General features: G+C 62.6%; 46 protein-coding genes and 2 tRNA genes (1 of these 48 running past the window's edge). 29 read left to right on the plus strand and 19 right to left on the minus strand.

Annotated features, from left to right (window positions below; genetic code table 11):
* Positions 1–689: 689 nt before the first annotated feature.
* Positions 690–1,940: an MFS transporter gene (locus G3O01_RS17645; protein ID WP_205806438.1), complete on the minus strand. Its 1,251-nt coding sequence runs from the start codon at positions 1,938–1,940 to the stop codon at positions 690–692.
* A gap of 458 nt (positions 1,941–2,398) precedes the next feature.
* Here G3O01_RS17645 and G3O01_RS17650 point away from each other — a divergent pair, with 458 nt between their 5' ends.
* On the plus strand, positions 2,399–4,060 hold the full coding sequence (locus G3O01_RS17650) for a methyl-accepting chemotaxis protein (protein ID WP_205806439.1): 1,662 nt from the start codon (positions 2,399–2,401) through the stop codon (positions 4,058–4,060).
* A gap of 765 nt (positions 4,061–4,825) precedes the next feature.
* Here the strand turns inward: G3O01_RS17650 and G3O01_RS17655 are convergent.
* From G3O01_RS17655 to G3O01_RS17670, 4 genes are read right to left on the minus strand one after another with little or no spacing between them, the layout of a single operon-like run.
* A complete protein-coding gene (locus tag G3O01_RS17655) occupies positions 4,826–5,689 on the minus strand; it encodes an HlyD family secretion protein (RefSeq protein WP_205806440.1) in 864 nt (287 codons plus the stop codon).
* Between the two features lie 13 nt (positions 5,690–5,702).
* Positions 5,703–5,903, minus strand: coding sequence for a DUF1656 domain-containing protein (locus G3O01_RS17660; RefSeq protein ID WP_007585430.1), 201 nt, complete (start codon positions 5,901–5,903; stop codon positions 5,703–5,705).
* Complete coding sequence (locus G3O01_RS17665) at positions 5,893–8,121, minus strand: FUSC family protein (RefSeq protein WP_205806441.1); 2,229 nt, start codon at positions 8,119–8,121, stop codon at positions 5,893–5,895. The genes G3O01_RS17660 and G3O01_RS17665 overlap by 11 nt, the downstream gene beginning before the upstream one ends.
* 14 nt (positions 8,122–8,135) lie before the next feature.
* Complete coding sequence (locus G3O01_RS17670) at positions 8,136–9,761, minus strand: efflux transporter outer membrane subunit (RefSeq protein WP_205806442.1); 1,626 nt, start codon at positions 9,759–9,761, stop codon at positions 8,136–8,138.
* 162 nt (positions 9,762–9,923) lie between these two features.
* On the opposite strand from G3O01_RS17670, the gene G3O01_RS17675 reads away from it, so the two are divergent.
* Both G3O01_RS17675 and G3O01_RS17680 read left to right on the plus strand, forming a co-directional pair.
* Positions 9,924–10,862, plus strand: a complete 939-nt coding sequence (locus G3O01_RS17675; RefSeq protein ID WP_205806443.1) for a LysR family transcriptional regulator — start codon at positions 9,924–9,926, stop codon at positions 10,860–10,862.
* A gap of 169 nt (positions 10,863–11,031) precedes the next feature.
* Complete coding sequence (locus G3O01_RS17680) at positions 11,032–11,184, plus strand: hypothetical protein (RefSeq protein WP_205806444.1); 153 nt, start codon at positions 11,032–11,034, stop codon at positions 11,182–11,184.
* Positions 11,185–11,198: 14 nt separating this feature from the next.
* Here the strand turns inward: G3O01_RS17680 and G3O01_RS17685 are convergent, their stop codons facing one another.
* From G3O01_RS17685 to wrbA, 4 genes are all read right to left on the minus strand, one after another.
* The gene (locus G3O01_RS17685) at positions 11,199–12,032 is read right to left on the minus strand and encodes a metallophosphoesterase (protein WP_205806445.1); all 834 of its coding nucleotides are present in this window, start codon (positions 12,030–12,032) and stop codon (positions 11,199–11,201) included.
* Positions 12,033–12,059: 27 nt separating this feature from the next.
* Positions 12,060–13,487, minus strand: a complete 1,428-nt coding sequence (locus tag G3O01_RS17690; RefSeq protein WP_205806446.1) for an FAD-binding oxidoreductase — start codon at positions 13,485–13,487, stop codon at positions 12,060–12,062.
* 128 nt (positions 13,488–13,615) lie between these two features.
* A complete protein-coding gene (locus G3O01_RS17695) occupies positions 13,616–14,044 on the minus strand; it encodes a DUF2069 domain-containing protein (protein ID WP_205806447.1) in 429 nt (142 codons plus the stop codon).
* On the minus strand, positions 14,041–14,643 hold the full coding sequence (wrbA, locus tag G3O01_RS17700; RefSeq protein WP_205806448.1) for an NAD(P)H:quinone oxidoreductase: 603 nt from the start codon (positions 14,641–14,643) through the stop codon (positions 14,041–14,043). Before wrbA ends, G3O01_RS17695 begins: the two co-directional genes overlap by 4 nt.
* A gap of 106 nt (positions 14,644–14,749) precedes the next feature.
* Between wrbA and G3O01_RS17705 the strand changes: the two genes are divergently transcribed.
* Positions 14,750–16,069 (plus strand): YihY family inner membrane protein, encoded by a 1,320-nt coding sequence (locus G3O01_RS17705; RefSeq protein ID WP_205806449.1) that lies wholly within the window; start codon positions 14,750–14,752, stop codon positions 16,067–16,069.
* Between the two features lie 50 nt (positions 16,070–16,119).
* On the opposite strand, the gene G3O01_RS17710 is transcribed toward G3O01_RS17705, so the two are convergent.
* The 3 genes from G3O01_RS17710 to G3O01_RS17720 form a co-directional block, all read right to left on the minus strand.
* On the minus strand, positions 16,120–16,443 hold the full coding sequence (locus tag G3O01_RS17710) for an Mpo1-like protein (protein ID WP_205806450.1): 324 nt from the start codon (positions 16,441–16,443) through the stop codon (positions 16,120–16,122).
* A 134-nt stretch (positions 16,444–16,577) separates the two neighbouring features.
* A complete protein-coding gene (locus G3O01_RS17715; RefSeq protein ID WP_205806451.1) occupies positions 16,578–17,423 on the minus strand; it encodes an alpha/beta hydrolase in 846 nt (281 codons plus the stop codon).
* Positions 17,420–18,769 (minus strand): O-acetylhomoserine aminocarboxypropyltransferase, encoded by a 1,350-nt coding sequence (locus G3O01_RS17720; protein WP_205806452.1) that lies wholly within the window; start codon positions 18,767–18,769, stop codon positions 17,420–17,422. The genes G3O01_RS17715 and G3O01_RS17720 overlap by 4 nt, the downstream gene beginning before the upstream one ends.
* 351 nt (positions 18,770–19,120) lie before the next feature.
* On the opposite strand from G3O01_RS17720, the gene G3O01_RS17725 reads away from it, so the two are divergent.
* The 4 genes from G3O01_RS17725 (at position 19,121) to G3O01_RS17740 (ending at position 24,474) form a co-directional block, all read left to right on the plus strand.
* On the plus strand, positions 19,121–19,588 hold the full coding sequence (locus G3O01_RS17725) for a CBS domain-containing protein (RefSeq protein ID WP_205806453.1): 468 nt from the start codon (positions 19,121–19,123) through the stop codon (positions 19,586–19,588).
* Positions 19,589–19,780: 192 nt separating this feature from the next.
* On the plus strand, positions 19,781–21,718 hold the full coding sequence (locus G3O01_RS17730) for an MFS transporter (RefSeq protein ID WP_205806454.1): 1,938 nt from the start codon (positions 19,781–19,783) through the stop codon (positions 21,716–21,718).
* A 142-nt stretch (positions 21,719–21,860) separates the two neighbouring features.
* Positions 21,861–22,961: a chorismate synthase gene (gene aroC / locus G3O01_RS17735; protein ID WP_205806455.1), complete on the plus strand. Its 1,101-nt coding sequence runs from the start codon at positions 21,861–21,863 to the stop codon at positions 22,959–22,961.
* Between the two features lie 49 nt (positions 22,962–23,010).
* Complete coding sequence (locus tag G3O01_RS17740) at positions 23,011–24,474, plus strand: tetratricopeptide repeat protein (protein WP_205806456.1); 1,464 nt, start codon at positions 23,011–23,013, stop codon at positions 24,472–24,474.
* 80 nt (positions 24,475–24,554) lie between these two features.
* Here G3O01_RS17740 and G3O01_RS17745 read toward each other — a convergent pair whose 3' ends face one another.
* Complete coding sequence (locus tag G3O01_RS17745; protein WP_205806457.1) at positions 24,555–26,228, minus strand: electron transfer flavoprotein-ubiquinone oxidoreductase; 1,674 nt, start codon at positions 26,226–26,228, stop codon at positions 24,555–24,557.
* A 189-nt stretch (positions 26,229–26,417) separates the two neighbouring features.
* On the opposite strand from G3O01_RS17745, the gene G3O01_RS17750 reads away from it, so the two are divergent.
* Positions 26,418–27,194 (plus strand): SDR family oxidoreductase, encoded by a 777-nt coding sequence (locus G3O01_RS17750; RefSeq protein WP_205806458.1) that lies wholly within the window; start codon positions 26,418–26,420, stop codon positions 27,192–27,194.
* Positions 27,195–27,383: 189 nt separating this feature from the next.
* Positions 27,384–27,812 (plus strand): thioesterase family protein, encoded by a 429-nt coding sequence (locus G3O01_RS17755; RefSeq protein WP_109480101.1) that lies wholly within the window; start codon positions 27,384–27,386, stop codon positions 27,810–27,812.
* Positions 27,813–27,881: 69 nt separating this feature from the next.
* Here the strand turns inward: G3O01_RS17755 and G3O01_RS17760 are convergent, their stop codons facing one another.
* A complete protein-coding gene (locus G3O01_RS17760) occupies positions 27,882–28,427 on the minus strand; it encodes a PAS and helix-turn-helix domain-containing protein (RefSeq protein ID WP_205806459.1) in 546 nt (181 codons plus the stop codon).
* A 277-nt stretch (positions 28,428–28,704) separates the two neighbouring features.
* Here G3O01_RS17760 and G3O01_RS17765 point away from each other — a divergent pair, with 277 nt between their 5' ends.
* The 15 genes from G3O01_RS17765 to G3O01_RS17835 all read left to right on the plus strand — a co-directional run bounded on the left by G3O01_RS17765 (position 28,705) and on the right by G3O01_RS17835 (position 42,557).
* Entirely contained in the window at positions 28,705–29,409 is a 705-nt protein-coding gene (locus tag G3O01_RS17765) for a CoA transferase subunit A (protein ID WP_205806460.1), read from the plus strand.
* 2 nt (positions 29,410–29,411) lie between these two features.
* Positions 29,412–30,053 (plus strand): CoA transferase subunit B, encoded by a 642-nt coding sequence (locus tag G3O01_RS17770; protein WP_007585459.1) that lies wholly within the window; start codon positions 29,412–29,414, stop codon positions 30,051–30,053.
* 196 nt (positions 30,054–30,249) lie between these two features.
* Complete coding sequence (locus G3O01_RS17775) at positions 30,250–31,182, plus strand: alpha/beta hydrolase (protein WP_205806461.1); 933 nt, start codon at positions 30,250–30,252, stop codon at positions 31,180–31,182.
* A gap of 120 nt (positions 31,183–31,302) precedes the next feature.
* Positions 31,303–31,656, plus strand: a complete 354-nt coding sequence (locus tag G3O01_RS17780; protein WP_035990403.1) for a RidA family protein — start codon at positions 31,303–31,305, stop codon at positions 31,654–31,656.
* Between the two features lie 63 nt (positions 31,657–31,719).
* On the plus strand, positions 31,720–33,960 hold the full coding sequence (locus G3O01_RS17785; protein ID WP_205806658.1) for a bifunctional (p)ppGpp synthetase/guanosine-3',5'-bis(diphosphate) 3'-pyrophosphohydrolase: 2,241 nt from the start codon (positions 31,720–31,722) through the stop codon (positions 33,958–33,960).
* A 99-nt stretch (positions 33,961–34,059) separates the two neighbouring features.
* Positions 34,060–34,136 (plus strand) — tRNA-Val (locus G3O01_RS17790).
* Between the two features lie 280 nt (positions 34,137–34,416).
* The gene (gene thrS / locus G3O01_RS17795) at positions 34,417–36,324 is read left to right on the plus strand and encodes a threonine--tRNA ligase (protein WP_205806462.1); all 1,908 of its coding nucleotides are present in this window, start codon (positions 34,417–34,419) and stop codon (positions 36,322–36,324) included.
* 48 nt (positions 36,325–36,372) lie between these two features.
* On the plus strand, positions 36,373–36,897 hold the full coding sequence (gene infC, locus G3O01_RS17800; protein ID WP_109480109.1) for a translation initiation factor IF-3: 525 nt from the start codon (positions 36,373–36,375) through the stop codon (positions 36,895–36,897).
* Positions 36,898–37,154: 257 nt separating this feature from the next.
* Positions 37,155–37,352, plus strand: a complete 198-nt coding sequence (rpmI, locus tag G3O01_RS17805) for a 50S ribosomal protein L35 (protein WP_004191477.1) — start codon at positions 37,155–37,157, stop codon at positions 37,350–37,352.
* Between the two features lie 29 nt (positions 37,353–37,381).
* The gene (gene rplT, locus G3O01_RS17810; protein ID WP_004192938.1) at positions 37,382–37,741 is read left to right on the plus strand and encodes a 50S ribosomal protein L20; all 360 of its coding nucleotides are present in this window, start codon (positions 37,382–37,384) and stop codon (positions 37,739–37,741) included.
* Between the two features lie 158 nt (positions 37,742–37,899).
* Entirely contained in the window at positions 37,900–38,913 is a 1,014-nt protein-coding gene (pheS, locus tag G3O01_RS17815; protein WP_205806463.1) for a phenylalanine--tRNA ligase subunit alpha, read from the plus strand.
* 142 nt (positions 38,914–39,055) lie between these two features.
* Positions 39,056–41,488: a phenylalanine--tRNA ligase subunit beta gene (gene pheT, locus G3O01_RS17820; RefSeq protein ID WP_205806464.1), complete on the plus strand. Its 2,433-nt coding sequence runs from the start codon at positions 39,056–39,058 to the stop codon at positions 41,486–41,488.
* A gap of 54 nt (positions 41,489–41,542) precedes the next feature.
* Positions 41,543–41,953: an integration host factor subunit alpha gene (locus G3O01_RS17825; RefSeq protein ID WP_205806465.1), complete on the plus strand. Its 411-nt coding sequence runs from the start codon at positions 41,543–41,545 to the stop codon at positions 41,951–41,953.
* A gap of 54 nt (positions 41,954–42,007) precedes the next feature.
* Positions 42,008–42,409, plus strand: a complete 402-nt coding sequence (locus G3O01_RS17830; protein ID WP_205806466.1) for a MerR family transcriptional regulator — start codon at positions 42,008–42,010, stop codon at positions 42,407–42,409.
* A 71-nt stretch (positions 42,410–42,480) separates the two neighbouring features.
* A tRNA-Pro gene (locus tag G3O01_RS17835) sits at positions 42,481–42,557 on the plus strand.
* Between the two features lie 162 nt (positions 42,558–42,719).
* Here the strand turns inward: G3O01_RS17835 and G3O01_RS17840 are convergent.
* Positions 42,720–43,004, minus strand: coding sequence for a DUF3303 domain-containing protein (locus tag G3O01_RS17840; RefSeq protein ID WP_205806467.1), 285 nt, complete (start codon positions 43,002–43,004; stop codon positions 42,720–42,722).
* A 780-nt stretch (positions 43,005–43,784) separates the two neighbouring features.
* On the opposite strand from G3O01_RS17840, the gene uvrA reads away from it, so the two are divergent.
* The 4 genes from uvrA to G3O01_RS17860 all read left to right on the plus strand — a co-directional run bounded on the left by uvrA (position 43,785) and on the right by G3O01_RS17860 (position 52,931).
* Positions 43,785–49,694, plus strand: coding sequence for an excinuclease ABC subunit UvrA (uvrA, locus tag G3O01_RS17845; RefSeq protein WP_205806468.1), 5,910 nt, complete (start codon positions 43,785–43,787; stop codon positions 49,692–49,694).
* 101 nt (positions 49,695–49,795) lie between these two features.
* Positions 49,796–50,860 carry a DMT family transporter gene (locus G3O01_RS17850; RefSeq protein ID WP_205806469.1) on the plus strand — a complete coding sequence of 355 codons (1,065 nt, stop codon included), beginning with the start codon at positions 49,796–49,798 and terminating at the stop codon, positions 50,858–50,860.
* 295 nt (positions 50,861–51,155) lie between these two features.
* Complete coding sequence (gene tehA / locus G3O01_RS17855) at positions 51,156–52,115, plus strand: dicarboxylate transporter/tellurite-resistance protein TehA (protein WP_205806470.1); 960 nt, start codon at positions 51,156–51,158, stop codon at positions 52,113–52,115.
* Positions 52,116–52,226: 111 nt separating this feature from the next.
* On the plus strand, positions 52,227–52,931 hold the full coding sequence (locus tag G3O01_RS17860; protein ID WP_205806471.1) for a glutathione binding-like protein: 705 nt from the start codon (positions 52,227–52,229) through the stop codon (positions 52,929–52,931).
* A gap of 100 nt (positions 52,932–53,031) precedes the next feature.
* Here the strand turns inward: G3O01_RS17860 and G3O01_RS17865 are convergent, their stop codons facing one another.
* From G3O01_RS17865 to G3O01_RS17880, 4 genes are all read right to left on the minus strand, one after another.
* Entirely contained in the window at positions 53,032–55,149 is a 2,118-nt protein-coding gene (locus G3O01_RS17865; RefSeq protein ID WP_205806472.1) for a phospholipase C, phosphocholine-specific, read from the minus strand.
* A 76-nt stretch (positions 55,150–55,225) separates the two neighbouring features.
* A complete protein-coding gene (locus tag G3O01_RS17870) occupies positions 55,226–55,570 on the minus strand; it encodes a hypothetical protein (RefSeq protein WP_205806473.1) in 345 nt (114 codons plus the stop codon).
* A 319-nt stretch (positions 55,571–55,889) separates the two neighbouring features.
* Positions 55,890–56,747 carry an alpha/beta hydrolase gene (locus G3O01_RS17875; RefSeq protein WP_205806474.1) on the minus strand — a complete coding sequence of 286 codons (858 nt, stop codon included), beginning with the start codon at positions 56,745–56,747 and terminating at the stop codon, positions 55,890–55,892.
* Positions 56,748–56,755: 8 nt separating this feature from the next.
* On the minus strand, positions 56,756–57,671 hold the 3' portion of the coding sequence (locus G3O01_RS17880) for a benzoate-CoA ligase family protein (RefSeq protein WP_205806475.1). It continues 683 nt past the right edge of the window; only the last 916 of its 1,599 coding nucleotides appear in the window; the start codon falls outside the window, past its right edge; the stop codon is at positions 56,756–56,758.

Raw genomic sequence — 57,671 nt, forward strand, 5'->3', positions numbered from 1 at the left:
GCGGGGCGGCACTTACTTTCTTTGCCGCCGCAAAGAAAGTAAGCAAAGAAAGCGGGCTAACACCGCCCGTTCTTGACCTCCGCCTGAGGGCCCCCAACGGGTCCTCTCCTTCACACGGCAACCTGCTATTCACTGCCCGTTGCCAGCGCTTTGAACAGGCGCCTCACCCACTTCAAGCACCCGCAACACAGCCAGCGGCAGCGAATGGTTAGGGCCGCCCAGGTGGCAAACTGTGTGTAGGTCGTAGTGCTCCACACGTCATCGCCCTTACGACACCGATCGTGTTTTTCAGTCTGGAGTGGAGCGCATAAGCCGGGACAGCCTACACACAGTTTGCCGCTATAGAACGCGGGTAATCTGATGGCGCGAGTTGTGACGCGGGAGTGTGAAGCGGGTGAGGCGCTCAATAAGAGCGTTGGCAACGGGCAGTGATTGAGAGGTTGCCGTGTGAAGCGGAGGAACTGCTGGGGGCCCTCAGGCGGGAACAAGAATTAGCGGTGTTCAGCGGCTTTCTTTTGCCTACTTTTCTTTGCCGCGGCAAAGAAAAGTAGGTGCCGCCCCGCACAGGGGCAACGCTAGCAAACCACTAACAAATCGCGGATGCCAGCACAACAGCAAAAGGCAGAAGCGACAAACCGGCGAGAAACCAACGAGAAACCAACCCCATCCCCGCCGGAGGCAAATAAACCTCAACCCTTAACGTGTTTCGCTTCGATATTCGGCAAGAACACAGTCAGCACGCCCAGCAACGGCAAGAACGAGCAAACCTTATAGACATAGGCAATGCTAGTGGCATCAGCGAGTTGCCCGAGCACAGCAGCGCCGATCCCGCCCAAACCGAAGGCAAAGCCAAAGAACAGCCCAGCCACCATCCCGACCTTGCCAGGAATCAGCTCCTGGGCATAAACCAGAATCGCCGAAAACGCCGAAGCCAGCACGATCCCGATAATCACAGTCAGGACGCCAGTCCAGAACAGATTCGCATACGGCAACAACAGCGTGAACGGCGCAACACCCAGAATCGACACCCAGATCACATACTTGCGGCCGATCCGGTCACCCACCGGCCCGCCGATCACCGTACCCGCCGCAACAGCGGCAAGAAACACGAACAGATGCACCTGCGCGGCCTGCACGGGCAGATGGAACTTGTCGATCAGATAGAACGTGAAGTAGCTGTTGATGCTCGTCAGATAGAAGTACTTCGAGAACACCAGCAGCACCAGGATGCTCATCGCGAACATCACCTTGCCGCGCGACAGCGTCGGGTGCACGGCCGCGCCGCTACGCGCCTTCTTCGTCGCAGGATGCGCCTTGTACCAGCGGCTGATGTGCGTCAGCACGAGAATGCCGATCAGCGCCGCCGCCGAAAACCACGCAATGCTGCGCTGGCCATGCGGAATCACGATCAGCGCCGCGAGCAACGGCCCGAGCGACGAGCCCGCATTGCCGCCCACCTGGAACAGCGACTGCGCCAGACCATGCTTGCCGCCCGACGCCATGCGCGCCACGCGCGACGACTCGGGATGGAACACCGACGATCCGCAGCCAACCAGCGCCGCCGCGATGAGCAGCACGCCAAAGCTCGGCGCAACCGACATCAGCAACAGCCCCGACAACGTAAAACCCATGCCGACAGGCAACGAATACGGCTTCGGATGCTTGTCCGTGTACAGGCCAATCAGCGGCTGCAGTAGCGACGCCGTGATCTGATACGTCAGCGTAATCAGGCCGATCTGTCCGAACGACAGAGCAAAGTTGGCCTTCAGCATCGGATAGATCGCAAGGATCAACGACTGGATCATGTCGTTCATCAGATGCGAAAAGCTGATCGCGCCAAGAATTGAGTAGACGGTTTTCGCTTGCGGCCGGGGGGCGGCCGGGGCGGAAGCTGAAGCAGCGGCGCCAGCCAGGGCGCCTTTGTCGAGGCTGGTTTCCATGAGGTCGGTCAGGAGAGGGTGGCTCGGGAGCCAACGCCGGCAGTCGGGGGGAACCGTCGGCGGCAGCAGATGTTTTTAGCGTTTGATGAAGTGTAGTGTGTCTCCCACTAATTGTCCGGCCAAGTTTTGTCGCGATTCGGACATCCATTGATGTGCAAAGCTGCCGTTTGTGCCTGTTTTTTGTGCGACGGATACGCCTGGCGGCACCGCGATGGCGCGATTTTGGGGCGATTTAGAGTGGAGCAACGGTGCAAAAGGTGGGAAAACGCGCCCGGCGAATTTTGGTCAATGTATAAATCCCACGCGGCGCGTCGCCCACGAGGCAGCGCGCGCAGGACCGGGACGACAGCCGGAAGGACGGCCTCAAGAATGCCGCTGGCGGTGCCGTCAACCCGGAGAGAAAAGCAGCAATGCCGGAACCGACCTTTCCGGCAGCACGACAAGCGGGGACGATAACGATGAAAGCAGTTTCGCTGGGTAGTCAGCCGGGGGCGGCGTTCGCGCCGGATAGCGAGTCAGCCGGAGGGCCGGCGCGCTCGGGCAAGCGGGCAGCGGGCGGCACGCGTAGCTGGTCGGTGAAAACGACCTTGCGGCTCGCGTTCGCGGTGCTGCTGGTGGGCACTTTGGCGGTCGGTGTGTTTTCGCTTGCGCAGATCAGCCGGCTGAATGGCCAGATGCGCTCCATCTACGAGCAGGGCCACATTGCGAGCCGGGCCGCCGAAGAGGCGCGCGGCTATCTTCTGCGCGCGAGCCGCGCCCAGAAGATGCTGCTGACGGCGACGACCGCGAAAGAACGCGACGAGCTCGGCGCCGATATCGACAAGGGCCTGGCGGGTCTGTCGACCGAACTCAACACGCTCCAGCAATACGCGAATTCCGCCGACGCCGCCGTGCAGCAGAAGAAGTTCGCTGCGGCGATCGGCGTGTGGAGTGGCCACCTGCGCGATTTCGTGACGCTCGTGAAGGCGCAGCCGCTCGACCTGTCGCAGATGAACTGGCAGGTCGGCACGATGGACGTGTCGCTGCTGGTCGAGACGGGCAAGCTGGAGAAGCTCGTCGACGAGCAGGTCGCGCAGCGCGGCACCGCCGCGAAGGCGACGATCGACGCGTCGTCGTTCATTTATCAGTCTTCGTTCGTGATGATGGCCGTGATGACGATCGCGCTGATCGTGCTCGCGTTCGTGATCAGCGAATGGGTGGTGCGGCGTTTGGCGCGGCAACTGGGCGGCGAGCCGGTGTACGCGAAGGAGATCGCGAGCCGCATCGCCGCGGGCGATCTGTCGAACGACATTGCGCTCGGCAAGCGCGACAGCGGCAGCATGCTGTCGGCGCTGCGCGACATGCAGAACGGGCTGTCGTCGACGGTGTCGCATATTGCGGCGAGCGCGGAAGCGATCGCGGCCGCATCCGGTCAGATTTCAATGGGCAATCTCGATCTGTCGCAGCGCACCGAGCAGCAGGCGATGGCGCTCGAACGCACGGCGAGCAGCATGGAAGAGCTGACTTCGACGGTGCGTCAAAACGCGGACAACGCGAAGCAGGCGCGCACGCTGGCCGACAACGCATCGGCGATCGCGGAGAAGGGCGGCGACGTGGTTGGCCGCGTGGTCGCGACGATGGGCCAGATCAACGACAGCGCGAAGAACATTGGCGACATCATTGGCGTGATCGAAGGGATTGCGTTCCAGACGAACATCCTCGCGTTGAATGCCGCCGTCGAGGCGGCGCGCGCGGGCGAGGAAGGGCGCGGCTTTTCGGTGGTGGCGGGCGAGGTGCGCAACCTTGCGCAACGCAGTGCGGCCGCGGCCAAGGAGATCAAGGGGTTGATCAGCGCTTCCGTCGAACGCGCGAGCAACGGCTCGCAACTCGCGCAGGACGCCGGGCAGACGATGGACGAAGTCGTCAAGGCTGTGAAGCGCGTGACAGACATCATGGGGGAGATCTCGGCTGCTTCCGCCGAGCAGAGTTCCGGGATTGAAGAGATCAATCTCGCTGTGTCGCAGATGGATGCTGGTACCCAGCAGAATGCAGCGCTTGTTGAGCAGGCTACTGCGGCGGCTCGCGCGCTTGATGATCAGGCTCAGGCTCTTAAATCCGCTGTTGCGAAGTTTTCGTTGTAGTAAGGGGTGGTTTGTTCTGCGACGCTGGTGTGGTTTGCTTGTGTTTGCGCTGGCATCCGCGATTTGTTAGTGGTTTGCTAGCGTCGCCCCTGTGCGGGGCGGCACCTACTTTTCTTTGCCGCGGCAAAGAAAAGTAGGCAAAAGAAAGCCGCCGAACACCGCTAATTCTTGTTCCTGCCTGAGGGCCCCCAACGGGTCTTCCGCTTCAAACGGCGTCCTGCCTTCCACCGCCCGTTGCCAACGCTCTTATTGAGCGCCTCACCCGCTTCACACTCCCGCGTCGCCACACGCGCGACCGCGTCTCCCAGGTTCTATAGCGGCAAACTGTGTGTCGGCTTTCGCGGCGTATGCACATTACTCCGGACTGAAAAACACGATCGGTGTCGTAAGAGCATTGAGGTGTGAAGCACTACGACCTACACAGAGTTTGCCACCTGGGCGGCCGCAACCATTCGCTGCCGCTGGCTGCGCTACGGGTGATTGACGCGGGTGAGGCGCCCATTCAAGGCGCTGGCAACGGGCAGTGAATAGCAGAACGCCGTTTGAAGCGGAGGACCCGTTGGGGGCCCTCAGGCGGTAGTCAAGAGCGGGCGGTGTTAGCCCGCTTTCTTTGCTTACTTTCTTTGCGGCGGCAAAGAAAGTAAGTGCCGCCCCGCACAGGGGCAACGCCTGAAGCACCAGTAACAAACCGCGGATGCCAGCGAACAAACCGCGGATGCCAGCGCAAACACAAGCAAACCCACCAACGCCGCAGCAAAACAAAAATCACAACGACGGCGTCACAACAACCGTACAGGTAGTCCCAGCAGAAAGCAGCACACCATCAGGCACCGAGTCAATCTTGACTCGCACGGGCACACGCTGTGCCAACCTAACCCAGTTAAAAGTCGGATTCACATCAGCCAGAAGCTCCCGGCTCTGGGGATTATCGCGATCATAGATGCCGCGAGAGATGCTTTCGACGTGCCCCTTCAGCGTGCCACCGCTCATCAGGCGAATATCGGCCTTATCACCGACGCGCACATGAGGAAGCTTCGTCTCTTCAAAATACCCATACACCCAGAACGAATTGCTATCCACAACAGCCAGCTTCGCCGACCCGGCAATCGCATAGTCACCGCGATAAACATTCAGGTTAGTAACATACCCATCAACCGGCGCCACCACCCGCGTGCGTTCGAGATTGAGCTTCGCGGCATCCAGCGCGGCCAGAGCCTGCTGATATTGCGCCTCGGCGGCCGACGCCGTATGCGTCGCGTTCTCGCGGTTTTCCTTCGACACAACAAGGCTATCCATATCCGCGCGCCGCTGCGCATCGTCGCGCCGCATCTGCAACTCGGCCTTGCGCGCGGCAACCGCAGCCTGCGCCTGCTCGACCGCAATCTGATAGTGCGACGGATCGATCTGCATCAACAGATCGCCCTTATGCACGAACTGGTTGTCACGCACGGGCAGTTCGACCACGGCGCCCGAGACATCGGGCGCAATGTTCACGACTTCGGCGCGCACGCGGCCATCGCGCGTCCACGGCTCGTCCATGTAGTGCACCCACAGCGCACGCCCGATCAAGATCGCAATGACGAACACAATGGCCGTCGCGATAAACCCAATGATGTTTCTGATTGTCATGATTCGACTCTGATCAACGATAAACGGCGAGACCCAGCACGCCGCACACACACACGAGCAAACTCGCGCGGAACAGGGACGGGTGCCACACGACGCGGTACAGCCCCGTCCAGGCTATCGCGCGATCGAGCAGCCACGTGATCGCGGCACCCGCGATGAACAGCAGCACGATGGCAGGCACGTACGCGTCGAGGACGGCAATCTCACGTGGCATGGCGAACTCCTTGTGGCGCGTCGTTGTTCGTATCGCTCGCGTCGCTGGCTTGCCCCAGCGGCGATTGCGGATCGAGCAGCGCGCTCCGAATGAAATGCAGATGACTCAAAATGCGTTGCAACTGATGACGCTCGTCCCGCGGCGGCGTGAAGGTCGACAGCATCTGTTGAACGGCGGAGATCGAATCGGCCGTTGCGGCCAGCGCGCGGTCCAGGCGTTCGGCACGCGGGCGCTCGAACAGCCGGCTCACGGCGGCGCCCGTCGCGCGCAGACTCACGCGCCACGGCATCGACGGTGCATAGCGCGCGTCGCGCGGCAACGTCGCGATTTCGCTGCGCAAATCGATCACGGCATTGCCGATCTCCAGCACCGCGAACATCCAGCGCATCGTGTCGCGCTTCACACCCGGCTCGCTCGCCGCCAGCGCGTTGATCTGATGCATCAGATCGCGCGCGCCGCTTTCGAAGCGCGTGCGCAGCCTCCACAGACGGCCGATGCGGCCACGACATGCCAGCACCACCTGCGCGCGCAGATCGGCGAGGAGCCGGTTGCGCAGCCACGGCGTCGACGGCGGCAGCAAGACGGCGAAAGCGATCGCCACGACCAGCATCGACAGCGCGAGCGCGATCGCATCGTTGATGAAGTTGCTCGGGTCGTAATGAATCACGTTGTCCGGGCCGGCGAGGAAGCAGAAGAAGATGCAATAACCGACGCCGTAGCCCGCCAGCTTCGGCCGAGTCGTCATCCACACGCCGAGCGCGAGGAACGGCGTGAGCGCGGCGCACAGCAGCGGGAATCCGTCGATATGCGGATAAATGCCGAACGTGAGCACCATCGCGAGCGTCGATGACAGGATCGTGCCCGCCGCCATCTGGAACGCCGTGCGCGTCGGCGTCGGCGACGAGGACGCGAGTGCGCAGACGGCCGCCGCGTTCAGCGTGAGCGTCGAGCCGCTCGGCCATGCCGTCGCGATCCAGAACACGCCGAGAATCGACATCACGATCGCCGCGCGCAGTCCCGCGACGCCCACCGCGATGCCGTTCGTCTTCGGCTCGTATCGCTCGATCCAGCGCTCGCGTTCGTGTGTCGCGACCGCGAGCGATGCGTAAGTTGCCGCGTAGGCGTGCAGGTCGTCAACGAAGCGGTAGAGCAGTTCCGCGCCCGTGTCGAAATCGAGCAGCGGCACGTCGGCGTCGCGTTCGAGCGCGGCGCGGCTTTCGCGCATGCGCTTCGGCAATTCGGCCTTGAACCTTTCGAGTTGCGCCGCGGCGTGGGATGCATCGGCGGCTGTCAGCACGGGCTCGCCTGATTTGCTCAGCAACGGTGCGATTTCGCGGAAGTACGGTTCCAGGGCATCGACGGCGGCCGTCGCGCCTGCCGCGCCGGACGCGCGCAGACGGTTCATCAGCTGATGCAGCGCGTGAAAGCGCGTCGATGCGGTCATGAACTCGCTGTTCAGCCGCGACAGGCGGCCGTTGCGCATCCGCGAATCGGGGCTTTCGAACACGGCGACACTGCGCACGGCCTCGAAGCCGACGATATCGGCGACGAACTTCGCATTGGTCGCCTCGATGCGCGCGCGGTCGACATTGCCCGACAGCGCCGCACACACATAGTCGACGAACGACGAAAAACGCGCGCGCACCGTACTGCGCATCTGCTCGCCCGCATGCTGCGGAAACACCAGCGCGCTGACGAAGCCCGAGCACAGAATGCCGACCACGATTTCGGCCACGCGCGTGAGCGCCGACATGAACGCGCCGTCGGGATGCTGCGCAGCGGGGATGCCGATCAGTGCCGCCGTGTAGCCCGCGAGCACGAAACCATACGAGCGGAAATTGCGGTTGCGCGCGGCGCCGGCCGTGCAGATGCCGACCCAGATTGCCGTCGAGATGATGAACAGCTCCGGCTGCTGCGAGAACAGGCTGATCAGCGTCATCATCACGACGAGGCCGATCAGCGTGCCGCAGATCCGGTAGAAACTCTTCGCGAACACCATGCCGCTTTGCGGCTGCATCACGATGAAGACGGTGGTCATCGCGGTGCGCGGCTGCGGCAGGTCGAGCTTCATCGCGACGCCGAGCGCGAGAAAGCACGCGGCGAGCGCCTTGAACAGATAGATCCACGTGCGGCCGTCGGTACGCGCCCAGTCGACGAACGCGGCGTAGAGCGCAGCCGGTGTCGGCGGCGTTCGGGTGGTGAAAGGGTTCGAGGACATCGGCGGCGTTCCTGTCAGTGGACCGCCGGCGTGCCGGTCGATGCGCCGCTTGTTGCACCCGTGATTGCACCCGTCGTTGCACTGACGGCGGGCTTGCCTGCAATGGCATTGTGGTCGGATCTCGCGGTGCTATCGGCAGGGTCGGTTTTCTTGCCCTTGCCATGCGCGGGCAACACATCCTTTTGCGACGGACCATCGGCGGGATCGATCACGCCGCCGCCCAGCGCCGTCACGAGCGTCGCGTGCGCCTGCAGCTGTCCGGCCTGCACCTTCGCGACGCCTTCCTGCGCGCGCAGCAGTTGCGTCTGCGCGATCAGCACGTTCACATAATCAGTCAGACCACGGCGGTAGCCTTCACGCGCCAGCTGATAGCTCTTGTTCGCGGTCGCGACGGAGCGCTGAGCATCCTTCAGTTGGGTATCGAGCGAACGCATCCGCACGACCTGATCGGCGATTTCCTTCAGCGCATCGACGATCGACTGGTTGTATTGCTCGACAGCCACGTCATAGCCTGCCGATGCCGCGCCCAGTTGCGAGCGCAGCCGTCCTCCCGTGAAGATCGGCAATGACAGCGCCGGGCCCGCGGTCCAGCCGCCCGATTGCGACTTCAGGAAGCTGAAGAGCGGCCCCATCGCCGCATAGCCGCCGACGGACGCCAGCAGATCGATATTCGGATAGAAGTCGGCTTTCGCGACGTCGATGCCGCGCGCCTGCGCGGCAACCGTCCAGCGCGCCGCGACGATATCGGGGCGATGGCCGATCAGCTCCGCAGGCATCGTCGACGGCAGGCCGGCGAAGCCGGACAGCGCCAGTTGCGGGCGCGTGATCGTGTCACCCGCGCCGGGGCCTTTGCCGGCAAGGGCAGCGAGTTGATTGCGGCCGAGCGCGATTTCTTCTTCGATCGCGTCGATCTGGCGTTCGTATTCGGGCAGCGGCGCTTCCGCCTGCGCGACTTCGAGCTGCGTGCCGATGCCGCCTTTCAGGCGTCGGTTCGCGAGCGCCGCGACCTGTTCCTGCTGTTCGAGCGTCTCTTTTGCGATATCGAGCAGCGCGTAGTTCAGCGACATCCCGATATAGGCGCGCACGATATTCGACTGAAGTTCCAGTTGCGCCGCGCGATAGTCGGCGGCGCGCGCGTGCGCGAGATCGAGCGCTTCTTCCGCGGCGTTCTTGTCCTTGCCCCACAGATCGAGGTGATACGACAGGCCGAGTTCGGCGGTGTTGTTCCACGACTGCTGGCCAGCCAGCTCGCCCGGACCGTAGAACACGTTGTCGGGCCACTGCTTGCGCTGGATCTGCATATTGCCGTTCACCTGCGGCAGCAGCGCGGACTTCGCGACACCAGCGACCGACTGCGCCTCACGCACGCGTGCCTGCGCGGCCGCGAGCGTCGGGCTGCCGGCCTGCGCCTGCTCGATCCACGCGTTCAGTTGCGGGTCGTTATAGGCGCGCCACCAGTCGGCGGCGGGCCATTGCGCGTCGGTATTGGCTGCGCGGATCGCGGCGCCGACGTCGAGCGAGGCGGGCTCGGTGCTGGTCGATTGGGGCGCGATGTGTCCCGTGCTCGCGCAGCCGGCGATTATCAACGAGATCGTAAGAACCGACAGCGCGGCGATCCCTTTTCTTACCGGAAACTGCACGATTTGCTCCCCAAATGGCTAAAGAACCTTGGGGCTAATTATATTTTTCGATCAATTAGCGAATAACCCGCAAGGACGTAACGCATACTTACGGAGAATGAGATAATCGTCTTTCCAAATCGTGCAACAATCCTTCCCATACAGAAAGATTGGATGTAAACCATGGATACGCTTCAGAACATGCGCGTATTTGTCCGCGTCGTCGAAGCGGGCAGCTTTACCGGCGCGGCCCAGCATCTCAACACGACGACCGCCTACGCGTCGCGCGCCGTGTCCGATCTGGAGGCGCATCTGCGCACGCGTCTGCTAAACCGCACGACGCGCCGCATCGCCCTGACGGAAGCAGGCGAGCGCTATCTGCAGCGCTGCGAGCAGATTCTCGCGTACGTCGATCAGGCGGAAGCCGAAGCCAGCGACGCGCACGCGCGTCCCTCGGGCAAGCTGAAAGTTCATGCAATGACGAGCTTTGGCCAGCACTATGTCGTGCCGGCCGTCGGCCGCTATCAGCAGAAATATCCCGACGTTCACCTCGAATTGACGCTCGCGCAGCGCATGCCGGATCTGCTCGACGAAGGCTACGACGTGGCCGTCGTGCTCGCGGGCAGCCTGCCCGATTCGGGTCTCGTCTCGCAGCGCCTTGGCAGCGCGTTCAGTATCACCGTCGCGTCGCCGGAATATCTGGAGCGCAATGGCGTGCCGCAGACGCTGTCCGATCTGCGCGGCCATACCTGCTTGCAGATGATCACGCCCGTGATGCCCGCCGACGAATGGACCTTCGACGGCCCGAACGGCCAGGAAACGCTGCATCTGGGCGCGTCGACGTTCCAGATCAATGTTGCCGAAGCGATGGCCGTGGCCGTGCGCGAAGGCATGGGCGTCGCGGTGCTGCCCATTTATTCGGCGATTGCAGGCCTGCGCAGCGGCGAACTCGTGTGGATTCTGCCCGAGTACATTTCTCAGGAAATGAACGTGTACGCGCTGTATCCGTCGCGCCAGTATCTGGACGCGAAAATCCGCACGTGGGTCGAGTTCCTGCGCGACGAACTGCCCGCCACGCTCGCCACCGATCAGGCCGAACTGCGCAAGTTCGCGCGCACTTGAAATAGCGCAGACGCGGCGCGATATGGGTTGGACAGGTTTTGACTTACTGTTACATCCCGCTGCCGCGCCGCAACACTTGCTTACTTTCGCACGGCATCGGGTTTGCTAACGTGTCGTCAAGGCCGGGATGTTTCGGCACGCAAGCACATCTGGAATCGAAGAGGACAACATGGATACGCATCTGCTGATGATCGGCGTCGCCGTCATGGTGGGACTGATTGGCATCGCCGCATCGCGCGATCTGGTGAAGCGTTTGCGGCCGCAACCGCGTCTGGTACCCATTCGTGTCGAGCGGCCGCAGCGGCGCTCGCGCGATATCTGAACGATAGCTGAGCGTCAGATTTCGACCACTTTGTCCCACGCGAACGCCGCGTTTTCGAGCGCGCGCGTGCGGCGGTCGAGATAACCGCGCGGGTTGCACACCACGCGCGTGCCGTTTTCCACGTAATCGAATGCCGTGTGCGTATGGCCGTGTATCCACAGGTCCACGGGTTCGCGCACCAGTGACGGCAGATGATTCACGAATCCCGCTGACACGAGATCGTCCGCGTAGCGCTCCGCAAGACTGCGACGATGCGGCGCGTGATGCGTGACGACGATCGTCTTCCCCGCGAACGGTTTCGCCAGTTCGGCTTCGAGCCACACGCGTGCGTGGACGTGAAGCGCGAGCGTATCGGCGGCTGTCAGATCGCGCGGTGTGTTGTCCGGCAGCGGGTCCTGGTCACTCGCATCGTTGCCCGCTGTCCACGTCACCTGAATCAGCCCGCGATAATCCAGCATCACGCGCTCGGCGGCGGCAATCGAAGCTGCCCGCGATTCCTCATCCGAACCGTAAAGATCGAAATCAGTCCACAGCGTCGTGCCGAGCACGCGCCACTGTCCGCCCGGATCGACGAGCGTGGCGTTGTTGAGAAAGTGCACGTTATCGACGCTCGCGGCAGCATCGCGCATGGCCGTTTCCAGCGCGCCCAGTTCGCCGTCGTAGTACTCGTGGTTGCCCGGCACGTAGACGACGGGCACTGCGCCGTCGAACGTTTCGGCGGCCCACCGCAGCCCTTCGGCGTGATTGTGGATGTCCCCGGCGAGCACGACGAGATCGGCGTCCGCATGCGGGATGATCTCGGGCGCGTCGTTTTCCAGATGCAGATCGGACAGCACGCGAACTTTCATGGACGCCTCTCGTCGATTCCGATGCTCTTAGCGTAGCACCTTGCCGGGATTCATCAGGTTCAGCGGATCGAGCGCGGTTTTCAAGGTTTTCATCAGACGCACTTCGACATCCGACTTGTAATGCGCGGATTCGTCGACCTTCAACTGACCAATTCCATGTTCCGCGCTGATGCTGCCGCGGTGGCGATGCACGCTGTCGTAGACGATCTCATTCATGGTGCTCTGATATCGCGCCAGAAACTGCTTCGCATCGACGCCTTCGGGCGCCTGCACGTTGTAGTGCAGATTCCCGTCGCCGAGATGGCCGAACGTGACCATCCGCGCGCCGGGCACCGCCTTCGCGATCGCCGCATCGGTTTCTTCGATGAAGTGCCCAATGCGCGAAATCGGCACCGCGATATCGTGCTTGATGTTCAGCCCTTCCTCGGCCTGCGCGAGCGGAATGTGCTCGCGCAGATTCCAGAACGCCTTCGATTGCGCGAGATTCTCCGCGACCACGGCATCTTCGACGACACCTTCTTCGAGCGCCGTTTCCATCATCGTTTCGAACAGCGCGCGGGCGTGTGCTTCGCTTTCGCTATCCGACAGTTCGAGCAGCACGATTTGCGCGTGCGGTTCGGCGAACGGATAGCGCATCTGCGGATAGTGCCGGTTCACGAGACGCAGGCAGAAGTCCGACATCAGTTCGAAGCCGGTCAAAAGCGGCCCCGCGTGGCGTTGAGCTAGCGCCAGAAAATCGAGCGCGGCATGCGGCGAGGGCAGCGCGGCAAGCGCTGTCACGCGCACAGCTGGCTGCGGATGCAGTTTCATCACGGCGGCTGTGATGATGCCGAGCGTGCCTTCCGCACCTATGAACAGGTCGCGCAGATCGTAGCCGGTGTTGTCCTTGCGCAGACCGCGCAAGCCGTCCCACAACTCGCCTTGCGCCGTCACCACTTCAAGCCCGAGACACAGCTCGCGCGTGTTGCCATAGCGCAGCACGCCCGTGCCGCCCGCGTTGGTCGACAGATTGCCGCCGATCGTGCAACTGCCTTCGGCCGCGAGGCTCAACGGGAACAGTCGGCCCGCCGCTTCGGCGCGCGCCTGCACGTCGGCGAGCACGACGCCGGCTTCGACGGTGATCGTGTTGTTGTGCGGATCGACATCGCGCACGCGGTTCAGGCGCTCCAGGCTCAGCACCGCCTGTTCGCCGCTCGCGTCGGGCGTCGCGCCGCCCACGAGGCCCGTGTTGCCGCCTTGCGGGACGATCGCGACGCGATACTCGTTCGCGAGCCGCACGAGCGCGGCGACTTCTTCAGCAGTAGACGGACACAGCACCGCGCACGCGCGGCCCGTGTAGCGGCGGCGCCAGTCGGTCAGATAGGACGCGGTATCGTGCGGATCGGTCAGGACGTGTGCGGCGCCGATCGCGTCGGCGCACGCGGCGATGAAGGTCGATGAAGCGGCGGAATTCATGGTGGTCGGTCAGAACGGGTAGGGCGTATTCGTCTTGTATGGGATGAGACGCTGACGGTTGATACAGGATGCTGCTCTCGATGCACGGCGCGGCCGGGGCTGTGGCTGCACTGCGCATGATCTTGCGTTCAGACGGGGCCGCTGGCCGCGCCGTTTTCATGGCGCGCCTGACGCTTCGCCGCGCGCTTGAACGGCGCGACATAGACGAGCGCGCAGACGAAGAACACCGCAGAAAGCGCCACTTCGCACCAGCCGAGTTGCGCACTCAGGCCGCGATCGGACATGCCGCGCACGATGCCTTCCATCAGATACAGCAGGCTCAGCATCGACGCCCACTGCAGCGTGTACAGCCGCTTGCGCCACACGCCGGGCAGCGCGAGCAGTAGCGGCACGGCTTTCAGCACGAGCAGCGAGCCGCCCGCGCGCAATGGAGCCAACTGCCACTCCCACGCGATACACAGCGCAATCAGTGCAACGAGCGCAAGCAGCGCACCCGCAGCGGCCGCGCGGTTGCCCTGCACGCCATCACGGGAAACTGCGTTGCGCTCTGGGGTCATGGGCGTTCGCTCATCGAAGCGGCCGTGCGCGCGATCCGTGCGCCGAGTGCAATGGCGAGCGTTTTCTCGTCGGCGGAAATGCCGTGTCCGGCCGAGTCCGCGCGCGCAAAGTGCGACGCGCCGTAGGGCGTGCCGCCGGTTTGCGTGGTCGTCAGCGTGCTTTCGGTGTAGGGGATGCCGAGGATCAGCATGCCGTGATGCAGAAGCGGCAGCATCATCGACAGCAGCGTCGATTCCTGGCCGCCATGCAGGCTGCCTGTCGACGTGAACACGCAGGCCGGCTTGCCCGCGAGCGCGCCCGAGAGCCACTGCGGCGTGGTGCCATCGAGGAAATACTTCAGTGAGGCGGCCATGTTGCCGAAGCGGGTCGGCGAACCGAGTGCGAGGCCCGCGCACTCTTCGAGATCGCGTAGTTCCGCGTAGGGCGGGCCTTCGGCGGGAATGTCGGGCTGCGTGGCTTCGCAGACCGTCGAAACGGGCGGCACCGTGCGCACGCGCGCCTGCATGCCGGGAACGCTGTCGACGCCGTGCGCGATGGCCAGCGCGAGTTCGCGCGTGGCACCGTGCCGGCTGTAGTAAAGCACGAGAATGTCTTTCATAGGCAAGGGCAGTGAACGGGTATTATAGGGGTGGGTTCGCTGGCGGTGCCGCGAGATTGTCGGCGCGCTCGATGCTGGCGCGTGCACTGAAGTGAAGGAGGTCGGTTTGTTGTCCAGGTTGCGAGTCGATCTCGACACGCTCAAGCGTCTCGCGGAATTCGCCGCGAAGCGCAGCGGCGAAGATCGCGTTCCGCAGGTGGCGGGCAGTCTCACGTTCACGACGATGTTGTCGCTAGTGCCGCTCGCAACGGTCGCGTTTGCGCTGTTCACTGCGTTCCCGATCTTCGCGCAGTTCCAGGTGTCGCTGCAGACCTTCCTCGCCGACCACCTGATGCCCGATCAGGTCAGCAGCCAGATCTTCAAATACCTGAACCAGTTCGCATCGAAAGCGAAAGGGCTGACTACCGTCGGCATGATCATCCTGTTCGTCACGTCGGTGATGACGATGATGACGATCGAATCCGCGTTCAACGTGATCTGGCGCGTGCGCAAGGCGCGGCCGTTCGCGCAGCGCGTACTGGTCTACTGGTCGATCCTGACGCTCGGGCCGATCCTGATCGGCGTGAGCCTGTCGCTCTCGTCGTATATGTTCACGCAGTCCATGACGTACACGGCCGCGCAGCGCATCACACCGCTGATCGACTGGGCGCTGGCGGGCGCCGCGTTGCCGTTGACGGTGCTCGCCTTCACGCTGATGTATGTGTTCGTGCCGAATTGCCGCGTGGAATGGCGCGATGCAATCGTCGGCGGCGTAACGGCAGCGATTGCGTTCGAACTGGCCAAGCGCGGCTTTGGCTTCTACATCCGGCGTATTCCGACCTATACGGCCGTGTACGGCGCATTCGCCGTCGTGCCGCTCTTTCTGCTGTGGATGTATCTCAGCTGGTTCATCACGCTGGCGGGCGCGATGATCGCGTCGGCGCTGCCCGCGATACGCACGGGGCAATTTCACCGGCCGGATTTTCCGGGCAGCGATCTGCTCGACTCGCTCGAACTGCTCGCGCGGCTTGTCGAAGCACGCGATGCGGGCACGCACGGTTATACGGTGCAGGAGCTTGCGCGTGCGTTGCGCCGGGACATGGAAACGACGGTGCGCCTGCTGCAGCAGCTCGAAGCCATCGACTGGATCGTGCAACTCGACGAAAACGGTCAGCGCCCGCGCTTTTTGCTGCTGGCCAACCCCAGCCAGATCACGGTCGAGCGCCTTTTCAAGCTGTTCGTGATCGATCGCGACGAACTCGCGTATCAGCTGAATCTCGACTCGACGCGCGTGGATAGCGCGACGCTGCTCGGTGCGCTCGACAATGACGCGCTCAAGGTGAGTCTGGCGAGTCTGCTGGCGGCGCGTGCCGTTGCGCGCGGTGCAGGGCAGCAGGATCCGGCAGGGGTGGAAGGCGGGACTGCGTTGCCCCAGCAGACGGCCTGAGCTTGCATCCGGCCGCCATGGCGTTCGAATCCTATCCCACAGCGTGCGGCCTATAACGAAATACGCCCCGTGCAGATGTCCTTGAACATCACCCAGTCGCCCATCAGGCTATAGATGGGATGCCGGAAGGTGGCCGGTTTGTTCTTCTCGAAGAAGAAATGGCCAACCCACGCGAAGCCGTAACCGCATACCACGGCGGCTGGCAGCCACCACCAGTCGCCCGTCGCGAGCGCCATCGCGACAAAGCCGATCACTCCCAGCGATCCGATGAAATGCAACCTCCGCGACACCGCGTTGCGATGCTCGGTCAGATAGTACGGATAGAACTCCGCGAAGCTGGCGAAATGTTCGTCGTGCGTGGTCTGATGGCTCATGATCGCCTCCATTGCCTGCCTGCGTGAGCGCCGTGGCGCGGGCCGAAACCGCTCAGGCATGGATTCATTGTGCTGCTATCGGCAGACGCGCGCAACCTGGCCATCCGGCATATGGTGCGCGCTTTTCGCCGCGCTTAAAGTGACGGCTGTGAGCGATTCGCGGCGTGGGTTTTAGCGAACGCGTAGAGCGCGTCGAGCGTGGCGTCGGGCTGTTCAGACATCAGCGCGTGACCCGCATCGAGCGTGATCGTGTCGACGGGTACGCCGGCACTGCGCAGCGCGTCGGCGAGCGCTTTGGCCGCGCGTGGCGGCGTCATCATGTCGCGTTTGCCGACGATCAGGCGCGTCGGGCAGCTCACGTTAGCGGCGCGCGCGAGGCCATCCGTGTACGCGTTGCAGGCGCTGAAATCGGTGTGAAAGAGTTGCGGTTCGCCGGTTGCCGAGATGCGCTCCATCAGCCGCTGGTTCATCCCGTGCAGCCAGAAGCCGGGCGCGGGGCAGGATGGTTTGGCGGCGAGCGTCGAATGCGACCACTGGTTGACCATGTCGATGGCCTCCGGCTCGCGCTCACGGGCGGCGTCGAGCAGCGTGTCGGAGACAGCCATCGGTACGGCTGTCGCGAGCAGCGCGAGGTGCGTCGCGCGCGCCGGGTAGCGGGCCGCGAAGTCGAGCGCGATGAGCGAGCCCATGCTGTGGCCGGCGACGAACGCGCGCGCCACGCCCACTGCGTCGAGCAACGCGGCGAGCCAGTCGGCCATCGCGCCGACGCTGGTCAGCGCGGGGCCAGCGCTGCGGTGGTGGCCCGGCAGGTCGACTGCCAGCACCCCGAAGCCGTGATGCGCAAAATAGCGTGTCTGCAGGGCCCAGACGCTGTGATCGTGCTCGGCGCCGTGAATGAAAACGGCGGTGGGCAACGCGGCATCGAACGCCTTGCCGCCCGTGTAGACATAGGCCGGTTTGCCGTTGACGTCGACGATCATGCGGACTCCTTGCGCGCGGCATCGGCGGGCTTTGCAGCGGATTGCTGTGATCCGCCGCCCGCGGATTTCTGCGCGGCCTTCAGCGCACGCTTGAGGTCATCGATCAGATCGTCGGGGTCTTCAAGGCCGATCGAAAGCCGGATCGTGCCTTCCGCGATGCCGGCTGCGGCGAGCGCGGCGGCATCCATGCGGAAGTGCGTCGTCGATGCCGGATGAATGACCAGCGAGCGCGCGTCGCCGACATTCGCCAGATGCGAAAACAGCGACAGCGCTTCGATGAACGCGCGGCCGGCGGCGCGGTCGCCGCGCAGATTGAAGCTGAACACGGCGCCCGCGCCGCGCGGCAGCAGGCGCTGGGCGAGCGCGTGGTCCGGATGCGTCGGCAGATCGGGATACGCGACCGACTCGACGGCGGCATGGGCGACGAGGAATTCGACCACCTTGCGTGTGTTCGCGACGTGGCGCTCCATGCGCAGCGGCAGCGTCTCGATGCCTTGCAGCAGTTGCCACGCCGCTTGTGGATGCAGGCACGCGCCGAAATCGCGCAAGCCTTCGCGGCGGGCGCGCAGCAGGAACGGCGCGACGGTGCTTTCCTCGGCGAACACCATGCCGTGAAAGCCTTCGTACGGCTCGGTGAATTCGGGGAAGCGGCCCGATGCGTCGAAATCGAACGTGCCGCCGTCGACGAGTACGCCGCCGATCGTCGTGCCGTGGCCGCCGAGAAATTTGGTCGCCGAGTGGTAGACGAAGTCCGCGCCGTGGTCGAACGGCTTGAGCAGATACGGCGTCGTAAAAGTCGAATCGACCAGCAGCGGCACGCGGTGCTCGTGCGCGATCTGCGCGATGGTCGCGATGTCGAGCACGTCGAGGCCTGGATTGCCGAGCGTCTCGCCGAACAGCAGCTTCGTGTTGGGGCGCAGCGCCGCGCGCCACGCGTCGATATCGCCCGGCTTCACAAAGGTCGTTTCGATGCCGAAGCGGCGCAGCGTGTAGTTGAGCAGGTTGTGCGAGCCGCCGTACAGCGCGCCCGACGCGACGATGTGCGAGCCCGCGCCCATCAGCGTTGCGATGGCCAGATGCAGCGCGGCCTGGCCGCTCGCCGTGCCGATCGCGCCCGCGCCGTTTTCGAGCGCGGCTACGCGCTCTTCGAACACGGCCACGGTCGGGTTCGAAATGCGCGAGTACACATGGCCCGCGCGCTCCATATTGAAGAGCGCGGCGGCGTGGTCGGAGTCGCGGAACGTGAACGACGTCGTCTGGTAGATGGGTGTCGCGCGCGCGCCCGTTGCAGGGTCGGGGGCGGCGCCCGCGTGCAGCGCAAGCGTGTCGAAACGGTTGGCGGACATCGTAGGCGGCCAGGCCAAGGCAGCCCGGCAAAGGTGGGAGTGGCGGCCATCGTATCATCGCGGGGCACGCGATCCACTCCGTTTTCGCCCGGATGAGTTCGTACGCGCAGGCGTCGCGGCGGGTCCGCGGGCGTCGCTGTCAGGCCCGCGGGCATTGGCCGCCGGACGTTCGCTGGCGCGCGATCTGGGGCGCCTGTGCGCTTCCTTTTTGCAGGCCTTTCCGCTAGGATCGAAAGTCAGTCATGCCTTTTTGTGCTTTTTTCGTGCTTTAGAAGGCTTCATCCGCAACCAGATTGCATGGGACGCAGAGTAGGGCGCTCAACGCCAACTCCCGTCGACAGGAGACAAATCATGCGCGTTAGCGACATTCTCAAGCTCAAGGGCAACACGCTGTTTACGGTGACGCCCGACAGCCCGCTCAGTGAGGCTGTCATCACGATGGCCGAGCACGATATCGGCTCGCTGGTCGTGATGGAGTACGGCGATCTGGTCGGCATGCTGACCTTCCGCGAAATCATTCTCGTGCTGAGCAAGAACGGCGGCAGCGTCGGCGGCAGCACGATCCGCAAGGTCATGGACGACCACCCGCTCACCTGCACGCCCGAAACGGACGTCAACGAAGTGCGCCGCATGATGCTCGAGCATCACGTGCGCTATCTGCCCGTGATGGAAAGCCGCAAGCTGATGGGCGTGATTTCGTTCTACGACGTGGCGAAGGCCGTCGTCGAAGAGCAGGGTTTCGAGAACCGGATGCTGAAAGCCTACATCCGCGACTGGCCCGCCGAAGACGAGCCGCAGCAGGAGCAGCCGTCGCGCTGAGCGCGGCTCGCTGCCGGCTTACGACTCCCGTTTCCGGGCGAAACCTGCCGGCATGCCGCATCTGCATGAACGCACCATCCTCGAAGCGCGCGCAACCAGCGAGCGCTTTTTTTATGTCCGCCGATCCCGCGATCCGGCGCCCGGCAAAGCGGCTGTGAAGCCGGGCGGAACCTGCCTGATATCAACGTGCCCATGAGCGACCGTCCGTTGTCTGCTGCCCAACGCGCAAGGCGCACCGAGCGCGAGCACGGCTCGCAGTTCCGTCTGCTGCGCGAGCGCCGTTTTGCGCCGTTCTTCTGGACGCAGTTCCTCGGCGCGATGAACGACAACGTGTTCAAGATCGGCTTCACGTCGCTCGTCACGTTTCAGGCCGCGCGCTTCTCAGGCGTCAACGCGGATACCGCCGCCTTTCTGATTTCCGCGATCTTCATTCTGCCCTTCGTCCTGTTCTCGGCGACCTCCGGCCAGGTCGCCGACAAGTACGACAAGGCGATGCTCACGCGCTTCGTGAAGACGTTCGAGATCGGCGTGATGCTGGTCGGCGGCGCGGGTTTCTGGCTGCACAATGCCACGCTGCTGTATCTCTGCACGTTCCTGATGGGCGTCCATTCGACAGTGTTCGGTCCCGTCAAATACGCATATTTGCCGCAGCATCTGGAAAAGTCGGAACTGGTGGGCGGCAACGGCATGGTCGAAATGGGCACGTTCGTCGCGATTCTGCTCGGCACGATTCTGGGCGGGGCGGCCGCGGGCTCGAACGTGCATGGCGCGACAATCCTCGCGTTCAGTTGCGTGGCGATCGCGCTGATCGGGCGTGCAGCGTCGGGCTTCGTGCCGCCGTCGACGCCGTCTCAACCCGACCTGCGCATCAACTGGAATCCGGTTAGCGAAACCTGGCGCAATCTGAAACTCGCGCATCAGAACCGGACGGTGTTTCTGAGCCTGCTCGGCATTTCCTGGTTGTGGTTCGTCGGCGCGACGTTTCTCTCGTCCTTCTTTCGCTTCGCGAAAGAGGTGCTGTCCGCCAATCCCGACGTCGTGACGGTGCTGCTCGCGACGTTTTCGATCGGCATCGGCACGGGCTCGCTGCTGTGCGAGCGGCTGTCGAAGAAGCGCATCGAGATTGGGCTTGTGCCGCTCGGTTCGATCGGCATTAGCGTGTTCGCGATCGATCTGTTTTTCGCGAGCCACTCGCTGCCGGGCGTGGGACATCTGCAGACGGTCGGCGAATTCATGGCGTTGCCCGCGCACTGGCGCGTGCTGGCTGACCTGTTCCTGCTCGCCATGTTCGGCGGGTTCTACAGCGTGCCGCTCTACGCGCTGATCCAGAGCCGCAGCCAGCCGAGCCATCGCGCGCGGATCATCGCGGCGAACAATATCCTCAACTCGCTGTTCATGATCGTGTCGGCGCTGATGGCTGTCGCGCTGACGTCGGCGGGTGTGGGCATTCCGGGGCTGTTTCTCGTCACGGCGCTGCTCAACGTGGTCGTGGCCGTCTACATCTATTCGCTCGTGCCCGAGTTCCTGCTGCGCTTCGTCGCGTGGCTGCTCGTGCACACGTTCTACCGGATCCGCCTCGTGCACGCCGAGCGTATTCCGGAAGAGGGCGCGGCCGTACTGGTGTGCAATCACGTGAGCTTTGTCGACGCGATCGTGATCATGGCAGAGAGCCCGCGGCCGATCCGCTTCGTGATGGACCACCGGATTTTCCGCACGCCATTCGTGGGTTGGCTCTTCAGACACGCCAAGGCGATTCCGATTGCGCCCGCGCACGAAGACGCCGAACTACTGAAGCGCGCCTACGACAGCTGCGCGAAAGCACTCGACGAAGGCGATCTCGTCTGTATTTTTCCCGAAGGCAAGCTGACGAAAACCGGCGAGATGAATCCGTTTCGCCACGGCGTGACGGAGATTCTTCAGCGCAAGCCCGCGCCCGTCGTGCCGATGGCGCTGCGCGGCCTGTGGGGCAGCTACTGGTCGCGCAACACGGATGCGCGCTTTCCCCGGCCGCTCCAGAAGGGCGTGATGAGCCGACTGACACTGGCGGTCGGCGAGCCGCTCGAACCGGGCGACGCGTCGCCGGAACACCTGCAACAAATCGTGACGGAACTGCGCGGCGCACGAAAGTGACGCGGCCCGCGCTCGCCGGTCTGCAGAGGGCGCGACGCTTCGTCCATCCGTCCTATCACCTCCGGCCGGCCCGCCGCGCGCCACGCCAGTGCGGCCGGGCTGGCATAATGACGTTCTCCCCGCATTTCTTTGGACGACGCCCATGTCCGGCAATACCCTCGGTACGCTCTTCACAGTCACGACCTTCGGCGAATCTCACGGCCCGGCTATCGGCTGTGTAATCGACGGCTGCCCGCCGGGCATGTCGCTCGTCGAAGCCGACATCCAGTTCGAACTCGATCGCCGCCGGCCCGGCACGTCGCGCCACGTGACGCAGCGCCAGGAAGAGGACAAGGTCGAGATTCTCTCGGGCACGTTCGAGGGCAAGACGACGGGCGCGCCCATCGCGCTTTTGATCCGCAACACCGACCAGCGCAGCAAGGACTACGGCAACATCGCCGACACGTTCCGTCCCGGTCACGCGGACTACACCTACTGGCAAAAATACGGCATTCGCGACTATCGCGGCGGCGGGCGTTCATCCGCACGACTGACGGCGCCGACGGTGGCAGCGGGCGCCGTCGCCAAGAAATGGCTGCGCGAGAAGTTCGGCACGGAAGTGCGCGGCTATATGGCGGCGCTCGGCGAGATCGACGTGCCGTTCGTCGACTGGCAACAGGTGCGCGAGAACCCGTTCTTCGTGCCGAATGCGGATATCGTGCCGCAGCTCGAAGAATATATGGACGCGCTGCGCAAGGACGGCGACTCGATCGGTGCGCGTATCAACGTGGTCGCTTCGGGCGTGCCGGTGGGTCTTGGTGAGCCGCTGTTCGACCGGATCGACGCCGATATCGCGCACGCCATGATGGGCATCAACGCGGTGAAGGGTGTCGAGATCGGCGCGGGTTTCGAAAGCGTGCGGCAGCGCGGTTCCGTGCATGGCGACGAACTGACGCCGGAAGGCTTCGTCGGCAATCATGCGGGCGGCGTGCTCGGCGGCATTTCGACGGGGCAGGACATCACGGTATCGATCGCGATCAAACCGACTTCGAGTATCCGTACGCCGCGCCGTTCGATCGACAAGAACGGCCAGCCGGCTGTCGTCGAAACGTTCGGACGTCACGATCCGTGCGTCGGCATTCGCGCAACGCCGATCGCCGAAGCGATGCTCGCGCTCGTGCTGATCGATCACGCGCTGCGCCACCGCGCGCAATGCGGCGACGTTGCTGTCGATACGCCGAAGATCGCTGCCAGCGCACCGTAAGGTCGAATGCCATCCGGCGGGTTCGCCTGTTTTCGATGCGGCGGTCAACATGAACGATAACGATCCGATCACCGCCGACCCGCTTGCGCCGCTGCGCGCGCGCACGGCGCTACCCGATGCCGTCGCGACCGACTGGTTCGCGCTCGGCAACGCGCTGTTACAAGGCGCGAACGGCGACAAGGCGCGCCTGCGCGAAGCCCTCGATGCGCTTGTGCGAGCGTACCGGCTCGACGCGAACTGCAACGCGAGACTTTTGCACGACATCGCGCAGACGGCTTTCATTCTGCGCGACTGGGCGCTCGTCGAATCCTCCACCGAACTTCTGCTCGCGCGTGACGCGAACGACGCGAATGCACTTGTCTGGCGCGCGGCTGCCGCTCAGGATCGCGACGATTTCGCGGAAGCACAACGTCTGCTGCACGAAGCCGCACGCGCGGCGCCAGGCAACCACGTCGTGCTGCACAAGCTCGCGTTGTGCAGCAAGGAGCAGGGCCGCGTCGGTGAAGCGGAAGCGTTACTGCGCCGTGTGCTCGAGCTAGCGCCGAACAACGCGCATGCGCTGTTCGATCTGTCGGAACTGGAAGTGCGCTCCGGCCGTTACGCGCAAGGCTGGCTCGACTATGAGGCGCGCATCGCTTTTGCGCACGATTCGAACGCCGCGAGGGCCGCGCTGTCGGCACTCAGTCCGAACTGGCGCGGTGAATCGTTGGCGGGCAAGACGCTCATCGTCTATGGTGAGCAGGGCAATGGTGACTGTCTGTGGTCGGTGCGTTTTCTGTCGTTGCTTGCGGAACGGGCGCAACACGAAGGCGGGCGCGTGATCTTCGGTTACGCGGGGCCGATGCAGCACCTGTTTGAGCGCATGCTACCCGATGGCGTCACGATTGAGACGAGCCTCGACACGAAGCCCGACTATCACTGCGGGCTGATGAGCCTGCCGCTGCGCGTTGGCATCAACGATCCTTCTGTCTGGGGGCGGCCGTATCTGAGCGCCGATCCGACGCTCGCAGCGGCGTGGCGTGATCGCGTCGAGGCCGTCACCGTGGCAGGAAACAAAAAGGTCGGGCTGGTGTGGAACGGCAATCCCGATCACATTCGCGACCGGCGGCGTTCGATCCCCGCTGGCGAGATCGCGCAGATTCTCGACGTGCCCGGTGTGTCGTTCTTCGCGATCTCGCCGGGGCGTGAGCAGACGGTCGGGCAATGGCGCGGACAAGGCATGGACATCGCTGATCTGACGCCGCAATTCACCGGGGGTTTCGACGATGTCGCCGCGTTGCTCGTGAATCTCGATGCGCTCGTCACCATCGACAGCGGTCCTGCGCATCTGGCGGGCGCGCTCGGCGTGCCGACCTGGCTGATGCTCGATCATGTGTCGGCGTGGTTCTGGGGCGACGAGACGGAGCGCACGCCGTGGTATCAGACGGTCGAGCTGTTTCGTCAGCCGTCAGTTGGTGCTTGGCCGCCCGTGCTCGAACGCGTGCGCGCGCGGCTGGAAGCGCTGGCGGCGTAGGCCGGCGTGCATTGCCGGGCCTGCAAGCGAAAACGCCGCTCAACGAGCGGCGTTCTGCTTTACAGGTGATGCGACGAGTATCACATGTTCGGATAGTTCGGGCCGCCCCCGCCTTCAGGCGTCACCCACACGATGTTCTGCGTCGGATCCTTGATATCGCAGGTTTTGCAGTGCACGCAGTTCTGCGCATTGATCACGAGGCGTTCGCTGCCGTCGTCGTTCTTCACGAACTCGTAGACTGCGGCGGGGCAGTAGCGGCTTTCGGGGCCTGCGTACGTCTGCAGGTTCACCTTCACGGGCACCGTCGGATCCTTGAGCGTCAGGTGAGCCGGCTGATTCTCTTCGTGGTTCGTGTTCGAGATGAACACGGACGACAACCGGTCGAACGTCAGCTTGCCATCGGGCTTCGGATACTCGATCGGCTTGCACTGCGACGCAGGTTTCAGCATCTGATGGTCCCAGTGCTGGTGATGCAGCGTCCATGGCACGTTGCCGCCCATCAGCTTCTGTTCGATACCGACCATCAGCGTGCCGAGATAGAGGCCCTTGCTCATCCACTGCTTGAAATTTCGCGCGCGGTAAAGCTCGGTGTGCAGCCACGACGTCTTGAACGACTCGGGATACGCGGTCAGTTCATCGCTGTTACGACCAGCCTGCACGGCGTCGAATGCGGCGTCGGCGGCTAGCATGCCTGTCTTGATCGCCGCGTGCGAACCCTTGATCCGCGATGCGTTCAGGAAGCCCGCATCGTCGCCAACCAGTGCGCCGCCCGGGAAAACGAGCTTCGGCAGCGACATCAGGCCACCTGCCGTGATCGCGCGCGCGCCGTACGACACGCGTTTGCCGCCTTCGAGGAACTTGCGGATTTCCGGATGCGTCTTGTAGCGCTGGAACTCTTCAAACGGCGACAGATACGGATTCGAGTAGCCCAGACCGACCACAAAACCAACCATCACCTGATTGTTGTCGATGTGATACAGGAACGAGCCGCCGTACGTTTGCGAGTCGAGCGGCCAGCCAGCCGTGTGGATCACGAGCCCCGGCTTGTGCTTCGACGGATCGATTTCCCACAGTTCCTTGATGCCGATGCCGTAGACCTGCGGATCGGCGCCGTCGCGCAGCTTGAACGTGTCCGACAGCTGACGGCCCAGATGCCCGCGCGCGCCTTCGCAGAACAGCGTGTACTTGGCATGCAGTTCCATGCCGAGCTGGAAGTTTTCCGTCGGCTCGCCGTCCTTGCCGATGCCAAGATTGCCCGTCGCGACGCCCTTGACCGAGCCGTCGTCGTTGTAGAGCACTTCAGCCGCCGCAAAACCCGGAAAAATCTCGACGCCCAGCGCTTCGGCCTGCTGACCCAGCCACCGCGTCACATTCGCCAGCGAGATCACATAGTTGCCGTGATTCTTGAAGTTATCCGGCAGCGCCCAGTTCGGCACCGATTTCGCGCCCGTTTCGTTGAGGAAAAGGAAGCGGTCTTCCGTCACCTCGACGTCCAGCGGCGCGCCTTTTTCCTTCCAGTCCGGGATCAGTTCGTTGATGGCGCGTGGGTCCATCACGGCGCCCGAGAGGATATGCGCCCCAATTTCCGAGCCTTTTTCGAGCACGCAGACGCCGATTTCGACGCCTTTTTCCGCGGCACGCTGCTTCAGGCGAATGGCCGCCGACAGGCCCGCCGGGCCGCCGCCGACGATCACGACGTCATATTCCATCGACTCGCGCGGGCCGAATTGCTCGATCAGACTTGCGGGGGTCATTGATGCTCCTCTTACCGTTAGAATGCTTTTTTCGGGATCGTATTGTCATTGAACGATCCCTGCACTGCAACACAATGAGGCAAGATTAGCACGATCGTTCTATTATTGTGAACTGGGATTTCAACCGATGTCAGGCGCTGCGCGCCGGCCGGCCGTCCCCGTCACATCCACGTACCAAGGAAAACGACAATGGGCCGTTCGATCAATCTGGAAGGCAAGGTCGCGCTGATTACGGGCGCCTCGAGTGGACTCGGCAAGCGGTTTGCCATGGTGCTGTCGCAGGCGGGCGCCAAGGTCGTGCTGGCAAGCCGACGAATCGAACGCCTGAAGGAATTGCGCGCCGAGATCGAGGCATCGGGCGGCGCGGCGGCGGTCGTGTCGCTCGACGTGACCGATTACCAGAGCATCAAGTCGGCCGTCGCGCACGCCGAGACCGAGGCGGGCACGATCGATATCCTCGTCAACAATTCGGGCGTCTCGACCACGCAGAAGCTGACCGACGTGACGCCCGCCGACTTCGAATACGTGTTCGACACGAACACGCGCGGCGCCTTTTTCGTCGCGCAGGAAGTGGCCAAGCGGATGATCATGCGGGGCGTCGGCGGGAACAAGCCGCCGTACCGGATCATCAATATCGCGTCGGTGGCGGGCTTGCGGGTGCTGCCGCAGATCGGGCTTTATTCGATGAGCAAGGCGGCCGTCGTGCATATGACAAAAGCGATGGCGCAGGAATGGGGCCGCCACGGCATCAATGTGAACGCGATCTGCCCGGGCTATATCGATACCGAGATCAATCATCATCACTGGTCGACCGATCAGGGGCAGAAACTGGTGTCGATGCTGCCGCGACATCGCGTCGGCAAGCCGGAAGATCTCGACGGGCTGTTGCTGCTGCTGGCCGCTGACGAATCGCAGTTCATCAACGGCTCGGTGATTGCTGCCGACGACGGCTTCGGGCTGTCGTAACCCGATCCGCCAGGCGTTTCGCGGTGTTCACAGCAGAAAATCGCGAAACGCGCGATCATTGACAGCCGTGTGCAACGTCCGCGTCACGCGGCAGGTTGCACGATCCAACATGGCTGCCGTGCCTGCGGGCGCGGCGCCGGCTATCCTGTTTTTCCCGATTCAAACCGTAGAAGAAGTGCAATGAGCGCAATGAGTGATTACCACCCCGTTTTTGAGATGTCGATGCCGATCCGTTGGGGCGACATGGACGCGTTCGGCCATGTGAACAACACGGTCTATTTCCGCTACATGGAGCAGGTGCGGATTTCCTGGTTCGAGCAACTGGGCATTGCCGGCGGCAATGGCGAAGGGCAAGGGCCCGTGATCGTCAATGCGTCGATGGAGTTTCTGAAGCAGCTGCACTATCCGGGCGATGTGATTGGCCGCATGACGGTCGGCACGCCGGGCCGCAGCAGCTTCGACACCGGCTTCGAACTGTTCCGCGCCGACGATCCGAACACGCTGTACGCACGCGGCAATGCGAAATGCGTATGGATCGATTACGCGGCCGGCAAGTCGGTGCCGATTCCCGATCTGCTGCGCTCGACGATCGAACACGCGCATCTCGTGAAGGCCTGAACGCCTTCCGTCATATAGCGAAGACCTCGCGCGTCGGCCTTCCGTGCCGGCGCCAAAACGCTTCAGAAGTCAGTTCCCCAGCAGCCGCTGCAGCAGTTCCGTCGCGTTCCCGGTGCCGTATTTGCGCATCAACCGCGCGCGATACACATCGACAGTGCGCGAGCTGATGTCGAGAATCCGCCCGATCTGCTTGCTCGTTTTTCCCGTTACCAGTTGCGCGGCAATTTCGCGTTCGCGCGGCGTCAGTTCGACGGCGACCCGCCGCGTCGCGCTCAGGTCCTCGAAGGTCCAGACGCCCGCTGCGTGCGGGATCGACAGATCGAGCGAGCGGCCCGTCACGTGGCACCAGAACAGCTCGCCATTCGCGCGCTTCATGATGCGGTCGTCGGCGTAACTGCCTTGCGCCGTCATGATGGGTGGAATGCGCGCGCCGATCCGCTCGAACTCGTCCGGCGACGGATACAGCACGGCGAACGATTGTCCCAGCAACGACTCGCGCGAGCGGCCGAAGATCGCGGCCAGCTGGTCGTTGCAGTCTTCGATGATCCGTTCGCGCGACAGCACGAGGCCGATTGGCGCGAGGTGAAAGGCGGTTTGATAATCCAGAGCAGGCATGAATTCAGCGAAGGCGGCGACGGGATGCGGTACGAATACTTATGTATTTTTGCGTATTGTGCCGCAAGGCCGTCGCATCGTACCCTTTCGGCACATCACAAGATGCTCGGCTGGCGTGCTCGAGCACCTGTTCGCAAGGTTTTGCACGAGTCGCGCCACCATTCGCCGCAGATGACTAGAATGGCGTTTCGGGCCTCGCCCGCAGCGCCCAGTCGACATAAGAACGGCGTCGCACCAATCCGTATTTCGGAAATCCAGTCAAGGAAGGGACACACTGATGAATAAAGTCTACGCAAGCGCGGCGGCCGCGCTCGAAGGCATCGTCAAGGACGGCCAGACGTTTGCCGTCGGCGGCTTTGGATTGTGCGGCATCCCCGAAGCGCTGATCGCGTCGCTGCGCGATTCGGGCGTCAAGGGCATCACCTGCATCAGCAACAACGCGGGTGTCGACGGTTTCGGCCTCGGCCTGCTGCTGGAAACGCGCCAGATCAAGAAAATGATCTCGTCGTACGTCGGCGAGAACAAGGAATTCGAGCGCCAGTATCTGGCGGGCGAACTCGAACTGGAATTCACGCCGCAAGGCACGCTGGCCGAAAAGCTGCGCGCGGGCGGCTCGGGCATTCCGGCGTTCTTCACGAACACGGGCTACGGCACGATCATCGCGGACGGCAAGGAAACGCGTCAGTTCGGCGAAAACCATTACGTGCTCGAACACTCGCTGACGGCCGACGTCGCGCTCGTCAAGGCATGGAAGGCCGACAAGTCGGGCAACCTGATCTATCGCCGCACCGCGCGCAACTTCAACCCGATGTGCGCGATGGCGGGCAAGATCACGGTGGTGGAAGTCGAGGAGATCGTCGAGACGGGCGAGCTCGATCCGGACGCAATCCACACGCCGGGCATTTTCGTGCAGCGCATCGTGCTGAACGCGAACCCGGAAAAACGCATTGAACAACGCATCGTCCGCGCGAAAGGAGAATAACCATGGCTTGGAATCGTGACCAGATGGCCGCGCGCGCGGCGCAGGAACTGCAGGACGGCTTCTATGTGAACCTGGGCATCGGCCTGCCGACGCTCGTCGCCAACCACGTGCCGGCCGGCATGGAAGTGTGGCTGCAATCGGAAAACGGCCTGCTCGGCATCGGCCCGTCGCCGTATGAAGACGAAGTGGACGCCGATCTCATCAACGCCGGCAAGCAGACGGTGACGACGCTGCCGGGCTCGTCGATTTTCTCGTCGGCCGATTCGTTCGCGATGATCCGCGGCGGCCACATCAACCTGGCCATCCTCGGCGCCATGCAGATCAGCAAGAAGGGCGATCTGGCGAACTGGATGATCCCCGGCAAGATGATCAAGGGCATGGGCGGCGCGATGGACCTCGTCGCGGGCGTGAAGAAGGTCGTCGTGCTGATGGAGCACGTCGCGAAGGGCGACCAGCACAAGATTCTCGAAGAATGCACGCTGCCGCTGACGGGCGTGGGCGTGGTCGATCGCATCATCACGGATCTGGGCGTGATCGACGTGGTCGATGGCGGTCTGAAGCTGGTCGAACTGGCCGACGGCGTCACCGTCGACGAGATCAAGGCGAAGACGGGTGCGCCGCTCGATACGAGCGCTGTGGGCTGATTTTCGCGGTCCAGCGTCTGGCTGGATTCGATGATCGTGAAACGGGTGCGATGCAGGTCGCACCCGTTTTTCTTTTTGGCGTTTGTGATTTTGTCCTATGCCGTTCGACCGATGAGCCGTGGCGGCGAAGCGGTTTAGAATCGATCGTGTTCCGTGCAGCGTTGCACGCCGCTTGACTTCGATCGAGGGAATCCTGATGACCGCCACGCCTGTCGCCACGTCTGTCGCTGCTACGCCCGCACTCGATTCCGCCACGCCCCGTCAGCGCTACGTGCAATGCGCGAGTCCTGCGGGCCTGCACCGCATCGCGTACACCGAATGGGGCGCGCCAGACAACCCGCGCGTGCTGGTCTGCGTGCATGGCCTCACGCGCTCGGGGCGCGATTTCGACAGGCTCGCGGTGGCGCTGTCGTCGACGTATCGCGTGGTGTGCCCGGATGTGGTCGGGCGAGGCTTGTCTTCGTGGCTCGCCAACCCCAGTTACTACATGATCCCGCAGTACGTGGGCGACATGGTCACGCTCGTCGCGCGGCTCGGCGTGGAATCGGTGGACTGGTTCGGCACGTCGATGGGCGGGCTGATCGGCATGGCGTTCGCCGGGTTGAAGGATTCGCCCATCCGCAAGATGATCGTCAACGATGTCGGCCCGCATGTAGAGCCTGGCGCGATCGAACGTATTGGCAGTTATCTGGGGCAGCCTGTGTCGTTTGCCACGCAGCAGGAGGCAATCGATCACGCCGCGCTGCTCGCGCAATCGTTCGGTCCGTTGACGCCGGAAGAGTGGCGCGAGATCAATACGCCGCTCGTGCATGAGCGTGATGGCGCCTGGCGCTTTCGTTACGATCCGCGCATCGCCGAGCCGTTCACGAAGACCACGCCTGAAATGGTGGCGCTTGGCGAGGCGGCGCTGTGGCAGTCTTTCGCCGCCATTGAAGGCCCCGTGCTCGTCGTGCGCGGCGCGCAATCGGATCTGCTCTCGCCCGAAACCGTCGTGCAGATGAAAGAGAAGGGACGTAACGTGTCGAGCGTCGAAATCCCCGGGGTGGGCCATGCGCCGGCGTTCCTTTCTCCTGATCAGATCGACATTGCGAAACGGTTCTTTCTCGGGGGCGGCGCTGACGCGTCATAATATGAGATTGGCGCGGCGGCGTTGGGCAGAACTCCAAAGTGGGTTTGCCCGCGTGAGTGGATGCAACACGCATCGTTGCGCAGCGTCGTATTTTTTCATTCTCAACGGACAGGAATTTCCATGGCAGTCATTCGTCACCACGTCGGCAAGCGTCTTTCGGAAACGGCTGTGCACAACGGCACGGTTTATCTGGCTGGCCAGATTGCCGAAGACACTGACCAGGACATCGTCGGTCAGACGCGCGAAGTGCTCGGCCACATCGACCGCCTGCTCGGTGAAGTCAACAGCGACAAGTCGCTGCTGCTGTCGGTGCAGATCTATATCTCGGACATGGTGCATTTCGCCGGCATGAACGCCGCGTGGGACGAGTGGGTCGCGCAGGGCAACACGCCGCCGCGTGCCACTGTCGAGGCGAAGCTTGCTAATCCGAAGTGCCTCGTCGAAGTGGTCGTCGTTGCTGCGCAGCGCAGCTAAATACATCACTCGCGTTTCAAGTATTCGCCAGACTCGCCCGCGCGTCGCGCGGGCCGCCGCATGATGAACACCGATACTGTCACGACCGCTCCGCATCCGACGCCGTCCTTTGACGACGCGCTCGCGTTCGTGCGTGAGCACGCGGGCGACGCACGCCTGTCATCGGGCGAATTGCTCGCGGATCACGCGGCGGGCACGGCGTCCATTATGCGCACGCTCAACGTCGATCCGTCTGCTGTCGTGGCAGCGGCACTGTTTTCGCTGACGCCGCATCTGGAGAATCCCGAGCAGACCATCGCCGACAACTTCGGTGAGGAAGTCGCGCAACTGGTCGGCGACGTGCGCAAGCTGCTGCGGCTAGGCACGGTGAGCATGCGCGCAGCGCAGAATGCAATGCCCGAAGCGGGCCGCGATGCGCAGGCCGCGCGCCGCGCCCAGGTCGAAGCGCTGCGCAAGATGTTGCTCGCATTCGCGCAAGATATTCGCGTCGTGCTGATCCGGCTGGCTTCGCGCCTGCAATCGCTGCGCTATTACGCTGCGGCGAAGATCACGCCAACACCCGATGTCGCGCGCGAGACGCTCGATATCTACGCGCCGCTCGCGAACCGGCTCGGCATCTGGCAATTGAAGTGGGAACTCGAAGATCTCGCGTTCCGCTTCGAAGAGCCGCAAACCTACAAGCGCATCGCGAAGCTGCTCGACGAGAAACGCGTCGAGCGCGAAACATATGTGTCCGAGGCGATCGCGCGGCTGCAGAACGAGCTGGCTGCGGCGCATATCAACGCCGAGGTGAGTGGCCGGCCAAAACATATCTACAGCATCTGGCGCAAGATGCGCGGCAAGGAGCTCGATTTCTCCGAGCTTTACGATGTGCGCGCATTTCGCGTCATCGTGCCGGACATCAAGGATTGCTATACGGTGCTCGGCATCGTGCACAACCTGTGGCAGCCGGTGCCGAAAGAATTCGACGACTACATCTCGCGGCCCAAGCCGAATGGCTACAAGTCGCTGCATACGGTGGTGATCGGCGACGACGGTCGCGCGTTCGAAGTGCAGATCCGCACGCAGGAGATGCATCAGTTCGCCGAGTATGGCGTGGCCGCGCACTGGCGCTACAAGGAAGCAGGTGCGCGTGGCTACGGCGGGCAATTCAGCGCCAGCGAGAAGTACGACGAGAAGATCGCGTGGCTGCGTCAACTGCTCGCCTGGAAAGACGATGTTTCCGAAGGCAAGCCGGGCGAGAAGGGCATAGTCAAGCCGTGGGAACAGCTTCGTCAGGCCACGCTCGACGACGATCATATCTATGTGCTCACCCCGCAGGCTCGTGTGATTCCGCTGCCGCAAGGCGCGACGCCGCTCGACTTCGCGTATCACCTGCACAGCGAGCTGGGCCACCGTTGCCGTGGCGCGCGCGTCGATGGCGCGATGGTGCCGCTGAATACGCCGTTGCAGAACGGGCAAACGGTCGAGATCGTTGCGGTGAAAGAGGGCGGTCCTTCACGCGACTGGCTTAATCCGCAGCTTGGTTATCTGCAAAGCAATCGCGCGCGCCAGAAGGTGCGCGCGTGGTTCAACGCGGTCGACGTGCAGGAGAACATCGCCACGGGCCGCGCGATGGTCGAAAAGACCTTGCAGCGCGAGGGCAAGACTTCGGTCAATCTCGATCAGCTGGCTGCGAAGCTCGGCTTCAAGTCCACCGACGATCTGTTCTCGGTGGTCGGCAAGGAAGAGTTCAGCTTGCGGCTCGTCGAGCAGGCGCTGAGCGATGCGCCGCCGGCCGAGCCTGTCGTCGAAGCGCCCGAGCAGTTCGAGAAGCGCAGTAGCGGCGCGAGCGTCGCGCATGGCGCGTCGACGGGCGTGCTGGTGGTGGGCGTCGACGCGTTGCTCACACAACTCGCGCGCTGCTGCCGCCCGGCGCCGCCTGACGACATAGCGGGTTTCGTCACGCGCGGCAAAGGCATGTCGATTCATCGCAGCGACTGCCCCACGTTCCTGCGCATGGCCGAGCGTGCGCCCGAGCGCGTGCTGCAAACCGCGTGGTCCGCGGATGTGATGAGTGGGCGAGGCAAGTCGGTCTATCCCGTTGATCTGTCGATCGAAGCGACCGACCGTCAAGGTCTGCTGCGCGATATCTCCGAAGTCTTCGCGCGCGAGAAGATGAATGTGGTCGGCGTGAAGACGCAGTCGCGGCGCAACGCGGCGTTCATGCAATTCACTGTCGAAGTATCGAGCGCGGCGCAGATCCAGCGTGCGTGCGCGATGCTCGGCGAAGTGACGGGCGTCGTCAGGGCCATGCGCAAGTGAAGGTGTAGGCTCTTGCGCGGAGGCGGCATCGGAATTTTGATGTCTCCGCATAAAAACACTTGCCAACTTTCTGTGGGCTCCATATAATCTCGTTTCTCTAGGCTCGTAGCTCAGCTGGTTAGAGCACCACCTTGACATGGTGGGGGTCGTTGGTTCGAGTCCAATCGAGCCTACCAACGAATCAGAAGCTTCGGTTTGCCGAGGTTTCGCAAACGCGAGTTGCAATGAGCGCCTCGGCGCAAAGAGCGAACAAAGCGAACATGGTTATGACACCGCGAACGTTGACCGGAACAGTTTCGGAGCGACGCTAGTCGAGGACCAATTTCGCCCTTGTGTTTGCAGTAGTTAGCAGGAATACGAATGCGGCCCCTCGAAAGCGGGGCCGCATTTTTTTTGGTCGATTTTTTTAATGGCTTGTTGCCTGTGCCGCCGCCGGCCGGCATGACGGAGAACGCAATGGTTTCGATACGACTGCCCGATGGTTCTGTTCGACAGTACGAGCATCCCGTGACCGTCGCCGAAGTGGCGGCCTCGATCGGCCCCGGTCTCGCGAAGGCGGCGCTCGGTGGCAAGATCGACGGTGAGCTCGTCGATATGTCCGCGCTGATCGATCACGATGTGTCGCTTGCGATCGTCACGGACAAGGATGCCGATGGCCTCGACATCATTCGCCACTCGACGGCGCACCTGCTCGCGTACGCGGTGAAAAATCTCTTCCCCGAAGCGCAGGTGACGATCGGGCCGGTAATCGATAACGGCTTTTACTACGACTTCTCGTATAGCCGTCCCTTCACGCCCGAAGATCTCGAGAAGATCGAAAAGCGCATGCAGGAGCTCGCGAAGAAGGACGAGCAGGTGTCGCGTCGCGTGGTGTCGCGCGACGAGGCGGTCGAGTACTTCAAGAGTATCGGCGAGAAGTACAAGGCCGAAATCATTGAATCGATTCCCGCCAGCGATGACATCAAGCTGTACTCGCACGGCGGTTTCACCGATCTCTGCCGCGGCCCGCACGTGCCGTCGACGGGCAAGCTGAAGGTCTTCAAGCTGATGAAGGTCGCGGGTGCTTACTGGCGCGGCGACTCGAAGAACGAGCAGCTGCAGCGTATCTACGGCACGGCCTGGACGAAGAAGGAAGACCAGGACGCGTACCTGCACATGCTCGAAGAGGCGGAAAAGCGCGACCACCGCAAGCTCGGCAAGCAACTCGACCTGTTCCACATGCAGGATGAGTCGCCCGGCATGGTGTTCTGGCATCCGCGCGGCTGGACGCTGTGGCAGCAGGTCGAGCAGTACATGCGCCGTCGCGTGAACGACGCCGGCTATCTCGAGATCAAAACGCCGATGATCATGGACCGCTCGCTGTGGGAGGCGTCCGGTCACTGGCAGAACTATCGTGAAAACATGTTCACGACGGAGTCGGAAAAGCGCGACTACGCAATCAAGCCGATGAACTGCCCGGGTCACGTGCAGGTGTTCAATCACGGCCTGCGTTCGTACCGCGATCTGCCGCTGCGCTATGCCGAGTTCGGTTCATGCCATCGGAACGAATCGTCGGGCGCGCTACATGGTTTGATGCGCGTGCGCGGCTTCGTCCAGGACGATGCGCATATTTTCTGTACCGAAGATCAGTTCATCAGCGAATCGATCGCGTTCAATACGCTGGCAATGAGCGTGTATAAGGACTTCGGCTTCGATAACGTCGAAATCAAGCTCTCGCTGCGTCCGGACGCACGTGCAGGTACGGATGAAATTTGGGATCGCGCCGAGCAAGGGTTGCGTGATGCGCTGACCGCGTGCGGCGTGACCTGGGAAGAGTTGCCGGGCGAAGGCGCGTTCTACGGTCCGAAGGTCGAGTACCACATCAAGGACGCGCTCGGCCGTTCGTGGCAGTGCGGCACGCTGCAGCTCGACATGGTGCTGCCTGAACGCCTCGGCGCTGAGTACGTCGCGGAGGACAACAGCCGCCGCCGTCCGATCATGCTGCACCGTGCAATCGTCGGATCAATGGAGCGTTTCCTCGGTATTCTGATCGAGCACCATGCTGGTGCAATGCCCGCGTGGCTGGCGCCGATGCAGGTTGTCGTGATGAATATCGCGGAAAGTCAGGCGGAATACGCACAATCTCTGGCCCAATCGTTGCAAAAACAAGGGGTTAGAGTGGAGGCCGATTTGCGCAATGAGAAGATTAGCTATAAAATACGCGAGCACACGCTGGAAAAGGTCCCGTATTTGCTGGTCGTCGGTGACAAGGAGCGTGATGCACAAACGGTAGCCGTGCGTGCCCGTGGCGGCGTCGATCTGGGCGTGATGTCCCTCGATGCCTTCAGCGAGCGTCTGCGTCAGGACGTACAGACGTTCAACTAACCACCAGGCAGCGCGGCTCGTTTTTTTAATTTTTAGAGGAAACGTAACATCGCTACTGATAAGTCTGCGCATCGCATCAACGGTGAAATCACTGCACCTGAAGTGCGTCTGGTCGGAGTCGACAACGAACCGCTCGGCATCGTAAAACTCGCTGATGCTTTCCGCCTGTCGGAACAGCAGGACGTGGATCTGGTAGAAATCGCGCCGCAAGCGGTTCCGCCGGTCTGCCGCCTGATGGACTACGGCAAGTTCAAATACCAGGAAGCGAAGAAGCAGCACGAGGCCAAGCTCAAGCAGAAAGTCATCCAGGTCAAGGAAGTCAAATTCCGGCCGGGTACGGATGACGGTGACTACAACGTCAAGCTGCGCAACCTCGTCCGCTTCCTCGAAGATGGCGACAAGACGAAGATCACGTTGCGTTTCCGTGGCCGCGAAATGGCTCACCAGGAAATCGGCATGCGCATGCTCGAACGTCTGCGCACCGATCTGGATGAAGTCGGTCAGGTCGAGCAAATGCCGAAGATGGAAGGTCGCCAGATGATCATGGTGCTGGCGCCGAAAAAGAAGAAGTAAGCAGACGCTAGCCGCGCGTTTCAGAACGCACGGCACGGTTGTCGGAAAGTTTGAAGCGCATGCCGTCACAGGCGGCATACGCGAAGCAGGTTTCGGAATGACGTCCACGGAAATGTTGATGTGGACGCATTTCCCGAAAAGCAGCGGCCAGCAGTGCGGGCCGTCTGCATACCAAGTGGAGTGGGTTTCGAAGGGCGGGTGAGGGCTTTCTGAGCCAACCGCACACCCATGTCCATCAAATAATGGAGTTGTCTGTCATGCCGAAGATGAAGACCAAGAAGAGCGCTGCAAAGCGCTTCGTGGTTCGTCCGGGCGGTACCGTCAAGCGCGGTCAAGCCTTCAAGCGCCACATTCTTACCAAGAAGACCACCAAGAACAAGCGTCACCTGCGCGGCGCCACGGCAGTTCATGATTCCGATCTGAACTCCGTACGCGCGATGCTGCCGTTCGCCTAACCCTTAACCGACACTCATAGGAGCGAAACATGCCTCGAGTCAAACGTGGGGTTACCGCACGGGCCCGCCACAAGAAGATCATCAATCTGGCCAAGGGTTACCGCGGCCGCCGCAATAACGTCTATCGCATCGCCAAGCAGGCGGTCATGCGCGCTGGCCAATACGCCTACCGCGATCGCCGCAACAAGAAGCGTGTGTTCCGCGCACTGTGGATCACGCGTATCAACGCGGCGGTGCGTCAGCACGACATGACGTACAGCGTGTTCATCAACGGCCTGAAGAAGGCGTCGATCGAACTCGACCGCAAGGTGCTGGCCGACATGGCTGTGTTCGACAAGGCTGCTTTTGCTGCGATCGTCAAGCAGGTGAAAGCCGCCGTTGCAGCCTGAGTGCGCTGTTAGCATCTAGTACTGCGTGGTTCGTTGCAGCGAAGATCCGGTAGTCTCGGTGACGCTGCAACAAAAACGGGGCTCCTCACCGAGCCCCTTTTTTGTTGGTCGAACCAGTTTTACTTCGATTGAATACTGACGTTGAAAAGATGGGATCAATGGATCTGGACCAGATTGTCGCCGACGCAAAAAGCGCCTTTGAACAAGCCTCCGACGTCACCACGCTCGAAAACGAGAAGGCCCGTTTTCTCGGCAAGTCGGGCGCATTGACGGAACTGTTGAAGGGGCTCGGCAAGCTCGATCCCGAAACGCGCAAAACGGAAGGCGCGCGGATCAACATCGTCAAGCAGCAGGTCGAAGCCGCGCTGACGGCGCGCCGCCAGGCGCTGGCCGATGCGCTGCTGAACCAGCGTCTCGCCGCTGAAGCCATCGACGTTACCTTGCCTGGCCGCGGCACCGGCACGGGTAGCCTGCATCCCGTGATGCACACGTGGGAACGCGTCGAACAGATTTTTGGCAGCATTGGTTTCGACGTGGCCGACGGCCCCGAAATCGAAACCGACTGGTACAACTTCACGTCGCTGAACAGCCCGGAAAACCATCCGGCGCGTTCGATGCAGGACACGTTCTACGTCGACGGCAAGGACGCCGAAGGCCGTCCGCTGCTGCTGCGCACGCACACCAGCCCGATGCAGGTCCGCTACGCGCGCACCAACACGCCGCCCATCAAGGTGATCGTGCCTGGCCGCACGTACCGCGTGGACAGCGATGCGACGCACTCGCCGATGTTCAACCAGGTCGAAGGCCTGTGGATCGACGAGAACATCAGCTTCGCCGACCTGAAGGGCGTCTATACCGACTTCCTCAAGAAATTCTTCGAGCGCGACGACATTCTCGTGCGCTTCCGTCCGTCGTACTTCCCGTTCACCGAACCATCAGCCGAAATCGACATGATGTTCGAGCAGGGCAAGAACGCCGGCAAATGGCTCGAAATTTCGGGCTCGGGCCAGGTTCACCCGACGGTGATCCGCAACATGGGCCTCGACCCCGAGCGTTATATCGGCTTTGCATTCGGCAGCGGCCTCGAGCGTCTGACGATGCTGCGCTACGGCGTTCAGGACCTGCGTCTGTTCTTTGAAAACGACCTGCGCTTCCTGCGCCAGTTCGCCTGAGGCGAACTAGCAGCGTCATAGCACGCGACGAGAGCATGACGGCGATCAGCAAAGATATCAGCCGTCATGCAAACAGCGCCTCCAGTTCGATACCTGCGTATTGACCGGATGCGGACACAACCTGTTTAGAACGTACAGAACCATGCAATTCCCGGAATCCTGGCTCAGAACCTTTGTCGATCCGCAACTGACGACGGCCGAGCTGTCGCACGCCCTGACGATGGCTGGTCTCGAAGTGGAAGACCTCCGTCCCGCGGCGCCGCCGACCTCGAAGATCGTCGTGGGCCGCGTGCTCGAAGTCGTCAAGCACCCGGACGCGGACAAGCTCAACGTGTGTCAGGTCGATGCCGGCACGGGCGCGACGCTGAACATCGTGTGCGGCGCGCCGAACGTGGCGCCCGGCATCAAGGTGCCGGTCGCGCTGGTGGGCGCGCAACTGCCGCCCGCTGAAGAAGGCGGCGCACCGTTTGCCATCAAGCTGTCGAAGCTGCGCGGCGTACAGAGCGAGGGCATGCTGTGCTCGGCACGCGAACTGAAGCTGTCGGAAGATCATAGCGGGCTGATGATCCTGCCGGAAGATACGCCGATCGGCCAGGATATCCGCGAAACGCTGAATCTCGACGACACCGTGTTTGAAATCAAGCTGACGCCGAACAAGGCCGATTGCCTGTCGGTGTTCGGCGTCGCGCGCGAGACGGCAGCGATCACGGGCGCGCCGCTGCGCCCGCTCGCAATCAAGCCTGTCGAAGTCAAGCTGAATGAAACGTTACCCGTCGAGATCTCGGCGCCGGACCTGTGCGGCCGCTTCTCGGGTCGTGTGATCCGTGGCGTCAACGCGCGCGCCAAGTCGCCGGCGTGGATGGTCGAGCGTCTCGAACGCTCCGGTCAACGAAGCATTTCCGCACTGGTCGACATTTCGAACTATGTGATGCTCGAACTCGGCCGTCCGTCGCACGTGTTCGATCTGGACAAGATCCACGGCAGCATGGATGTGCGCTGGGGCAAGCGCGGCGAATCGCTGAAGCTGCTCAACGGCAACACGGTCGAAGTGGATGAGACGGTCGGTGTGATCGCCGACGATCAGCACATCGAAAGCCTCGCGGGCATCATGGGCGGCGACAGCACGGCCGTCACGCTCGACACCACCAACATCTATCTCGAAGCCGCTTTCTGGTGGCCCGATAGCATTCGTGGCCGCTCGCGTCGCTATAACTTCTCGACGGACGCGGGGCATCGCTTCGAACGCGGTGTGGATTACTCGACCACCGTCGAGCACATCGAACGCATCACGCAGCTGATTCTCGACATCTGCGGCGGCGAAGCCGGTCCCGTCGACGATCAGATCGTCAACGTGCCGAAGCGCGCGCCCGTGAAGATGCGTGTCGCACGCGCGAACCGCATCATCGGCGTGGCGATCGGTGCCGACGAAATCGCGCAGATTTTCACGCGTCTCGGTCTGCCGTTCGAGCGTGACGGCGAAGACTTCCTCGTCACACCGCCGCCGTACCGCTTCGATATCGAAATCGAAGAAGACCTGATTGAAGAAGTCGCACGCATTTACGGCTTCGAAAAGATTCCGGCGCGTCCGCCTGTTGCTCGCAGCGAAATGCGCCGAACGAACGAAACGCAGCGCTCGATTCACGCGCTGCGTCACGCACTCGCCGCTCGCGATTATGCGGAAACGGTGAACTTCAGCTTCGTCGATGCCGAGTGGGAACTGGATTTCGCAGGCAACGACAAGCCGGTGAAGCTCCTTAATCCGATCGCGAGCCAGCTGTCGGTGATGCGCACGACGCTTTTCGGCAGCCTGATCAGCGTGCTGCGCCACAACCTGAACCGTCGCGCGGACCGCATTCGCGTCTTCGAAGCAGGACGTGTGTTCCTGCAGGATGCGTCGATCAAGGCGGGCGAACTGGCTGTCGAAGGCTTCGCGCAACCGAAGATGATCGGCGCGCTGGCCTATGGTCCTGTGATTGAAGAGCAGTGGGGCGCGCAAACCCGTGCCGTCGATTTCTTCGACGTGAAGGGCGACCTCGAAGCGCTGCTCGCACCCGCTGACGCGCGTTTTGTGAAGGCGGAGCATCCGGCGCTGCATCCGGGACGTAGCGCGCGCATCGAACTCGATGGACGCGCGATCGGCTGGATCGGTGAGCTGCACCCGCGCTGGATGCAGAAGTACGATCTGCCGCATGCGCCGATCCTGTTCGAAGTCGAAGCAGAAGCGTTGATGCAGCGCGCGCTGCCGAGCCCGACCGAAGTGTCGAAGTTCCCGCCCGTGCGCCGCGATATCGCGATCGTCGTCGATCAGAAAATCGAAGTTCAGGCGCTCTTTGACGAGATGCAAAAGGCGCTGTCGGAAGAGGCTTGCAAGACCATTCAAAGGGTTGCGCTTTTCGATGAATTTCGTGCAAAATCAAATACTTCCGGCGGGCTGGCAGCGCACGAGAAAAGCCTTGCGTTCCGTGTAACCTTGCAAGATACTGGTGGGACCCTTCAGGATGAAACGGTCGATCTGGCCATTCAGACTTTGGTGGATCGTCTTGCTCGAGTGTATGGCGCCCGGTTGCGCGGATAACCGATAACGGCTTTTCCGCAAGTTCCGTTCTGGTAGACGCGCCATTTGACAGATATGAATGAAATGAACTCGAGTGATTTCGAAGCCCTTCTTACGGCGCAGCGTAGCGCCATGATTCGCGATATTCCTACCTCAACCTCCAGCGCGTCGGCCGAAGCACCGACGCTCACCAAGGCTGAGCTTGCCGAGCTGCTGTTCGACAATGTCGGGCTCAACAAGCGGGAAGCGAAGGACATGGTCGAAGCGTTCTTCGAGGTGATTCGCGACGCGCTGGAGAGCGGCGACAGCGTGAAGCTGTCCGGCTTCGGCAACTTCCAGTTGCGCGACAAGCCGCAGCGTCCAGGCAGAAATCCAAAAACGGGCGAGGCGATTCCTATCGCCGCGCGCCGCGTCGTGACGTTCCATGCAAGTCAAAAGCTGAAGGCGCTGGTCGAGAACGGCGCTGAAGAGAGCTTCGCGCGCTGATCCATTCGCGCACCCGCGCAACCACTACGACGGTCTACAGACCGCTAACTGACGATGACAGCGACGATCGAAAAAGTCGTCTTGCCTCCGATTCCCGCGAAGCGCTACTTCACGATCGGTGAAGTCAGCGAACTATGCGGCGTGAAGCCGCATGTGCTGCGGTATTGGGAGCAGGAGTTCACGCAGTTGCGGCCGGTGAAGCGTCGAGGCAATCGCCGCTACTATCAGCATCATGAAGTACTGCTGATCCGGCGGATCCGCGAGCTGCTGTACGAGCAGGGCTTCACGATCAACGGCGCACGCAACCGGCTCGATTCGCATGGTGCTGGGCAGGGTGCGGAAGTCGAAGGCGAGGTCGTCGAAGGGACGGTCGTCCAGCCTGCGACGACGGCGACGGTGGATGTCGATCAGTTGCGCAAAGAGTTGCTGCAGGTGATCGACCTGCTTGGTCATTGAAGGATTTGTTGTCTCGAGATTGATTGTTGCAGTTCTATTCGCAAGAAGTGTCTGTTATACTCTCTTGCTTTCGGGGCGTAGCGCAGCCTGGTAGCGTACCTGCATGGGGTGCAGGTGGTCGGAGGTTCAAATCCTCTCGCCCCGACCAGATGGACAAAAAGGACTTACGGTGAAAACCGTAAGTCCTTTTTTCTATTGCGCGATGCCTTGTCGTGTTTGCTCGTTCATCGTGAACTATGTCGTTATCCTGATTAATCCGTGCGCGCCCGGATCAGCATGAACGATGACCGCGATGCACGAAACGATCCTCTCACTTTCCCGCCTGAAACGCACCCAATGCCGCGCCGAGTTCCTCGTCGGTGAGCGCGGGCGTTACCCTGAACGTGAAGAGGTCGCCCCAGTCGAGCACCCACGCAGCCAACGGTGCGCTGCTATCGGACTCGACGATCGCAAAGCCGCTCAACTCGCCGATCGTATGCCAGCGTCCGAGCATCTTGATGCCGTCGGGCGGCAGGGCGCCACCCGATTTCATGAAGCGCTCAACGGCCGATGATTGTGTCGTCGGCAGCCCGTTCCACTGAACTATGAACTTCATTGCGCACCTCCACCTCACTCGCGACGATGCCGGCTAGTGGCAAGCCGTCACCGTGACGGGCGCTGCGGATCGCGGCGCTCGGGAGCCTGCATCGACACGGATTCGTCCGACTGAATCCGAGATTCGATGCCGCCACCTCGGCGTTCCAAAGAATGATAGGCAGCGCGTATCGAACTTCCACTAGCGTGAGGGGCGCATCGGCAAGATTTTTGTGTGGCTCACCGCATTCTGCTCAGCGAGCACGTCGCGCTTTAAGTTTCCGTTAAGCCTGCACTCATACATTGTTTGGGCGTTCGGACGATGCAAGAGTTGCTGCGAGGAGTCGTCCGACGCTTCGTGGTCCGCCGGGGGGCGAACCAGACGAAGACCATCGTCGATGCGCATTCGACCGCCGCAAGGTGACAGATGGCGTGTGGCATGCGGCTGACCAGCCTTCGCCCGAAGACTGGTAGGGGACGGCCATTCCAACCCGGTGCTCCACCGGGTTTTTCTTTTTCAGCCCATGCTGGCCCGCGCCAGGATTGACTCAGTTCCGCGCTGAACCACACGCCGTCCGTCGCGTCACAAAGAGGTCATTTGGCTTATGCCGTTCACCGCGTTATCGTCGTGCAATCGGCGTGCAAAACTGTATAAACATACAGTATAGTATCCACCTATCCGGCGCAGCGACCTGCCACGAAGCAGCCTTCGCACGCCGCACGAACTTCGCCGCACGAGCACACGTGGCCGCACTCCGCCCGCCATGATGCCCCGGCCAACTCATTCAGACGGACAGGCAAATTGTCATCTAACGGAACGATCCGAATTCGTGGCGCACGCCAGCACAACCTGAAGAACGTCGACCTCGACCTTCACACGGGCGAAATGACCGTCGTGACGGGGCCGTCGGGCTCGGGTAAATCGAGCCTCGTGTTCGACACGCTTTACGCGGAAGGGCAGCGGCGCTATGTCGAAACTTTCAGCGCGTACGCGCGGCAGTTTCTCGACCGGATGGACCGGCCTCAGGTCGACCGCGTCGACGGCGTGCCACCCGCCATCGCTATCGACCAGACCAACCCGGTGCGTAGTTCCCGTTCGACGGTCGGCACGATGACGGAGCTGAACGACCATCTGAAGCTGCTCTACGCGCGCGCGGCGGAGCTTTTCGACCGCCAGACCGCACAGGCCGTTCGTCACGATTCGCCGGAAACGATTTATGCCGAACTGGACGCACGCACAGCCGCGGACGATCCGCGAGTCGTCGTGACCTTTCCGGTCGAGCTGCCGGAATCGACCAGCGAGGCGGAAGTCGAGCAATGGCTTTCCGCGAGCGGCTATACGCGCGTACAGGCACAGCGCGAGGTCTCGTCACCCACGGGCATGCGCAAGGTGCTCGACGTCGTGGCCGACCGTTTCCGCCTGCATCAGGTGGAAAAGGCGCGGGTGATCGAGGCGATCGAGGCATCGCTCAAGCGCGGCGGCGGTCGTGTGAACGTCTACGTGCTGCCGCAGGCGCAGGAGGGCGAACAGGCCGAGCCGCAGATCTGGCGTTTCTCCACCGGCCTGCACAATCCGGAGAGCGATCTGCGCTACGCCGACCCGCAGCCCGCGCTGTTCTCGTTCAATTCGGCGTACGGCGCATGCGACACATGCCGCGGTTTCGGGCGGGTAATCGGCGTCGACTTGGGTCTCGTGATCCCCGATGAACGCAAGACGCTGCGCGGCGGCGCGATCAAGCCGATGCAGACGCCCGCATGGAAAGAGTGTCAGGACGACCTGATGCGCTACGCGGCGAAGGCCAACATCCGCCGCGACACCCGCTGGTCCGAACTCACGGAGGCCGAGCGCGACTGGGTTATCAACGGTTCGCCTGACTGGGACGGCGAGTGGCAAAAACAGTGGTACGGCGTGAAGCGCTTTTTCGGCTATCTGGAGTCGAAAGCGTACAAGATGCACATTCGCGTGCTGCTTTCGAAGTATCGCAGCTACACGCCGTGCGAAACATGTGGCGGTGCGCGTCTGAAGACGGAATCGCTGCTCTGGCGCCTCGGTTCGAAGCAGAACGCCGACGCAGTGCTGGAGCCGGTGCAGCGCTTCCTGCCGCGCGGCGTCGACTGGAATCGTGCGCAGCTCGAAGCGTTGCCAGGGCTGACGGTGCACGATCTGATGCTGCTGCCCATCGAGCGCATCCGGCGTTTCTTCGACGACATCACGTTGCCGAGCGCGCTGCTCGACGACGCGCTGAAGCTGCTGCTGGCCGAAGTGCGCACGCGCCTCAAATATCTGTGTGACGTCGGCCTCGGCTATCTGACGCTCGATCGCCAGAGCCGTACGCTGTCGGGTGGCGAAGTGCAGCGTATTAACCTGACCACTGCGCTCGGCACATCGTTGACCAAGACGCTTTTCGTGCTGGACGAGCCGAGCATCGGCCTGCATCCGCGCGACCTGAACAGGATCGTCGAGGCGATGCAGCGTCTGCGCGATGCAGGCAATACGCTCGTCGTGGTCGAACACGATCCTTCAGTCATGCTCGCTGCCGATCGCCTGATCGACATGGGACCGGGGCCGGGCGAACGCGGCGGCAGCATCATCTACGACGGCACGCCTGAGAAGATCCGTTCGGCAGGCACGCTGACGGGGGAGTATCTGGGCGGGCGCAAGCATGTCGCCGATGCAGCGCACTGGGCGCGCCGCCCGGTTGACAAAAGTACGCCGCGTCTCGTGCTCGAAGGCGCGCGTCAGCACAATCTGCGTGACGTAACGGTTGAAATCCCGCTGCAGCGTCTCGTGTGCGTGACAGGTGTATCGGGTTCCGGCAAATCGACGCTGATCCAGGACGTGCTGTATCCCGCGATGGCACGACAACTCGGCAAGGCGACGGAATCGCCGGGCGCGCATCGTGCGCTAACGGGCGTCGAGCAGATCAGCGACGCGATCTTCGTCGATCAGTCGCCGATCGGTAAAACCACGCGCTCCAACCCAGCGAGCTATGTCGGCGCATTCGACGAAATCCGCAAGCTGTTCTCGAAGTCGCCGCTCGCGCTGCAGCGCGGATACGGGGCGGGTGTGTTCAGTTTCAACTCGGGCGACGGACGTTGTCCGACTTGCGGCGGCTCGGGCTTCGAGCATATCGAAATGCAGTTCCTGAGCGACGTCTATCTGCGTTGTCCGGACTGCGACGGTAGCCGCTACCGGCCCGAAGTGCTCGAAGTAAAAATCGAGCGCGGCGGGCGTGCGCTGAGTATCGCGGACGTGCTCGAACTGACCGTGCATGAGGCGGTTAACCTGTTCGCCGCGGACGGCGAGGTGCTGCGCGTGCTGCAGCCTATCGTCGATGTCGGTCTCGAATACGTGAAGCTGGGCCAGCCGGTGCCGACGCTGTCGGGTGGCGAGGCACAGCGTCTGAAACTCGCGGGTTTCCTCGCAGAAACTGCCCAGGCGCAGACGGCGCGCGGCGGCGCGAAGCAGGTGCCGGCACGTCTGTTCATGTTCGACGAGCCGACCACGGGTCTGCACTTCGACGATATCGCCAAGCTGATGCAGGCCTTCGGCAAGCTGCTGGCAGGCGGTCATTCGCTGATCGTGATCGAGCACAATCTCGACGTGATCCGCGCCGCTGACTGGCTGATCGATCTCGGCCCCGAAGGCGGCGATGCGGGCGGTCTGGTGGTCTGCGCGGGCACGCCGGAAGACGTCAAGCAGTGTGCGGGGTCGCACACGGGCCAAGCGCTGGTGCAATACGACCGGGCAATGGGCCTACCCGTCGATCCGACTGAGGCAGCGGAAGAAGCCGAAGCCGCTGCGCATGGCATGCCGCTGCAGACGGCGCTGAACGCAGCGCGCGCGCGGCGCGCGGTGGAAGGCGAAGACGTCGTGCGTATCGTGAACGCGCGCGAGCACAACCTGAAAGCGCTGGACGTCGATATTCCGCATGGAAAATTCAACGTCATCACCGGCGTATCCGGTTCGGGCAAATCGACACTCGCATTCGACATCCTGTTTCATGAAGGGCAACGCCGCTATCTGGAATCGCTGAATGCGTATGCGCGTTCCATCGTGCAACCCGCCGGACGTCCTGAAGTCGACGCCGTGTATGGCATTCCGCCCACCGTCGCAATCGAGCAGCGTCTGTCGCGTGGTGGACGCAAGAGCACGGTCGCGACCACGTCTGAGGTGTGGCACTTCCTGCGCCTGCTGTATGTGAAGCTCGGCATCCAGCACTGCGTTCATGACGGCGCGCCCGTCACGTCGCAAAGCGTCGAGTCGATCGTCGCGCAATTGATGCGCGATCACAAAGGTCAGCACGTCGGCTTGCTCGCTCCGCTCGTCGTGAACCGCAAGGGCGTCTACACGGATCTCGCAAAGTGGGCAAAGGCGCGCGGCAATACGCATCTGCGTGTGGATGGCGAATTCGTCCCCGTCGATCCGTGGCCGAAACTCGATCGTTTCCGCGAGCATACGATCGAGCTGCCTGTCGGCGATATTGTCGTATCGGCGGACAAGGAAGCCGAGTTGCGTCGGCTGCTCGAGCAGACGCTTGAGGCGGGCAAGGGTGTCATGCATCTGCTCGCGCCGCTCGATGGACTGGAACATGCGATGACACGCAACGGGCCGACGGCGCATGTCGGCGAAGTAAAGGTGCTGTCGGTCAAGCGTGCGTGTCCCGTGTGCGGAACCAGCTATCCCGAACTGGATCCGCGCATGTTCTCCTACAACAGCAAGCATGGCTGGTGCACGACGTGCGTTGGCACGGGTCTCGCACTGACGCGCGAACAACGCGCCGCGTATGACGACACCGTGCTCGTCGACGATAACCGCGGCCGCGAACAGACCTTGCCGTCGGACGAGCAGGAGCCGGAGGGCGTGGGTGACGAGCCGTGTCGGGATTGCCACGGCACGCGTCTGAATCCGTCTGCCCGTGCGGTCACGTTCAGCGATACACCTATCGTCGACGTTGCACAATGGACTGTATCGGATACGCGCCACTGGATCGACGGGCTCGAACTGAACGGACGCGATGCGGAAATCGCACGCGACGTGATCAGCGAAATCGGCAGCCGTCTGCAGTTCCTGGAGGAAGTGGGACTCGGATATCTGAGTCTCGACCGCGCCGCGCCGAGTCTCTCGGGTGGTGAGGCACAGCGGATCCGGCTCGCGGCTCAACTCGGCAGCAATCTGCAGGGCGTCTGTTATGTGCTCGACGAGCCAACTATCGGCCTGCATCCACGCGACAACCAGATTCTGCTGAACGCGCTGCGCAAGCTCGGCGACAAGGGCAATACGCTGGTCGTGGTCGAGCATGACGAAGACACGATCCGTCGCGCGGACCATATCATCGACATCGGGCCGGGCGCGGGCAAGCGCGGCGGCACGCTGGTCGCGCAGGGGCGCGTCGGCGATCTGTCCGCACAGTCCGATTCGCTGACAGGTCAGTTTCTCGCGCAGCCGATCCTGCATCCGTTGCAGGCGCGCCGTCCCGTTTCGCTCGCGACAAAGCGAGCAGAGGCTGTGCCCGAAAAGTGGCTCACCGTACACGGCGCAACGCTGCACAATCTGCGCGACGTGACGGTTGGTATCCCGCTCGGGCGTCTCGTCGCGGTGACGGGCGTGAGCGGATCCGGCAAGTCGACGCTCGCTCGCGACGTGCTGATGACCAATCTGCTTGATGCCGTTGGCCGTTCGGTGCTGTCGTCGCCCGCGGTGCGCCGTGCTCGCAAGGCTGCGCAGACAGAGGACGCGCCCGCTACGAACCGTCGCGCCAGCGTGCTCGCGCGCAGCGCACCCCGGCCGTCGCTGAATGTCACGCACGCATGGCAGGGCTGCTCATCGATCAGTGGTTACGAGTCGATCGACCGCGTACTCGAAGTCGATCAGACACCGATCGGCAAGACGCCGCGTTCGTGTCCCGCCACCTATATTGGCGTGTGGGACACGATCCGCCGTCTGTTCGCCGATACGCTCGAAGCGCGTGCGCGCGGCTACACGGCGTCGCGGTTCTCCTTCAATACGGGCGACGGTCGCTGTCCGGCATGTGAAGGGCAAGGCGTGCGCACTATCGGCATGAGCTTCCTGCCCGACGTGAAGGTGCCATGCGATGTCTGCCACGGACAGCGCTTCAACCCCGAAACGCTCGCGGTCACGTGGCGCGGCAAGAATATCGGCGACGTGCTGACAATGGAAATCGACGAGGCCGTCGAATTCTTCTCGTCGATGTCGAACATCGCGCATCCGCTGCAACTGATGAAGGACGTCGGGCTCGGCTATCTGACGCTCGGTCAGCCGTCGCCGACGTTGTCGGGAGGCGAGGCGCAGCGCATCAAGCTCGTGACCGAACTGAGCAAGGTGCGCGACGACATTACGCGTCGCGGACAGAAGGCGCCGCACACGCTGTATGTACTCGATGAGCCGACCGTCGGTCTGCATATGGCCGACGTCGCCAAGCTGATTCGCGTGCTGCACCGGTTGGCCGACGCGGGACACAGCGTCGTCGTGATTGAACACGATCTGGACGTGATCGCCGAAGCGGACTGGATTATCGATCTGGGCCCGGAAGGCGGCGTGGGCGGCGGGACGATCGTCGCGTCGACGGACCCGGAAGGTCTGGTGCGCGTCGCGTCGAGCCATACGGGGCAGGCGTTGGCGCCTGTCCTCGCCCGGGTGGCGGGGGATGCGGCCAATCGTGAGGCGGGCGAGCGCGTCAGCGCCGGATAACGCACGGCGGCGGCGGGGTGCAGTCTGTTTGCATTCGCCGCCGCGTCGGGCGTCGATGAAAGGAAATGGATCGACAGGTTCAAGGCAACACGAGGTTCACCATGAACACACGTCACAGCGCCGCATTCACGGCGATTCTCGCGGCCGTCCTGTTCGGCGCAACGACGCCGTTTGCGAAGGCGCTGCTCGGCCAACTGTCGCCGTTCATGGTCGCGGGTCTGTTTTATCTCGGCAGTGGCTGCGGGCTTGCCATTGCGATGCTCGTGCGCCGTATGCGTCGCGCGCCGGACTCGAGCGGGCAGAACGAGCCGGTTATGCCGCTGAAAGAGATTCCGTGGCTGATCGGCGCGATCGTCGCGGGCGGCGTTGCGGGACCGGCGTTGCTGATGTTTGGGCTGAATGCGACGCCTGCAGCCACGACTTCGCTGCTGCTCAATCTCGAAGGTGTGTTCACGGCACTGATCGCCTGGTTGGTGTTTCGCGAGAACGTCGATACGCAGATTTGTCTCGGCATGATGGCGATAGTCGTGGGCGGCGTACTGCTGTCATGGCAGCCGGGTAGTGAAGGCGCGGGCGCGCCCGCCTTGCTGGTCGCCGCCGCATGCCTGTGCTGGGCGATCGATAACAACCTGACGCGCAAGGTCTCGACCAACGACGCGATGTTCATTGCCTGCATCAAGGGACTGGTCGCGGGTGTCGTGAACACGGGCATTGCGCTGTCGCTGGGCGCGCATGTGCCGGCGCCTGGTCTGATCGCGGCATCGATGGTGGCGGGATTGGTTGGCTACGGCGTGAGCCTTGTCCTGTTCGTCGTCGCTCTTCGCCATCTGGGTACGGCGCGCACGGGTGCCTATTTCTCGGTGGCGCCGCTGTTCGGCGTGGCGATTTCGTTTGCGCTGTGGCCGGAGCGGCCAACGACGTTTTTCTGGATCGCGGCTGTATGCATGGCGCTGGGCGTCTGGTTGCATCTGCGCGAGCGTCATATGCACGAGCACACGCACGAGTCGCTCGAACACAGTCATCGTCATCGGCACGACGAGCATCATCGGCATCAGCACGATTTCGATTGGGACGGCACGGAGCCGCATGTGCATCCGCATCGGCATGTACCCGTCACGCACACGCACGCGCATTTTCCGGATATCCATCACCGGCATCGGCATTGACGTGTGCATGCGGCTCGGCATTGCTGCGACACGTTGCCACAACGGAGGCACGCAACGCCGTGTGAATCCGGCAAGCGAGACGCGCTCAGGCGCCGTTGCAAGCGCCATCCAGCGTTCGACGCTTCTTGCATTGATGGATCCCGGTTACGTCATCCGACGGGCGAAAGCCACGCATCGAGGGCATACTCTGCGCAATTGCAGATGAACGGCCCGACGCGCTTGCGTTGCACCACCTAGCTCTGCGTACCGCAGCGCGACGCAACGCGTTTTGCTCGCAGTCCGCTCGACCCGCCACATGAAAAGCAACCCGATTTCCGCTTCGCTCTTCAGCATCGTGCTCGGCCTGTCAGGTCTTGGCCAGTCGTGGCGCGTGGCGGCGCGGATGTGGCATGTGAGCGCCGCCGTCGGCGAAGCGATTCTGCTGCTCGCGACGCTCGTGTGGTGCGGCCTGTTGATCGCGTACGCGCTGCACGCATTGCGTCATCCCGCCAAAGTCGTCGACGAATTCACGCATCCCGTCGCAGGTGGCACGGCTGCGCTGCTCGGCGTGTCGACCTTGCTGATCGTGCAGGCCGTGTTGCCGTACTCTCGCGGGCTTGCAGCGGCACTCGCCGTGGCGGGGCTCGCGTGGCACCTTGCGTTCGCGCTCTGGCATACGGGCATGCTGTGGCAGGGCGGGCGCGACATGCTCGACACGGCACCGACGCTGTATCTGCCGACCGTCGCCGGCAACTTCACGGGCGCCGCGGCGCTCGCGGCGATGGGCCGTCCCGAATGGGGCTGGCTTCTGTTCGGCGCGGGCATTTTCTCGTGGCTCGCAATCGAGCCGCTCATCATCTACCGGCTCTGGCACGGTGAATCGTTGCCGCCCGAGCAGCGGCCGCTGCTCGGTATCCAGTTCGCGCCGCCTGTCGTCGGCGCGGCAGCCGCGCTGGTATTGCAGCCGGGTTCCGTCGATCACTGGATCGTGATGCTGCTCGGCTACGGCCTTTTTCAGTTGTTGATCGGTTTGCGGCTAGGTGGCTGGCTGACGAAAAATCCGTTCTCGCCGTCATGGTGGGCCTACACGTTCGGTATCGCGTCGGCGACGGTGGCCTGCATGAAACTCGCACAGGCGGGTGTGCCGCCCGCGCAGACGCTGTCGGTGCCCGTGTTCATCGGCGCGAATCTGTTTATTGGCTATCTCAGCGTGCGTACGCTCACGCATCTGTTCGATCCATCGAACGCACAGGCACCGGCGCCGCGCGTCGATTGATTCTGCGCGCGACCGGGCAGGCAAGAGCCTCACCGTCCGACCGCAAGCAAAGCCGACCCAACCCGTCTATATTGGTCCCTGTTTGACGATACACACTGACAAGGACCTTTCATGCCGGATCCATCCGTATTCCCGATCGCGACCAAATGGCCCGCTGCGCATCCTGAGCGCATCCAGCTCTACTCGCTGCCCACGCCCAATGGGGTCAAGGTGTCGATCATGCTGGAAGAAACGGGTCTCGCGTACGAGCCGCATCTGGTGCGCTTCGACACGAACGACCAGTTGTCGCAGGAATTCATCTCGCTCAATCCGAACAACAAGATCCCGGCGATCATCGATCCGAATGGACCGGACGGCGAACCGCTGCCGCTGTTCGAGTCGGGCGCGATCCTGATCTATCTCGCCGACAAGACGGGTCAACTGATGCCGCAGCGCGCATCGGAACGCTACGAGACGATTCAGTGGCTGATGTTCCAGATGGCGGGCGTCGGGCCGATGTTCGGCCAGGTCGGCTTCTTCCACAAGTTCGCTGGCAAGGAGTACGAGGACAAGCGTCCGCGCGAGCGTTACGTCAATGAATCGAAGCGCCTGCTCAACGTGCTGAACGAGCGGCTCGCGACGCGCAAGTGGATCATGGGCGACGACTACACGATCGCCGATATCGCGACGTTCCCGTGGGTGCGCAATCTCGTCGGTTTCTACGAAGCTGGCGATCTGGTCGGCTTCGCCGATTTCCCGCATGTGAAGCGCGCGCTCGAAGCATTTCTCGCGCGTCCGGCTGTCGTGCGAGGGCTGGACATTCCAAAGCGCGCATAAACCGGCGCGATCAAAAAAAGCCCGTGCCGTCGCTACGACGGCACGGGCTTTTATCTTGTGGCGCTAGCGAAACGCGTCGAGCACCACGCGAATACAGCGCTTACTGTCCGCCGAGCGCCGGATCGCTCATGCTCGGCTTACCCGTCTCGACGTGACCCGCAACACGCCGCGTGAACGCCGCATCGCTATCGACCGTGATCGTGAGGTCGTACCAGCCGTACACGTTGCGCAGATCGAGATACACCGTGTCGCTATCGCCGCCGCGCACCGTGTGCGTGAGCGTCTTGCCCGAATCGTACGCATTGACGATCTTGAACTGGCAGCGCGCATTGCCGTCGTTTTTCAGACGCAGTTGCAGGTTGCCGTTCGCGACGTCGTAGCCTTCGGCGACCTCCGGCTGCGCGCGATCGTGGCTGTTCCAGAAGTGCTGCGCAACCTGCTTGCCGGCGAAGCGGCGCAGAAAGCCATTCGGCCCGTGCACCGTGAAGTCGTAAGAACCATCCGCCTTCACCGACAGCTGATCGACGAGACGCTTGCCCGCTTCGACCGTATATGTGCGCGGCGCATCGGTGCTCAGCGCGTCGAACACGAGGAAGTTGGCGCCGGCGTCGCCCGTGTTGACGAAGCGCATCGACAGCTTGCTGTTGCTGTGGTCGTCGATACGGACGAACAGTTCGTACGGCACGGCGCGCGCGGGGCGCACGCCCGGCTCCTGCTTCGGCACGGAGCCCACCAGCGGCGGCACCGGCACATAGTCCGGGTGCCGGTTCTGATCCTGCGGCTTGTACGACGCGGTGGACGGCAGCGTCGGGAACGCATCGTTCGGGTTCTTGAAGTTGAACGCCGACGTCAGATCGCCGCACACCGTGCGACGCCACGGCGTGATGTTCGACTCCGACAGCTTCTTGCCATGACCGAAACGCGCCTCGATGAACTGGATCACCGACGTGTGATCGAACACCTCCGAGCACACGAAGCCACCCTTCGACCACGGCGACACGACGAGCATCGGCACGCGCGGCCCGAGGCCATAGGGACCAGGCGCATATTTCCCGTTGTTGCCGCCGGGATAGATTTCGTTGGTCGTATCGACGGTCGACAGACCATTCGCACTCGATGACGGCGCGAACGGCGGCGACATGTGATCGAAGAAGCCGTCGTTCTCGTCGTAGTTGATGAGCAGCGCCGTCTTGCTCCACACCTCCGGGTTCGACGTGAGGATCTGCAAGACTTGATCGACATACCACGCGCCGTAGTTCGCGGGCCAGTTCGGATGCTCGGAATAGGCTTCCGGCGCGACGATCCACGACACCTGCGGCAGCGAATTGCTCTGCACGTCCTTGCGCAGAATGTCGAAGTACGTATCGCCCGCCGACACGTTCGTGCCCGTGCGTGCCTTGTCGTACAGCGGGTTGCCCGGCTGCGCGTTGCGATACTGGTTGAAGTAGAGCAGCGAGTTGTCGCCGTAGTTGCCGATGTACGGATTGTTCGTCCAGCCCCACGATCCATTCGCGTCGAGTCCGGTGCCGACGTCCTGATAGATCTTCCACGAAATGCCCGCCGCTTCGAGCACTTCGGGATACGTCGACCAGCCGTAACCCAGTTCCGAGTTGTCGACCACGGGACCGCCACCCGAGCCGTCGTTGCCGACCCAGCCTGTCCACATGTAGTAGCGGTTCGGATCGGTCGCGCCCATCAGCGAGCAATGGTACGCGTCGCAGATCGTGAACGAATCGGCCAGCTGATAGTGGAACGGAATGTCGTCGCGCGTGAGGTACGCCATCGTCGTGGTGCCCTTGTTCGGCACCCATTGGTCATTGCGGCCGCCGTTCCACGCGCCATGCGTGGTCGGCCAGTCGTGCGGCAGATCTTGCAGAAATTGCAGGCCGAGATTCGGCGCCGTCGGACGGAACGGCAGCACTTCGCCGACGCCGCCAGCCAGCGGTTGATGCCACACGGACTTGCCGTTCGGCAGGTTGATCGCGCGCGTGTCGCCGAAGCCGCGCACGCCGCGCAGCGTGCCGAAGTAATGGTCGAACGAGCGGTTTTCCTGCATCAGCACGACGATGTGCTCGATATCGCGGATGCTGCCCGTCTTGTTGTTCGCGGGAATCGCGAGCGCATTGCGGATGCCGAGAGGAAGCATCGTCAATGCGGTGGCGGAGCCGGCTGCCTGGGCGGCTGCGCGCAGAAAATCACGGCGGTTTTTTGAGGTCATGTTAGCTTCGATCGTGAGGGAAGAAACGGTAAGGGAGGACTTCCATGCGGGGGCAGGGAGCCTGAAAGGGCAGAACTCAATCGACGGTGTGAATCACGGGTGGTGCGAGAACGACGGAATCGGCTGCGCTGGCGCCGCCGGGGGACGTGGCCAGGGCGTGCGCGGGTTCGGGCTGCGAAGATTGAAGCGTCGCGCCGGCGGGCGACGCGGATGGCGCGGGGACGGCGTTGAACGTCGTCGCGAGGACAGGCTGCTGCGCGGTTTGTGTCTGTGGCTGATGTTGTTGCTGTTGCTCCTGCGATGTGCCAGCGGACGAGTCGTTGCCGCATGCCGCAACCGCAATCGACGCTGCGATCACGGCGAGCATCAGATGCAAACGCTTGCATCGATGGCAACGTGCAGTTTCGTGCAGTGCGGGCATCGTCATCCTCCGGCGCCATGCTGAGAGACGCGTAACGATAGCCAGCGTGTGTGTAGCTTTTGTGAAGCGAGAGATGAGGAAAGAAATGCAGACAGCCGCAGGAAGGGTGTGCAGAAAGATGCGTGTAAGGCTGCGTCACCGCGCGGTTGTGTTACGTGTGCAGCAGCGCGCACCGCATCTGATGCAGCGCGCATTCCGCGTGACGGTTCAATGACTTGCGTGCGTTATCTGCAGGTTGTCCACAGAGGTGTCAACGGTTTCTGTGGAAAACTGCAGTGCCATGCATCGGCGCTCGAACCAGATTGCGTCGACTGCAGGTTCAACTCTGCATGGCGCGGCCTGTTTGCCGCTCGATGAACTGAACGATTGCATCGTTGAGCGCCTGCGGTGCATCGCGATGAGGCGAGTGCCCGCAGTTGTCGAGCTTCGTCAGTTGGGTTTGCGGCGCGTGTTGCGCGATCGTATCGATCTGCGCCATCGTGCCGTAGTGATCGTCGTATCCCTGCACAGCGAGCAACGGGCAGCGAATGCACCCGAGTTCATCGACGATGCGCCAGGACCGGAACACATCGCTCAGCCAGATATCGTTCCACCCGTAGAAGGCAGAATCGACGTCATCGTGATGACGCGCCAGCTTGCTGCGCAGATCGGTCTGTTCGTACGCCGTCTTCGCCTCGGCAATGCTCGCGACTGAAATGTCTTCGACGAAAACATGCGGCGCAATCACGACCGCACCCGACAGTGCATCGGGAAAAGCGGCAGCATAAAGCAGCGTGATTGAGCCGCCGTCGCTGTGGCCGATTACCCACATGCGCTTTCTTTCTTCGGCGCTGACATCGAGTGCATCGAGCAGCGCGGGAAGGATGTCGCGTGCCTGCACCGACATGAAGTCGACGGGCAATTTGACGTGATGCGGACGCGGCGTCGACCGGCCGTAACCCGGGCGCGAATATACGAGACCGCGCATGCCGAGCCTGTCGCACAGAGTCTGCGGCCAGTTCTTCCACATCGCGACCGAGCCGAGTCCTTCATGCAGGAACACGGCCAATGGCGCATCGGCGAGGTGCGCATTGAGCCAGCGGTATTCGATATCCAGCGCGCCGTGTTGCGCATTTGCGGGCAGTGCGATCGATTCGCTTCGGGCGTTATCGCGCAAGGTCGTCACAGGTTCTGCCATACCATTCATCAGCTTTTGAGCTGTTCCCGCAGTTTGAAGCGTTGAATCTTACCTGTTGCCGTCTTCGGCAGATCATCGACGAACACGATGTCGCGCGGATACTTGTGCGGCGCGAGCTTGCCCTTGACGAACGACTTGAGTTCATCTGCGAGTGCGTCACATGCATCGGCACTGTGTTTCAGCACGACGAATGCACGCGTTTTCACGAGGCCACCATGATCGACGCCGACAACAGCCGCTTCGAGCACTGCAGTATGTTGCACGATGACCATCTCCACTTCGACGGGCGACACATACTGGCCGCTCACTTTCAGCATGTCGTCGCTGCGGCCCGCATATTGATAGCAGCCGCTCGGCAGACGGCAATATTTATCGCCGCTGCGGATCCACTCGCCGAGGAAAGTCGCGCGCGATTTCTCGCGATTGCTCCAGTACATCAGCGCGGCGCTCGGTCCCTTGATGAACAGATCGCCGACTTCACCGTCCGGAACCGGGTGGCCAGCTTCATCGCGTAATTCCACTTCATATCCCGGCACTGGACGGCCTGTCGTGCCGTACTCGACTTCACCCGCGCGATTCGACAGAAAGATATGCAGCATTTCCGTCGAGCCGATGCCGTCGAGAATCTCGCAGCCGAAGTGCGCGGTAAAACGTTCGCCGATCTCGCGCGGCAACGCTTCACCCGCCGATGCGCAAACACGCATCGCGACGTTCGCGCGCGGCGGCAGGTTGGGCGAAACGAGCATGCTCGCGTACAGCGTGGGCACGCCATAGAAGATCGTCGGCCGATGTTCGACGAGCCGCCGGAAGATTGCGTCGGGCGTCGGACGCTCGGCCATCAGCACGGCCGTCGCGCCAACCGAGAGCGGGAAGGTCAGCGCATTGCCGAGACCATAGGCAAAGAACAGCTTCGCGGCGGAGAAC

Source organism: Burkholderia sp. Ac-20365, from assembly GCF_017104715.1.
Classification (GTDB): domain Bacteria; phylum Pseudomonadota; class Gammaproteobacteria; order Burkholderiales; family Burkholderiaceae; genus Paraburkholderia.

Bases quoted from the DNA above. Each gene is read 5' to 3' on its own strand.
- G3O01_RS17785 (WP_205806658.1), top strand. From the start codon at position 31,720: ATGAACACCGATACTGTCACGACCGCTCCGCATCCGACGCCGTCCTTT.
- G3O01_RS17860 (WP_205806471.1), top strand. From the start codon at position 52,227: ATGCCGGATCCATCCGTATTCCCGATCGCGACCAAATGGCCCGCTGCG.
- G3O01_RS17745 (WP_205806457.1), bottom strand. From the start codon at position 26,228: ATGACCCCCGCAAGTCTGATCGAGCAATTCGGCCCGCGCGAGTCGATG.
- G3O01_RS17645 (WP_205806438.1), bottom strand. From the start codon at position 1,940: ATGGAAACCAGCCTCGACAAAGGCGCCCTGGCTGGCGCCGCTGCTTCA.
- G3O01_RS17760 (WP_205806459.1), bottom strand. From the start codon at position 28,427: ATGCCTGCTCTGGATTATCAAACCGCCTTTCACCTCGCGCCAATCGGC.
- G3O01_RS17680 (WP_205806444.1), top strand. From the start codon at position 11,032: ATGGATACGCATCTGCTGATGATCGGCGTCGCCGTCATGGTGGGACTG.
- wrbA (WP_205806448.1), bottom strand. From the start codon at position 14,643: ATGAAAGACATTCTCGTGCTTTACTACAGCCGGCACGGTGCCACGCGC.
- aroC (WP_205806455.1), top strand. From the start codon at position 21,861: ATGTCCGGCAATACCCTCGGTACGCTCTTCACAGTCACGACCTTCGGC.
- G3O01_RS17780 (WP_035990403.1), top strand. From the start codon at position 31,303: ATGGCAGTCATTCGTCACCACGTCGGCAAGCGTCTTTCGGAAACGGCT.
- pheT (WP_205806464.1), top strand. From the start codon at position 39,056: ATGCAATTCCCGGAATCCTGGCTCAGAACCTTTGTCGATCCGCAACTG.
- G3O01_RS17825 (WP_205806465.1), top strand. From the start codon at position 41,543: ATGAATGAAATGAACTCGAGTGATTTCGAAGCCCTTCTTACGGCGCAG.
- G3O01_RS17725 (WP_205806453.1), top strand. From the start codon at position 19,121: ATGCGCGTTAGCGACATTCTCAAGCTCAAGGGCAACACGCTGTTTACG.
- G3O01_RS17875 (WP_205806474.1), bottom strand. From the start codon at position 56,747: ATGGCAGAACCTGTGACGACCTTGCGCGATAACGCCCGAAGCGAATCG.
- G3O01_RS17730 (WP_205806454.1), top strand. From the start codon at position 19,781: ATGAGCGACCGTCCGTTGTCTGCTGCCCAACGCGCAAGGCGCACCGAG.
- G3O01_RS17870 (WP_205806473.1), bottom strand. From the start codon at position 55,570: ATGCCCGCACTGCACGAAACTGCACGTTGCCATCGATGCAAGCGTTTG.
- G3O01_RS17770 (WP_007585459.1), top strand. From the start codon at position 29,412: ATGGCTTGGAATCGTGACCAGATGGCCGCGCGCGCGGCGCAGGAACTG.
- rplT (WP_004192938.1), top strand. From the start codon at position 37,382: ATGCCTCGAGTCAAACGTGGGGTTACCGCACGGGCCCGCCACAAGAAG.
- G3O01_RS17660 (WP_007585430.1), bottom strand. From the start codon at position 5,903: ATGCCACGTGAGATTGCCGTCCTCGACGCGTACGTGCCTGCCATCGTG.
- G3O01_RS17755 (WP_109480101.1), top strand. From the start codon at position 27,384: ATGAGTGATTACCACCCCGTTTTTGAGATGTCGATGCCGATCCGTTGG.
- G3O01_RS17665 (WP_205806441.1), bottom strand. From the start codon at position 8,121: ATGTCCTCGAACCCTTTCACCACCCGAACGCCGCCGACACCGGCTGCG.
- G3O01_RS17840 (WP_205806467.1), bottom strand. From the start codon at position 43,004: ATGAAGTTCATAGTTCAGTGGAACGGGCTGCCGACGACACAATCATCG.
- tehA (WP_205806470.1), top strand. From the start codon at position 51,156: ATGAAAAGCAACCCGATTTCCGCTTCGCTCTTCAGCATCGTGCTCGGC.
- G3O01_RS17865 (WP_205806472.1), bottom strand. From the start codon at position 55,149: ATGACCTCAAAAAACCGCCGTGATTTTCTGCGCGCAGCCGCCCAGGCA.
- G3O01_RS17675 (WP_205806443.1), top strand. From the start codon at position 9,924: ATGGATACGCTTCAGAACATGCGCGTATTTGTCCGCGTCGTCGAAGCG.
- G3O01_RS17685 (WP_205806445.1), bottom strand. From the start codon at position 12,032: ATGAAAGTTCGCGTGCTGTCCGATCTGCATCTGGAAAACGACGCGCCC.
- G3O01_RS17775 (WP_205806461.1), top strand. From the start codon at position 30,250: ATGACCGCCACGCCTGTCGCCACGTCTGTCGCTGCTACGCCCGCACTC.
- G3O01_RS17750 (WP_205806458.1), top strand. From the start codon at position 26,418: ATGGGCCGTTCGATCAATCTGGAAGGCAAGGTCGCGCTGATTACGGGC.
- G3O01_RS17830 (WP_205806466.1), top strand. From the start codon at position 42,008: ATGACAGCGACGATCGAAAAAGTCGTCTTGCCTCCGATTCCCGCGAAG.
- thrS (WP_205806462.1), top strand. From the start codon at position 34,417: ATGGTTTCGATACGACTGCCCGATGGTTCTGTTCGACAGTACGAGCAT.
- G3O01_RS17695 (WP_205806447.1), bottom strand. From the start codon at position 14,044: ATGACCCCAGAGCGCAACGCAGTTTCCCGTGATGGCGTGCAGGGCAAC.
- G3O01_RS17740 (WP_205806456.1), top strand. From the start codon at position 23,011: ATGAACGATAACGATCCGATCACCGCCGACCCGCTTGCGCCGCTGCGC.
- G3O01_RS17650 (WP_205806439.1), top strand. From the start codon at position 2,399: ATGAAAGCAGTTTCGCTGGGTAGTCAGCCGGGGGCGGCGTTCGCGCCG.
- G3O01_RS17715 (WP_205806451.1), bottom strand. From the start codon at position 17,423: ATGATCGTCGACGTCAACGGCAAACCGGCCTATGTCTACACGGGCGGC.
- G3O01_RS17720 (WP_205806452.1), bottom strand. From the start codon at position 18,769: ATGTCCGCCAACCGTTTCGACACGCTTGCGCTGCACGCGGGCGCCGCC.
- pheS (WP_205806463.1), top strand. From the start codon at position 37,900: ATGGATCTGGACCAGATTGTCGCCGACGCAAAAAGCGCCTTTGAACAA.
- rpmI (WP_004191477.1), top strand. From the start codon at position 37,155: ATGCCGAAGATGAAGACCAAGAAGAGCGCTGCAAAGCGCTTCGTGGTT.
- G3O01_RS17710 (WP_205806450.1), bottom strand. From the start codon at position 16,443: ATGAGCCATCAGACCACGCACGACGAACATTTCGCCAGCTTCGCGGAG.
- G3O01_RS17765 (WP_205806460.1), top strand. From the start codon at position 28,705: ATGAATAAAGTCTACGCAAGCGCGGCGGCCGCGCTCGAAGGCATCGTC.
- G3O01_RS17655 (WP_205806440.1), bottom strand. From the start codon at position 5,689: ATGACAATCAGAAACATCATTGGGTTTATCGCGACGGCCATTGTGTTC.
- G3O01_RS17850 (WP_205806469.1), top strand. From the start codon at position 49,796: ATGAACACACGTCACAGCGCCGCATTCACGGCGATTCTCGCGGCCGTC.
- G3O01_RS17690 (WP_205806446.1), bottom strand. From the start codon at position 13,487: ATGAATTCCGCCGCTTCATCGACCTTCATCGCCGCGTGCGCCGACGCG.